The organism is Streptomyces sp. NPDC058195, from assembly GCF_042883525.1.
GTDB lineage: Bacteria > Actinomycetota > Actinomycetes > Streptomycetales > Streptomycetaceae > Streptomyces.
Genome location: NZ_JBHVVM010000015.1, coordinates 57,409 through 114,284, shown reverse-complemented (window position 1 = coordinate 114,284; position 56,876 = coordinate 57,409). Strand labels below are relative to the sequence as shown.

The following is a 56,876-nucleotide window of genomic DNA, read 5'->3' as shown; positions in this document are numbered from 1 at the left end:
CCCGCACGCCGGCTCCCGGACCAGCTTCGCGGAGCCGGGCGCCCCGGTGCTGCTCGCCCCGGCCGCCGCGCGGGAACTGGCCGCCGCTGTCAGTGCCGCCCTGGACAATGTCAGGGTGCACGCGGGGGACAAGGCCCAGGCCTGGATCCTCGTCGAGGACTGGCCGGACGAGGTGATCGTGACGGTCCGCGACGACGGCCCCGGAATCCCGGAGGGACGGCTCGCGCAGGCCGAGGGGGAGGGCCGGATGGGGGTGGCCCTGTCGATCCGCGGACGGCTGCGTGACCTGGGCGGCACGGCCGATCTGATCTCGGTGCCCGGCCAGGGCACCGAGGTCGAGCTGAAGGTTCCGAAGGTTTCACGGGGGAAGGCGGGAACAGCGAGATGAGCGAGCAGACCACCGGGAGCGGCCGGGAGAGCGCCGTCAGGGTGATGGTGGTGGACGACCACCCGATGTGGCGCGACGCCGTCGCCCGCGACCTCTCCGAGTCCGGTTTCGACGTGGTGGCGACCGCCGGTGACGGACCGCAGGCGGTCCGCAGGGCGAAGGCCGCCACCCCCGACGTCCTGGTGCTCGACCTCAACCTGCCCGGAATGCCCGGCGTCCAGGTCTGCAAGGAGCTCGTCGGCTCCCACCCCGGGCTGCGGGTGCTGGTGCTCTCCGCGAGCGGAGAGCACGCCGACGTACTGGAGGCGGTCAAGTCCGGCGCCACCGGCTATCTGCTCAAGTCGGCCAGTACGCAGGAGCTGACCGAGGCCGTGCGGTCCACCGCCGTCGGCGACCCCGTCTTCACCCCGGGCCTGGCCGGTCTGGTCCTCGGCGAGTACCGCAGACTCGCCTCCGACCCCGCACCGGCCGCCGCCGACGAGCCCAACGCGCCCCGGCTCACCGAACGCGAGACCGAGGTCCTCCGGCTGGTCGCCAAGGGACTCTCGTACAAGCAGATCGCCGAGCGGCTGGTCATCTCGCACCGCACCGTGCAGAACCACGTGCAGAACACCCTCGGCAAGCTCCAGCTCCACAACCGCGTGGAGCTGGTGCGCTACGCCATCGAGCGCGGACTCGACGACGCCTGAGCGCCGCCTGTCCGGCCCGCCCCGCCCGAGCGGCGGGGCTGCCGGGCGGACCGTATATTCGCGAAGACCGGCCCATCGGCGGCGCCCGGCCCGTGCCCCGGGGCCGCCGGTCCGCGCGACCAACGGGAGAAGCCGTGGAAATCCTGGCCTTCGGTGTGCAGTCCGACGAGAAGCCGCTGATCGAGCGGGCTTTCGCGGGACAGCACGAGGTCCGCTGCCTGGACGTCTTCCTGAACAAGGACACCGCCCCCATCGCGGCGGGCTACGAGGTCATCTCCACCAGCGTCAACGCCGACCTGGGCGCCCGGGTGCTCCAGACCCTGGCGGCGGGCGGCACGCAGATGATCGCCCAGCGCTCCACCGGCTTCAACAACATCGACCTCGACGTCGCCGAGCGCCTCGCCCTGCGGGTCGCCCGGGTCTCCAGCTACTCGCCGTACTCCGTCGCGGAATTCGCCTGGACCCTCGCGATGGCCGTCAACCGCCGGATCATCCGGGCCGCGAGCCGCACCCGCGACTTCGACTTCCGGCTCGACGGACTCCTCGGCCGCGACATGCGCGGACGCACCGCGGGCGTGATCGGCACCGGCAAGATCGGCGAGGCCTTCACCCGTATCGCCCACGGCTTCGGCATGAGGCTGCTCGGCTGGGACGTCGCGGAGAACCCCGCCTGCGTCGGCCTCGGCATGACGTACGTCCCCAAGGACCAGCTGCTTGCCGAGGCCGACCTCATCAGCCTGCACGTCCCGCTGCTCCCCGCGACCCACCACCTCATCGACGCCGCCGCCCTGGCCCGGATGAAGAACGACGCGATCCTGGTCAACTCCAGCCGGGGCGGGCTCATCGACAGCACCGCGCTCGTCGCGGAGCTGCGCGCGGGCCGCTTCCTGGGCGTCGGACTCGACGTGTACGAGGCGGAGGCCGGGCTCTTCTTCCTCGACAAGTCGCTGGAGGGCACCGACGACGACACCCTGGCCCGGCTCGTCACCTTCCCGAACGTCATCGTCACCTCCCACCAGGCGTACTACACCGAGGAAGCGGTGGGCCAGATCATCGACGCCACCGTACGGAACGTCGCCGACTACCTGGCCGGTCACCGCAGCGAGAACGTGCTGGTCCCAGCGCTCACGGCGGGCTGAGCCCCGGCAGGCCGGGGCGCCGGGACCGCCCGCCCCTCAGCTCGCCACCGGCAGCCCGGCCAGCAGCTCCGACACGATCCCCGCCCCGCGCAGCGTCAGCACCGACTCCGGGTGGAACTGCACCGAGGCGAACCCCGGCCCGCGCAGCGCGTGGAGCTCACCGGTGGCGGCGTCCACGCTCGCCGTGATGCCGTGCGCCGCCAGCTCGGTGACCACATCGGCGTCGCAGCGCGCGGTGAAGCTGTTGTAGAAACCGACCGTCTCCGGCCGCCCGAACAGCTCGATCCGGGTCTGCGCGCCCTGGTACGGCACGGCCTTGCGGACGATCTCCAGCCCCAGTTCGGCCGCGATCAGCTCATGCCCCAGACAGACCCCCAGCAGCCCGTGCCGGTGGTCGCGGACCAGCTCCGCGGCCAGGGCGCGCAGCAGCCGCATCTTCGGATCGGCGGCGTCCCCCGGATTTCCCGGCCCCGGCCCCAGCACGACCGGGCCCCGGTGCGCGCGGACCCGCTCCCGCAGCCCCGGCTCGTCGAAGCGGCACACCGACACGTCCAGGCCCGAGGAGCGCAGCAGGTGCGCCAGCATCGCGGTGAAGGTGTCCTCGCCGTCGACCACCAGGGCCCGGCCGGACAGGTCGTGGCCGCGCTCCTGCATCCGCAGCCAGAACGGGGCGAGGCCGTCCCGCCGGGCGTCCAGCGCCGCCCGCACCCGGGGGTCGTCCGCCAGGCGGGGCCGGGACGCCTCGTCGCGCGGGCGGCCGGGGCGCACTCCGAGGGCGGTGAGCACTCCGGCCGCCTTCGCGTGGGTCTCGGCGACCTCGCCGTCCGGGTCCGAGTGGCGCACCAGCGTCGCCCCGACCGGCACCCGCAGCGCACCCCCGGCCGAGATGTCGGCGGTACGGATCAGGATCGGCGAGTCCAGGCTCTGCGCCCCGCCCGGCTCCTGCCGCAGCAGCGCCAGTGCCCCCGCGTAGTAGCCGCGCCCGCCGGGCTCGTACCGCTCGATGACCCGGCAGGCGTTCTGCACCGGGGAGCCGGTGACCGTCGCCGCGAACATGGTCTCCTTCAGCACCTCCCGCACATCCAGCGAGGAGCGCCCGCGCAGCTCGTACTCCGTATGGGCGAGATGGGCCATCTCCTTGAGCCGCGGTCCGACCACCACCCCGCCCATGTCACCGACGGTGCACATCATCTTGAGCTCCTCGTCGACCACCATGGAGAGCTCCTCGGTCTCCTTGCGGTCGGCGAGGAAGTCCAGCAGGCTCTCCGCGGCCGGTCCCCCGGCGGGGTAGCGGTACGTCCCGCTGATCGGGTTCATCACCACCGTCCCGCCGGACATCCGCACATGGGCCTCCGGACTGGCCCCGACCAGCACCCGCCCGCTGCCCCCCGTGTGCACGACGAACGTCCAGTACGCGCCGCGCTCACCGGCCAGCAGCCGCCGGAAGAGGGCCAGCGCGTCCGCCCGGCCGAAGCCGGGGATCTCGCCCTGGAAGGTACGGCGGATGACGAAGTTCGCGCCCTCGCCCTGCCCGATCTCGTCCTCGACGACCCTCCGTACGATCCCGGCGTACTCCGCGTCCCCGACGTCGAACGCGCCGCCCTCCACCCGCACGTCCCGCACCGGCAGGTGCTCCAGCACCTCGCTGAGCGGCAGCTCGTACGTCGCGTCGGCGACCAGCACGGACAGCGGCGTCCCGTCGTCGCGCACGTCGAAGCCGCGCTCGGCGATCTGCCGGAACGGGATCAGCGCGAGCGAGGGGAGCGGGCCCACCGGAAGGTCGGCGAGCCGTTCGGCCTCCCGCACCCGGCCGGTCAGCACCTCGACGACGTCCTGGTCACGGCCGGGCGTACGCCTGCGCAACAGCGCGAACGGCGGACCGTCCTCGCGCAGCAGCCCGGCGAGGACGGCGTCGGCACGGTGGGGCGTGGGGGACACATGGGGCATGGGAGGTTCCTTCCGGTACGGAGGAACGGCTCCCGAAAACGCGGAGAAGGCCGCCCCCCGGGCGGCCTTCGCGTGGTCTGTCGCGCGATTGATCAGTGGGCCGCCGGATGAGCGGTCCACCACCAGTTCTGAGTCGTCTGCGCGAACATGTACGGAACCCTAGCCGACGCCCGCACCGAACGAGCGCGCGTCTCAACTATTGAGCTTCCGAAAGGGAGCCGCCGCCGAACCCCGTAGTGTGGGAGTTGTGACCGTGAACGCCAATACCTCCGTCGCCGGTGGCCACACCTGGCGAGACCTTCCCGCGGCGCAGCAGCCCGAGTACCCCGATGCCGAGGCTCTGCGCGATGTGCTCGCGGAACTCGCGTCCTATCCGCCGCTCGTCTTCGCGGGCGAGTGCGATCAGCTGCGTGCCCGTATGGGAGCCGTCGCCAAGGGCGAGGCGTTCCTGCTCCAGGGCGGTGACTGTGCCGAAGCCTTCGACGGCGTTTCGGCCGATCACATCCGCGCCAAGCTGAAGACGCTGCTCCAGATGAGCGCCGTGCTGACGTACGCCGCCTCCGTGCCCGTCGTCAAGGTGGGCCGGATCGCCGGGCAGTACTCCAAGCCGCGCTCCAAGTCGACCGAGACCCGCGACGGCGTCACCCTGCCGACCTACCGCGGCGACTCCGTCAACGGCTTCGCCTTCACCGAGGAAGCCCGGGTTCCGGACCCGGAGCGGTTGAAGCGGATGTACCACGCCTCCGCCTCCACGCTGAACCTGGTCCGCGCCTTCACCACCGGTGGCTACGCCGACCTGCGCCAGGTGCACGCCTGGAACCAGGACTTCGTGAAGTCGTCCCCGTCCGGCCAGCGCTACGAGGCGCTCGCCCGCGAGATCGACAACGCGCTGAACTTCATGAAGGCGTGCGGCACGGACCCGGCCGAGTTCAAGGCGGTCGAGTTCTACGCCTCGCACGAGGGCCTGCTGCTGGACTACGAGTCGGCGCTGACCCGGACCGACTCGCGCACCGGAGAGCTGTACGACACCTCCGGTCACATGGTCTGGATCGGTGAGCGCACCCGCCAGATGGACGGCGCGCACATCGAGTTCGCCTCGAAGATCCGCAACCCCATCGGGATCAAGCTCGGCCCGACGACCACGGTCGAGGAGGCGCTCGGCTACGTCGACCGCCTCGACCCCGACCGCGAGCCCGGTCGCCTGACCTTCATCGTCCGGATGGGCGCCGACAAGGTCCGCGACAAGCTCCCGGCCCTCGTCGAGAAGGTCACCGCCTCCGGCGCCACCGTCGCCTGGGTGACCGACCCGATGCACGGCAACACCTTCGAGGCCGCCTCCGGCCACAAGACGCGTCGCTTCGACGACGTCCTGGACGAGGTCAAGGGCTTCTTCGAGGTGCACAAGGCCCTTGGCACGCACCCCGGCGGCATCCACGTCGAGCTCACCGGCGACGACGTCACCGAGTGCGTCGGCGGCGGACACGAGATCTTCGTGGACGACCTGCACCAGCGCTACGAGACGGCCTGCGACCCGCGGCTCAACCGCAGCCAGTCCCTCGACCTGGCCTTCCTGGTCGCCGAGATGTACCGGGACCAGTAAGCGATACGCGTACGTACGACGGTGGGGCACGGATCGATGTGATCCGTGCCCCACCGGGCGTTCGGAGGCTTTCGGCACCTTTCGGCGCCAGGTAAGGTTAGGTATGCCTCACCGAAAGACGGGGTGGCAGAGAACGACCGATCCCGCCCGGGAGGTGAACCCGCGTGTACGTCTGCTCGTGCTTCGGCATCACGGAGAAGCAGGTCAAGGAGCATGCGGACGCCGGAGCCTGCACCCCCCGGCAGATAGCTTCCGTCTGCAAGGCGGGCACCGACTGCGGTGGCTGCGTCCGGGCCATCCAGGCCGTGCTCGGCCGAGGGGCCTGTCCGCGCCGCGAACTGCTCGACCGGAAGAAGCAGGCTTCCCCGCTCTCCGACGCGGCCTGACCGCCCGGACCGGTCGGCTGGCCCGGCTGGCCTGGGCGGTCAGCTGTCAGGCTGCTCGATCACCTGGGCGATGTACAGCGGCTCGCCGAGCTTCTCGACCAGTTCCAGCTGAGTGTCGAGGTAGTCGATGTGATGCTCCTCGTCCTCCAGGATCGACTCGAAGATGTTCGCCGACGTGATGTCGCCCTTGCCGCGCATCAGCTCGATTCCGCGCTTGAGGCGGTCGATCGCCTCCACCTCGATCTGCCGGTCGGCCTGGAACATCTCGGTGACGGTCTGGCCCACCCGTACGTGGAAGAGCCGCTGGTAGTTGGGCAGCCCGTCGAGGAAGAGGATGCGGTCGGTGAGGACCTCCGCGTGCTTCATCTCATCGAAGGACTCGGAGCGGGTGTACTTCGCGAGCTTCGTCCAGCCGAAGTTCTCCTGCATCTTCGCGTGGAGAAAGTACTGGTTGATGGCGGTCAGTTCCGCCGTCAGCTGCTCGTTCAGGAACTCAAGGACCTCGGGGTCGCCCTGCATCGCAGAGGCTCCTTCCAACCGGTGGGCAGGTTGGCCGCATCCTGTCATCGCATCCCAAACGCGTCCAGTAAGTACATACTTACTAGGAGTTGTCCGGATTGCCGCCGGGTTGGTCGGGACCACCCCTGCCTGTCTGTCACCATGGAGGCATGGGCCAGCCGGAAAGCCGGGATCACCGCGCGTCAGAACAGTCCGGGCTTCCACCGGGGCAGCGACTGCAGCGCGGCTGGCCGGTTACCCACTACGGGCCCGTTCCGAAGTTCAAGCCCGACCGCTGGGAGTTCCGGGTCTTCGGGGCCACCGCGGACGGCGAGAAGCACTGCTGGAACCATCAGGAGTTCTCGGCGCTGCCCTTCGCCTCGGTCGTCGCCGATCTGCACTGCGTGACGAAATTCAGCATGATCGGGGCCGAATGGGGCGGTGTACCGGCCCGTACGGTGCTGGAGCTCGCGCCGCCCGCTCCCCAGGTCACCCACGTGATGGTCTGGGCCGAGTACGGCTTCAGTTCCAATCTGAGGCTTGCCGACTTCGCCTCGGACCGAACACTTTTCGCCACGCACAAGGGCGGCGAGCTGCTCACCGCCGAGCACGGCTTTCCGCTCCGGCTGGTGGTACCGCATCTCTATGCCTGGAAGGGGCCCAAGTGGGTCCGCGGCATCGAGTACATGACGGCCGACCGCCGCGGCTTCTGGGAGGAGCGCGGCTATCACAACGTCGGTGACCCCTGGCGTGAGCAGCGGTACTCCTACCAGGAAGAGCCCGGGGAGGGCCCCGAGCTCTGACCTGGCGGTTTCGGGTCCGTGCGGCCCGATCCCCGCTCCTCAGTGGTACTGGTGCACCACCGCGTGCCCCTTGCCCCGGCCGATCATCCACTTGTTCACCGGCGTGGTGAGGGCGAAGGCGGCGGCGAGCGAGAGCGCCAGCGCGCCCCAGAACAGCAGGTCGGCGAGGGTGGCGTCCATGGCGCCCGGCCACAGGGCGATCACGCCGTTGTCGATCAGCTCCATGACCGCGATGGACAGCGTGTCGGCGGCGAAGGCGACCCGCAGCGCGGTGCCGAGGCCGACGCCCGCCTTCAGGACGGAACGCAGGGTCAGCGTGTAGCCGAAGAGGAACGCCAGGGCGATCGCCAGCGCCATCGTCGCCATGTTGCCCCAGCCGAGCGCGGTGCCGATCACCATGCCGAGGATCTCGCCGATGGCGCATCCGGTGAGGCAGTGCAGTGTGGCCCGCGCCGCCATCGACCAGCTCACCGTGCCGCCGTGGCCGTGATGGCCGCCGTGGTGCGGGTGGCCGGTGTGGCTGTCATGGCCGGTGTGTGCAGCGGGGGTGGTGTGGTCGGCGTGGTCGTGGTGACCGGTGTGCCCCGTCTCCGCGTGCTGGCCGTGGTGCGCTCCGTGTTCCATGGTGATCCCCCATGCCGAGTAGCGGTCCCTGCCGACAACAGGAACCGTATACCCCCATGGGGTATTCCTCAAGGCTGTGGAGCGCGCAGTTCCTTCAGCCGCGCCACGTCCGCCGCGTGGCCCTCCCTGCCGCCCGGTGTCTCGATGATCAGCGGCACGCCCGCGGTCGCCGGGTGGGTGAACAGCTCGCGGAACGGATCCGCTCCGATGTGTCCCGAGCCGATGTTCTCGTGCCGGTCCTTGTGGGCCCCGGCCACGTCCTTGGAGTCGTTGGCGTGGATGAGTTTCAGCCGTCCCTCACCCACCGTGGACACCAGCAGGTCCAGGGTCTGTGCCATGCCCGCGGGTCCGGTCAGATCGTGGCCCGCCGCGTAGATGTGGCAGGTGTCGAGGCAGACGCCGAGCTTGGGGTGGGCGTCGAGCGCCTCGAAGTACGGCCCGAAGTCCCAGGTCCGGGAGCAGAGCGAGAAGCCCTGTCCGGCGGTCGACTCCAGCAGCAGATCCGGATCGTCGTCGTGGGTCAGCTCGTCGAGCAGCGGCCGCAGGTACGTCCGCACCTGCGCGAGGGCCTCCTCGCGCGGGCGGCCGCCGGTCGCCGAGCCGGTGTGCACCACCACGCCCAGGGCCCCGATCTCGCGGGCCCGGCGCAGTGAGTGGCGCAGCGACTCCACGGACTTCTCGACGGTCGCCGCCGTGTGGGAGCCGAAGTTGATCAGGTAGGGGGCGTGGACGTACGCGGGGAGGGACTCGGCGGCGCACTCGGCGCGGAACCGTTCGTCCTGGGCCGGATCGCCGGTCGGCGTGGCCCAGCCGCGCGGGTTGGCGACGAAGACCTGTACGGCCTCCGCCCCCATCTCGCGGGCGTAGGGCAGGCCGACCTTGGCGAGGCCGCCAGCCACCGGAACGTGGCCGCCGACTGGGTTGCGCATGCGGATCTAGAGCCCCTTGGTCTTGATGGTGATGGCGCTGCCTTCGGGAGCCTGGTCGCCGCCCTTGACGGACTGGCTCTCGATGGTGTCGCTGAACGACAGGAACGGGCGGTCGACCTTGACCTCGAAGCCCGCTTCCTCCAGCTCGTTCTTGGCGTCGTCGAGGTCCATGCCGGTGACATCCGGTACGTCGATCATGCGAGGCCCCTTGGAGACCGTGAGCTCGACGGTGTCGCCCTCGGCGGCCTCGGCGCCCGCGCCGGGCGACTGCCGGGCGATGTCGCCCGCCATCTGCGGTGAATGCACCCGGCCGGGCAGCGCCTTCGCCTTCAGCCCTTCCTCCGCCAGCGCGGCGGTGGCGTCCACGACGGACAGCCCGGTGACGTCCGGGACCTCCACCGGGGCGCCCTTGCTGAGGACGAGGGCCACCGCCGAGTCCGGGTGGCGCCCGGTGCCCGCCGCCGGGGCCGTGCGGATCACGTCGCCCCGCACCGTCTCCTCGTCGAACTCCTTGGTGATCATCCCCGGCACCAGGCCGACGTTCCTCAGCTCCTGCTTCGCGTCGGCGAGCGAGAGGTTTCGCAGGTCCGGCACCTGCACGATCTCGGGGCCGCGCGAGACGACGAGCGTCACCGCGTCGTTGCCCCGGACGCGGGCGCCGGACTTCGGATCGCTGCTGATGACCTTGCCGCGCTCCACGGTGTCGCTGTAGGACCGCTTGACGCCCTTCAGCTCCAGACCGGCGTCGGAGAGCCGCTTTCCGGCCTCCTCCTGGGTCTGGCCGAGCAGTGAGGGCACGTGGGAGAACTGCCCGGAGTTGATGTACCAGACACCGGTGCCGATGCCCAGCACGAGGAGGACGGCGACGATCACGGCGAGCACGGAGCGCCGCGGCCCGCGGCCGAGTACGCCCGGCGGCGCGGTCCGCTCGGGAGGCAGCGGCGGCCTCTCCAGCCGGCTCGTGTGGTGCGAGACCCCCTGCCCGGCCGGGAGCAGCCGCGGGATCACGCTTGTGCGGTCCTCGGCGGCGTCGTGCGTCTCGGCCGTGGCCTGCGGCGGTACGGCGTCCAGCTGGGCGTCGGTGAGCCCGGCGCGGGCCTCGCGGGCCTGCGCGAGCAGCGCCACCGCGTCGAACGGACGGCCCTCGGGGTCACGGGCGGTGGCGCTCGCCACCAGGGCGTCGAGTCCGGGCGGGAGCCCCGGCACGGCGGCCGAGGGCGGTGGCACGGGCTCGTTGAGGTGCTGGTAGAGGACCTGGGCGGGGGTGTCGCCGCCGTGCGGCTTGGACCCGGTCAGCATTTCGTACAGCACGACGCCACAGGCGTACACGTCGGTACGGGTGTCGGCGGTGCCGTGCTCGATCTGCTCGGGGGCGAGGTACGAGACCGTGCCCAGGACGGACCCGGTGGTGTCGGTGGCGGTGCCCACCGCCCGCACCAGCCCGAAGTCGGCGACCTTGACCCGGCCGTCGTCCCCTATCAGGACGTTCTCCGGCTTCATGTCGCGGTGTACGAACCCCGCCCGGTGCGCCGCGCCGAGGGCGGCGAGGACCGGCTCCAGGATGTCCAGGGCGGCCCGTGGCTGGAGCGCGCCGCGGTCGCGCAGGACGTCGCGCAGGGTGCAGCCCGCGACGTACTCCATCGCCAGATATACGTACTGGCCCTGGGCGCCCTGGTCGAAGACCGCGACCACATTGGGGTGCGCGAGCCGGGCCACGGACTTGGCCTCGCGGATGAAGCGCTCGACGAACGTGGCGTCGGCCGCCAGCGTCGGGTGCATCACCTTGAGGGCCAGCACCCGGTCGAGCCGGGTGTCCACGGCCCGGTAGACCGTGGCCATGCCGCCCACGGCGACGCGGGCATCGACGCGGTAGCGGCCGTCGAGCAGCTGCCCGACGAGAGGGTCCTGGAGGGTCGTATCCACGCAAGTGAGTCTACGAGCCGCCACGGGCGCCTCTGGCGCTCCGGGGCGGTCCCGGGGCGGTACTGCAGCCGAGCCGTGACAGGGACATGGAATCCCGGGCCGCCGGACGGCGCCCGGCGGCCCGGCGCCTCAGAACGCCGGACGCTCCGGGTCCAGCACCGCGCGTCCCTCCGCCGGCGACGACGCCTCGGCGAAGTGGCGGCGCGGAATCCGGCCCGCCCGGTAGGCCAGCCGCCCGCCCGCCACCGCGTGCCGCATCGCCGAGGCCATCAGCTCGGGCTCCTGGGCCCGGGTCACCGCGGACGCCAGCATCACCGCCGCGCACCCCAGCTCCATCGCGAGCGCCGCGTCGGAGGCCGTTCCCGCGCCCGCGTCGAGGATCACCGGCACCCGGGCCTGCTCCACGATCAGCTGGAAGTTGTGCGGGTTGCGGATGCCGAGCCCGGAGCCGATGGGGGAGCCCAGCGGCATCACCGCGGCGCACCCCACGTCCTGGAGGCGGCGCGCCAGCACCGGGTCGTCATTGGTGTACGGCAGCACGGTGAACCCGTCGTCCACCAGGATCTCCGCCGCGTCCAGCAGCTCGACCGGGTCGGGCAGCAGGGTCCGTTCGTCGGCCACCACCTCCAGCTTGATCCAGTCGGTGCCGAGCGCCTCACGGGCCAGCCGGGCGGTCAGCACGGCCTCGCCCGCGGTGAAGCAGCCCGCCGTGTTCGGCAGCACCCGGACCGAGAGCCGCTCCAGGACGGAGAGGACCGAACCGCGCACCGTCGGATCGAGGCGGCGCATCGCGACGGTGGTCAGCTCGGTGCCGGAAGCGATCAGCGCACGCTCCAGCACGTCCAGGCTGGGCGCCCCGCCGGTCCCCATGATCAGCCGGGAGCCGAAGACGGCGGAGCCGAGGGTGAAGAGGTCGTCGGACACGGTCAGCCTCCCTGGACCGCGGTCAGGACCTCGACCCGGTCTCCGTCGGCCAGGGCGGTGGCGGCCCATCCGCCGCGCGGTACGACCGTCTCGTTGACGGCGGCGGCCACACCGCGGGACGCGGCGGTCAGGGTGGCGACCAGGACGTCCAGGGTGGTGCCCGCGGCGAGGGGGCGGGGCTCGCCGTTCACGGACACGGTGAGCGGCGCGGGCGCCGCGGAGGGGAGTACGGGCTCGGTCATGCGGGCTGCTCCTGACGTACGGAGGCGGCGGAGTCCACGGGGGCGGTGGACGGGAAACGGTGCGGGGTGAAGGGGCGCGCCTGCTCGGGCGGCTCGCCGCCGGTGAGGATCTGCGCCATCACGTCACCGGTGAGCGGGGTGAGCAGCACCCCGTTGCGGTGGTGGCCGGTGGCGAGGAGGAGGCCGGGCAGGGCGGTCGGGCCGAGCAGCGGGGCGTTGTCGGGGGAGCCGGGGCGCAGACCGGCCAGGGTTTCGGTGAGCGGCAGCTCGGTGATGCCGGGGACCAGTTCGTGGGCGTCCCGCAGCAGCTCGTAGACCCCGCCCGCGGTGACGGTGGTGTCCCAGCCCAGCTCCTCGCTGGTGGCGCCGACGACCAGTTCGCCGTTCTCGCGCGGTACGAGATAGACGTGGCTGCCGCGGACCACGGCCCGTACCGTCCGGCTCAGGAACGGCGCGTACCGGGCGGGCACGGCCAGCCGCAGCACCTGGCCCTTCACCGGGCGTACCGGCGGAACGGCCTCCTGCGGCAGTCCCGGAAGACAGCCGCTGAGGCTGCCGGCGGCCAGCACGACCTGATCGGCCGCCAGCTCCGTACCCCCGGCGAGCAGCACTCCGGCGGCCCGGTCGCCCGCCACGGTCAGCCGTGCCGCCCGCTCGCGGTGGAAGACCACCCCGGCCCGCTCGCAGGCGGTCAGCAGGGCGGCGGCCAGCCGGCGCGGATCGATCTGGTGGTCGCCGTCGACCCGCAGGCCGCCCCGGACGCCCGGTGCCAGCATCGGCTCCAGCCGACGGCACTCGCGGCCGGTGAGCCACTCCGACTCCAGGCCCGAACGTCGTTGCAGGGCGTGCAGATCCCGCAGATGGGCGCGGTCGTCGGAGTCCAGCGCGACAGCCAGGGTGCCGCAGGCGCGGAAGCCGGTCTCCTGCCCGCTCGCCGCCTCCAGCTCGGCCACGAAGTCCGGATAGCGGGCGGCCGAGGCCAGGTTGAGGGCGAGCAACAGCTCCTCGCCGTAGTGGAGTTCGGTGACGGCGGCCAGCATCCCGGCCGCCACCCGGGCGGCCCCGCCACCCGGTTCGGGGTCGGCGAGCGCCGTGCGCAGCCCGCGCTGCGCGGCCCGCCAGGCGGTCACCAGCCCGATGATCCCGCCCCCGACCACCAGGACGTCGCTTCCGTTCTGAGCGGAACGCATGGGCTTCCAGCCCCTCCCTTCGCCGGCATGACCCGGATCAGGTTCGTACGGTCGGAGGCCGCCCAGCCTCCCTCTCAGCCCGGTGCGTCCGGGCTCCCGCGAGTGCTCTACGGGGCCACCCTAAACCCCTCCTCGGCGACGGGACGAGCGGCGGCGGAGAACCCGCCCCTTCCTGACGATCTGTCAGGTGCGTAAGGTGTCCGGGTGAGCGAGCAGCAGCAGTCAGAGCAGCCGGACGGGCGGACCGGGCGCCGCGTCGTCATCGTCGGTGCGGGGATGGCCGGGGTGCAGACCGCGGTGGCCCTGCGGGAACAGGGCTTCACCGGCCCGGTCACGCTGATCGGCGCCGAGCCCCACCAGCCCTACGACCGGCCACCGTTGTCCAAGGCGGTCCTGCTCGGCAAGGCCGAGGACTCCGCCTTCGACATCGACTTCGAGGCGCTGGGCATCGAACTGCGCCTGGGCGTCGAGGTCACCGGCGTACGACCGGACGCGCACGAGCTGGACACCGCCGCGGGTGCCGTCCCCTACGACGCCCTGGTGATCGCGACCGGTGCCGAACCGGTCGTCCTGCCCGGGGCCGAGGGCGTCGCGGGCGTCCACCTGCTGCGCACCCTGGACGACGCGGCACGGCTGCGGCCGGTCCTCGCCGGGCAGCACGACGTGGTGATCGTCGGCGCGGGCTGGATCGGCGCCGAGTTCGCCACCGCGGCCCGCGCCGCCGGATGCGCGGTCACCGTCGTCGAGGCCGCGGACCGGCCCCTCGCGGGCGCGTTGCCCGCCGAGGTCGCCGCCCCGATGGCCGCCTGGTACGCGGACAGCGGCGCCGTACTCCTCACCGGCGCCCGGGTCGACCGCGTCGAACCGGGCCGGGTGGTCCTCTCCGACGGCCGCGGGCTCCCGGCCCAGGCGGTCGTCGTCGGCATCGGCGCGCGCCCCGCCACCGGCTGGCTGGCGGGCTCCGGCATCGCACTCGGCCCCGACGGATCGGTGACCGCCGACGCGACCCTGCGCACCTCGCGGGCCGATGTGTACGCGGTCGGCGACTGCGCCTCCTTCCCCTCCGCCCGCTACGGCGAACGCCTGCTCGTCCACCACTGGGACAACGCCCTCCAGGGTCCGCGCACGGCCGCCGCCCACATCCTCGCGGCGGACGCCGGGGACGGCCCGGCGGCGCCGCTCTACGACCCGGTGCCGTACTTCTGGTCCGAGCAGTTCGGCCGCTTCGTGCAGTACGCGGGCCACCACGGGGGCGCCGACACCCTGCTGTGGCGCGGCGATCCCGCCGGGCCCGCCTGGTCGGTGTGCTGGCTGCGTGACGGCGTCCTGGTCGCGGTGCTCGCCGTCGGGCGGCCGCGTGACCTGGCGCAGGGGCGCAAGCTCATCGAGGCGGGGGCCCGGCTCGACGCCGTGGCGGTGGCCGACCCCTCCGTGCCGCTGAAGTCGGCGGTCCGCCCGTAGAGGGCTCGCGGCCCTGAAGGGCGGAGTCCGGGTATCGGCTGTCCGTGCGGGATGGCAGGCTTGTCCCCGTGACCGAGATTGACGCAAAGATCGATGCTCTCGTCCCTGCCTGGCTCCACCTGCCCGATATCGCCGAAATGCTCGGTGTCGAGGTGACGCGCGTGCGCCAGCTGGTCAAGGAGGGCCAGCTGATCGCCGTACGCCGTGGTGAGAACCGGACACTTCAGGTGCCTGCCGCCTTCATCGACGGCGACAAGGTGGTCAAGGGCCTCTCCGGCACCCTGACGCTCCTGAAGGACGACGGCTACAACGACGAAGAGATGCTGGAGTGGCTCTTCACCCCCGACCCGAGCCTGCCGGGCACGCCCGCACAGGCGCTGAGCGAGAATCGCGGCACGGAGGTGAAGCGCCGCGCCCAGGCGCTCGCCGTCTGACCGCCGGTCCCGCGTGAGCGGGTGAGGGGGCGGGCCGCGCGGCCCGCCCCCTCACGGCCCGGCGGCACCTCGCTCCACCACGCACCTGCACTCCCAGGGGGAACCGCACCATGTCCACGGCTCGCGCGCTGCTGTCCGACGCCCGGCTCTATCTCTGCACGGACGCCCGTCGGCGCCAGGGCGACCTCCCCGCGTTCCTCGACGCCGTCCTCGCCGCCGGGGTGGACGTCGTCCAGCTCCGCGACAAGGGCATGGAGGCGGCCGAGGAGCTCGACCACCTGGCGGTCCTCGCCGACGCCTGCCGCCGCCATGGCAAGCTCCTCGCCGTGAACGACCGGGCCGATGTCGCCCACGCCATCGGCTCCGACGTGCTGCACCTGGGCCAGGGCGACCTCCCGGTGCCCGCCGCCCGCGCCCTCCTCGGCGAGGACGTGCTGATCGGCCGTTCCACGCACGCCGAGTCCGAGGTCGACGCGGCCGTCGCCCAGCCCGGCGTGGACTACTTCTGCACCGGCCCCTGCTGGCCCACCCCGACCAAGCCCGGTCGGCACGCCCCCGGCCTGGACCTGGTGCGCTACGCCGCCTCGCTCGGCCAGTCGCGCCCCTGGTTCGCCATCGGCGGCATCGACGGGGGCAACCTCGACGACGTGCTGGACGCCGGGGCCCGCCGGGTCGTCGTGGTCCGGGCGATCACCGAGGCCGCCGACCCCGCCGAGGCGGCCGCCGGGCTGGCCGCACGGATCAGGGCACGCGCCGGGACGTGATCCCGCCGGCTGTCCGAAGGGTGGACAAAGCACCGGTCAATTCGGGCAATTCCCTCTGGTCCGGTCCATTGGCGGACGGGGCTGGTTAACCTGCCGGTATGGCCCTTGGCACACCATCCACCAGGACAGATCACGCGCGTACGGTGCGTGAACTTCTCGCGACCGGCAAGCCCTCCTACTCGTTCGAGTTCTGGGCGCCCAAGACCGAGAAGGGTGAGCGGAACCTCTGGAACGCGCTGCGCCGCGTCGAGGCCGTACGGCCGAGCTTCGTCTCCGTCACCTACGGCGCGGGCGGTTCCACCCGCGCCGGGACGGTGCGCGCCACCGAACAGATCGCGGCCGACTCCACCCTCACCCCGGTCGCCCACCTCACGGCGGTCAACCACTCCGTCGCCGAGCTGCGCAACATGGTCGGGCAGTACGCCGACGCCGGGATCCGGAACATCCTGGCCGTGCGCGGAGACCCGCCGGGCGACCCGATGGGGGAGTGGGTCAAGCACCCGCAGGGCGTGCGGTACGCGGCCGACCTCGTCCGGCTCATCAAGGAATCCGGCGATTTCTGTGTCGGGGTCGCGGCATTTCCCGAGATGCACCCGCGCTCGGCCGACTGGGACACCGACATCCGGCATTTCGTGGACAAGTGCCGCGCCGGTGCCGATTATGCGATCACCCAGATGTTCTTCAATCCGGAGGATTATCTGCGTATGCGTGACCGGGTGGTCGCTGCGGGTTGCGAAACGCCGATCATCCCCGAAGTCATGCCGCTGACCAGCGTCAAACAGTTCGACAGGTTCGCCCAGCTCAGCAACGCGTCTTTCCCTTCCGAGCTGAAAGAGAGCATCCTCTCGGCCAAGGACGATCCCGCCGCTGTACGCTCCATTGGCATCGACTTCGCAACGCGTTTCTGCGCGAGGCTGCGCTCCGAGGGTGTGCCCGGACTGCACTTCATCACGCTCAACAACTCGACGGCGACGCTCGAAATCTACGAGAATCTCGGACTGCACAAGCAGTCGTGACCGGCCGTACCCGCTGTGACCCGTGGCGGTGGCCGTAGGAGGGGGCGGGCATGGGCTGGACGGTCCTCTACATCGCGTTCGGAATCGTCGCGCTGTGGCTGCTCGGCGAAGTGCTGCTGCAGTACAAGGCGCGCCTGCGCTGGCGACTGCTCGCCTTCGGCGGCTTCGGGTGCGTGGTCCTGGGTGTGCTGATCCCATCGATCATCGTCATCGTCCTCGGCACGATCACCTTCGCGGTCGGCCAGACGTACGTCACGCTCTCCTTCCGGCGCGGCTTCTCCACCGGCTGGGCCATAGGCGGCAAGCCCGGCGCGAGCCGCCGTCGCCGGGGCGGCGGCCGACGCGAGGGCCGCGGGCCCGCCCTCCAGGTCTCGGACCTGGAGGTGACCGGCGAGCGTCCGGACACGCTCCACACGGATGCCACGGCCACGATGGCCGCGGTCTACGAACCCGAGCCGATGCCGGACGACACCGGGCAGTACGGCGTCTACTCCGACCGGCGGGGCCCGGAGCAGGCCCAGGAGCCGCAGCCCCAGCAGCAGCCGCAGTACGCCGCGTACGACCCGTACGCCGCCCCCTCCGCGTACGCCGCGCCGGGCCAGGACGGCTACGCGGGCCAGGACCCGCTCGGCGGGCCGTACGACTACGGCACGGCGCAGCAGTACGCCGCCTATTCCGACCCGTACGTGGGCACCGGAACCACCGGCGGCGCCACCCCGTACGACACGTACGACAGCTTCGGCAACGGTTACGACAGCTTCGGCGGCCGGCCGGACCAGACCGCGGCCGATCCGTACGCCCAGCAGTACGGCGCCGAGACCCCGCCGGGCGGCGTCTGGGTGCCCCAGCAGCGCGAGGGCGAGAACGCCCCGCCGATGCCGCCGGAGCAGCCGCCCGCCCCGTTCCCCAACGGCTACAACAACGGCAGCGGCTACGACGAGCAGCAGTACCGCTACTGACAGCCCCCGGGCGGCGGGCCCGCCCGGCCGGTCACTGCGAGCCGCGGAAGCCGTCGCCCTCCACGATGAGCCCGGCGACCAGCGCCCCCGACATGCCCGCGTGGGCGAGCCCGCCGCCCGGGTGCGACCAGCCGCCCACGGCGTACAGCCCCGGCAGCCGGGTGAGGTTGGCGGCGTGCAGATACGCGCCGTCCGCCCCGGCCAGCGCGGGCGCGGGCACCGCACCGCCCTCGGCGCCGGTGTCGGCGGCCGTCTCGGCGGGGGTGCGCACTTCGGCGTGGAGCAGCCGCTCCCGTATCCCGGGGACGGCCGCGGCGGCCGTCTCGATCAGGACATCGGCGTACCGCTCGCGCACCGCCGGTTCCGTCCAGTCCACCGGGCCGTGCGGGGCGACCGTCGCCGTCAGGGTCACCGCCTCGTGCGCGCCGTCGGGGCGGGTCGACGGATCGTCCGGGCGCAGCACCGTCACCGTGGGCCGCTCGGCCGTCCGGCCGCCGAACACCGCCGCGCGCTCCGCGGCGCCGTCCCCCGGGTGCACCAGCGTCCGGTGCACGGCGTCCGCGGGCCGGGCCCCCCGCAGGGAGAGCAGCACCAGGAACCGGCCCGGCACCAGGCCCTGGCCCGGCCGGGGCGCGACGGGCACGTCACCGTCCCGCCACGGCTCCTGACCGGGCACCAGGCCGGGCCACGGCCGGGCTCCCAGCACCACCTGTCCGGCCTCGGCGACCGTTCCGTCCGCCAGCTCCACGCCCGCCGCCCGGCCGTCCTTCTCGACGACCCCGGCCACCTCGGCGCCGAAGACGAACTCCACCCTCCGGGCCAGGCACCGCTCGTACACCGCCCGCGCCAGGGCCCGCATGCCGCCGGAGACGTACCAGCTGCCGAACGTCTCCTCCATGTACGGCAGCAGGGCCGCCGCCGCCGGGGCGTGCGCGGGGTCGAGCCCGTAGGACAGGGCGTACCCGTCGAGGAGGGCGGCCAGCCGGGGATTGGCCAGCTCCCGCGCGCCGATCTCCGCGACCGTCGCCGCCTGCCGGGCGGGGCGCAGCAGACGGCGCTGGCGGAGCGCGGGGTAGGGGTCACGGCCGAGGACCTGCCAGTCGGGGCGCAGCGGCTCCTCCAGGAGCGGGCGGCGGGAGCGGTCCCAGGCATCGCGTGCCCGGTCCAGGAACGCCCCCCAGGCCGCCCCGGCCCCGCTGCCGAGCGCACCGTCGAGCGCGGTGACGACCCCGGCCCGCGAGGCGTTCGGCAGCGAGAGGACCGTGCCGTCCGCGAACAGATGACGGCTCGCCGGATCGACCTGGGTCATCTCGACGCAGCGTTCCAGCGGCTCCTTGCCGGTCTTCACGAACAGGTCGCGGTAGACGGCGGGCAGATGCAGCAGCGTCGGCCCCGTGTCGAAGGCGAAGCCCTCGTGGGCGTACCGGCCCAGCGAACCGCCGTAGGTCCGCGACCGCTCGTACACCGTCACCTGGTGGCCTGCCACGGCGAGCCGGGCCGCCGCCGCCATCGCGCCCATCCCCGCGCCGATCACCGCAATACGTGCCATGTCAGTGACCTTAACGGCCGCCACCGGCGGTCACTCCGTCGGCCAGCGTGAACCCGCCGTCCCGGCCAGCCGTCTCTCCTGGCGCCGCTGGGCTCTGCGGCGCAGGAAGCGGCGGATCCTGGAGGCCAGGAAGGCCACGGCCACGATGCCCGCCAGCAGGAGCGCCCCCGCGATCACCGCGGCCGCCACTGGATGGAATATCGCGAAGGTGACGATCCCGGCGACCCCCAGGTCCTCCGCGATGCTCACCACGATGTTGCTGAACGGCTCGGGGGAGGAGTTGACCGCCATCCTGGTCCCGGCCTTGACCAGATGGCTCATCAGCGCCGTGGAACCGCCCACCGCCGCGGCCGCGATCTCGGGCAGCGAACCGCTCTCACCGGCCAGCAGCGCGGCGACCACGGCACCGGCGGCCGGCCGGACCACGGTGTGCACCGTGTCCCAGACCGAGTCCACGTACGGGATCTTGTCCGCCACCACCTCGCAGAGGAAGAGCACGGCGGCCACCACCAGGACATCGGTGCGCTGCAGGGCCGCGGGCACCTCGTCGCTCAGACCGGTCGTGCCGAAGACGCCGAGGAGCAGGACCACCGCGTAGGCGTTGATCCCGCTGGCCCAGCCACTTGTGAACACCAGGGGAAGTACGGACACGGACGTGATCGTAACCAGAGGGTGTGACACCCGGGGAGGGGTCCGTGCGCAGTCCTGAGTACCTGTACCTAGGCGAGGAGATGAGTAGGTACGCGGATGGGCTCGTGCCGGTGCGGACGGAAGAGTGGAGCCCACGGAGGGAGCGCGGCTCCGGCACCGCCGGCACGGGGCGGCGGAACGGCCGCGGCGCTCCTTTTGGAACGGGGGAGTACGACGGGGAGCGCGGGGCCACGGGGGATCGAGGCCACGGGGGAAGCTCTCCGGCAGGACGAAGGGCGCCGGTCCGGCGCAGGCTCGGGGGGATCGAGCCTCACGGGACCGGCGCCCTTCCCGTGCGCCGCGGGTGTACGGGGCCGGGACCGGCGGGTCAGTGTCCGCTGACCCGGCCGTGCAGCAGCAGCGACAGCGCCGAGTGCACGTCGTCGATCGAGCGCTCCGGCTGGAACGCCTGCCAGTCCAGCGCCGCCACCAGCACCATGCCGACCAGGGCGGCGGCCGTCAGCGGGATGTCGATCTCCTCGCTCAGCTCGCCCCGGGCCACCCCTTCGCGCAGCACTCCCTCGACCACCGCGACGGCCTCCTGGCGTACCACCAGGAGGGTGCCCTGCCAGGCCCGGTTGGTGCGCCACAGCTCCGCGACGTACAGCTGGGTGAAGGCCGGATAGCGGTCGATGAAGACCAGACCGGCCCGGATCATCGCGTCCAGGGCCTCGACCCGGTTGCCGCCGCGCTCCACGGTCTCCTCGGCCGCGGAGCGCAGCGAGGCGGTGAGCAGCCCGACGCCGTGCCGCAGCAGCTCCTCGAAGAGCTCGGTCTTGCTCTTGAAGTTGTAGTAGACCGTGCCCTTGGCGACCCCGGCGCGCTCCGCGATCTCGTCCACCGTGGTCGCGGAGAAGCCCTTCTCGGCGATGAGGGTCACGGCTGCTTCGTAGAGCCTCTGCCGGGTGGCCTGGCGACGCGTGGTGCTGCTGCTTTCCATGCCCCCGATTCTCACAGGTTCCGGCGTGCTCACAGGCTCAGCTCCGGGTGGAGCCGGTCCAGGGTCCACACCTGCTTGCGGCGCGCGGCCAGCGCGGTGAGGGCGAGCGCCCCCACGGTGAAGGCCAGCAGCACGGCGCTGCCCTGCCAGACCGGGCCGAGGCCGCCGCCCGTGATCAGCCGCCGCAGCCCGTCGACGATGTAGCTCATCGGCAGGTAGGGGTGGATCGCGTTGAAGAAACCGGGGCTGGTCTGGACGGGGTACGTGCCCCCGGCCGAGGTCAGCTGGAGCATCAGCACCGCCAGGACGAGAATCCGGCCCGCGGCTCCGAACCGGGCGTTCAGCCACTGCACGATCGCCGCGAAGCAGCAGGTCACCAGGGCCAGGAAGCCCACCGTCCCGGCGGCCCGCGCCATCTCCAGTCCGAGCGCCCAGTGCAGTACGGCCATCAGGGCACCCACCTGGAGCAGCCCGATCGCGGCCACCGGCAGCCAGCCCGCGAAGGCGATCCGCCAGGCGGAGGCCCCGGCGGCCAGCGCGCGCCGGTTGAGCGGCTGGATCAGCATGTACGCCACCATCGCGCCGACCCAGAGGGACAGCGGGATGAAGTAGGGCGCGAAGCCGGTCCCGTAATTGGGGGCCGCGTGCAGCGACTGGGAGGCCAGCCGCACCGGGTCGGCCATCACCTCGGTGCGGGCGTCGCGGTCCTTCTTGTCGTAGTCGGGGATCTTGCCGACGCCGTCGTTGAGCCCCTCGGCGAGGGTGGCCGAGCCGTCGCCGAGCCGGATCAGCCCGCCGTCCAGGTTGGTCGCGCCCTTCTTGAGGCTGCCCACGCCGGAGTCCAGGTCCGTGGCGCCGGTCCTGGCCGTGACCAGGCCGGTGTGCAGGTCACCGGCTCCCTTGGCGACCTTGTGGGCGCCGGTGTTGAGCGCGTTGACCTTCTTGACGGCGGACTCCAGGCCCTCGTCGAGACGGGGGGCGCGGGTGGCCAGGTCGTCGGCCTGCCGCTGGAGGGTGGTCAGCTGGGCGCTCAGCTTCTTCAGGTCGCCGTTCTGGTTGGTGACCAGCACGTTCACGTCGGCGGCGACGTCGGCGACATCGGCCGCGGTGGTCTTGGCGCGCTTCAGGGGAGTGCAGAGGGCGGCGTCGGGGTCCGGCTCGTCCACGCAGCTGGTGCGGTAGACGTCGGCCAGGTCGTCGGAGGCCGTACGGGCGCTGGTGGCCGCGGTGGGCGCCGCCTTCACCAGCAGGTCGAGGTTGTCCTGCACGGTCTGCGCGGTGTCGGAGACCAGCCGGGCGGTGTCGCCGATCGACTTTCCGTTGTCCTTCAGGAACGGGCGGACGTCGGCCGCCACCCCGTTCACCTTGTCGGCGAGCTGCTGGGTGCCGTCGGCCATCTGCCGGGAGCCGGTCTCGAGGTCGCTCGCGCCCTTGTTCAGCCTGACGATTCCGCCGGCCAGCCGGTCGCTGCCGTCCTTGGCGTCCTTGAGCCCGTCCGCGAGGTCCTCCGAGCCCTTCTTGGCCTTGCCGATGCCGCCCTTGAGGTCGTCGGCGCCCTTGGCGGCCTTCTCCGTCGCGTTGTGCAGATCGGAGAAGTTGATGAAGATCCGGTCGTAGAAGGTGCGCGAGGCGTTGGTCGAGGCGGCGGTGCGCACCTCGGAGAAGACCGTGCGGGAGATCTGTCCGACGATGTAGTTGTTGGCGTCGTTGGTCCGCACCTGGAGGGCGCCGGTCTCGGGGGAGCCGCCCGAACTGGACGCGATCCGCTTGCTGAAGTCCGACGGCATGGTGAGCGAGAGGTAGTACGTACCGTCCTCGACGCCCTTGCCGGCCTCGGCGGAGCTCACCTCGTGCCAGTCGAAGACCTTGGAGTCCAGCAGCTTGCCCGTGATCTCGTCACCGGCGGCGACGCGCTTGCCCGCCGCGGTGGTGCCCTTGTCGTTGTTGACCAGGGCGACGGGGATCTTGTCCAGGCGGCCGTAGGGATCCCAGAAGGACCACAGGTACAGCGCGCCGTACAGCAGGGGCAGGAGCAGCAGCGCGACGAGCGCGGCGCGCGGCAGCTTCCCCCTGCCGAAACGCTTGAGCTCAAGCGCGGCCAGTCTCGGCGAACGCATCGGCCGGTCCCTTCTCGGTCGTGGTCTCGTCGGTGCTGGTGCTGGTGCTGGTGCTGGTGCTGGTGCTGGTGCTGGTGCTGGCGCCGCGCGGGGTGGCGGTGGCCTCGGTGCGCAGGGTGACCGCGTCCGCGGGTGCCTGGCTGCAGACGGCGAGGACGGTCGTACCGCCGTCCGCGAGGGACCGCAGCAGGTCCCAGGCCGCAGCACGCTCGGCGTCGGAGAGCTTGAGGTCGGTGTCGTCCACCGCGAGCAGCCGGGGACCGCCGATCAGCGCGAGGGCGAGGGAGAGCCGCAGCGCCTCCAGCCGCTCCAGGTCCCGTACGGAGGTCCTTCCGCCCTTGGGCAGCGTCCCGAGGTCGAGACCGGCGGCCTTCAGAGCCGCGTCGATCCGCCCCTGCGCGGTGGCGGTCCGCTCCGCGCGCGGGCGCAGCAGGGCGCGCAGCGAGCCGTCGAAACGGCGCTGCAGCAGGGCCCGCTCGCGCAGGTGCTCGGTCACGGTGAAGGCCGGGTCGAGCTCGCTCACCCCGGGGACCTGGCCCAGCGCGGCGATGCGGCGTACGGCGGCCATCTTGCGGGGCAGGCGCAGCCCGCCGACCTTCGCCTGTCCCTCGGTGGGGCGCATCCGTCCGGTGAGGGCGAGCAGCAGGCAGGTGCGGCCCGAGCCGGACGGCCCCTCGATCGCGACCAGCGCGCCGGGGGCGGCATCGACGTCCAGGCCGCGGAAGGCCCAGCCGCGCGGTCCTTTGAGGCCGAGGTTCTCGGCGGTGACGGATGCCCCGTGCGGGCTGTCCACAGGTCCCCCCTTGTTTTGAACTGACTGGTCAGTTCAAAAGGTAGCCCGAACGTGCGGGTGAAGCAAAGTCGCAGGCCGGAGACCGATTCAGGGGAATTGTCAGTGGTGCCCCTCAGGATGGATGCATACGGCCACGGAGCCGTTACACGAGACAGGAGGTTTCGTCATGGCCCACTCGTCCGCAGCCGCCGCGCCACGGCGCCGCGCCACCGGCCCTGTCCCCTCACTGACCGGCCCGGCAAGCGATGTCCATCCCGTCCCGCGCCGCTCCCCGGCGCCGCCCGCCGCCCTCGGCCTTCTCGCCAAGGCCCGCGCGGGCCTCGATGAGGCCGCCGTTCTCGATGTGCCGAACGAGCGGTACGCCACCGCCCACCTCGCGGCGCTGCGCACGGCTGCCGCGGTGCTCGCCGCGCGGGGCCGCCCGGAGACGTCCCGGCGGCGCCGGGAGCGGATCCGCAGCGCCTGGGAGGTGCTGCCCGAGATAGCCCCCGACCTGACCGAATGGAGTGCGCTGTTCGCCTCGGGTGCGCTCCGCAGGGCCCGCGCGGAAGCCGGGATCCCGGGCGCCGCCAGCCAGCGGGACGCGGACGACCTGCTGCGTGACGCGGCGATGTTCCTGCGCCTGGTCGAACGGATGCTGGTGCTCCGTCCGGTGCCGCCGCAGGCGGGTGGGCGGCGGTCCGAGGCGGGATGACGGCCGCGGCGGCGCGAGGCAATAGGGTGGGAAGCGCTCTTAACCACCCGCGCTGTTCACGCTCCGCCGCCACCGGCGGCACCGTGCCGAGGAGTCATCTGCCGTGACGGACCAGCTGCGCCCCCGCGCCTCCCTCCGTACCGCCGTGGTCTGGGAGGTCCTCAAGGACGCCCTCGACCGCCGGGTGAAGGCGACCGGCAGGGACGCCCTGGACGTCCTGGACACCGGCGGCGGCACCGGGAACTTCGCGGTGCCGGTCGCCCGTCTCGGCCACCGCGTCACCGTCGTCGACCCCAGTCCCAACGCGCTCTTCGCGCTGGAGCGCCGCGCGGCGGAGGCCGGGGTCGCCGACCGGGTCAGCGGTGTGCAGGGCGACATCCACGGTCTGTTCGAGGTGGTGGAGCGCGGCGGGTACGACGCGGTGCTGTGCCACGGCGTCCTGGAGTACGTGGACGACCCCGCCGAGGGCGTGCGCAACGCGGTGGCGGCGCTCCGCCCGTCCGGCGCGCTCAGCCTGCTCGCCGCCGGGCTCGGCGGCGCCGTCCTGGCGCGGGCGCTGGCCGGTCACTTCACCGAGGCCCGGCAGGCGCTCGCCGACCCGTCGGGCCGCTGGGGCGAGGGCGACCCGGTGCCCCACCGCTACACCGCGGAGCAGCTCACCGAGCTCCTCTCCGGGGCCGATGTGGAGGTCGGCGCCGTCCACGGCGTCCGGGTCTTCGCCGACCTCGTACCGGGCGTTCTGGTGGACACGGAGCCCGGGGCCATGGACGCCCTGCTCAAGCTGGAGGCCGCCGTGGCCGAGCTGCCCGCCTTCCACTCGGTGGCGACGCAGCTGCACGTCCTGGGCACGAAGCGCTCCTGACCACGGTCAGGTTCGGGCGGTTGACCGGCCTCGGTGCGGCTGATCAGCGACGCAGCGGCAGACGGAGTACGCACCGGGCCCCCCGATCGGGGGCTTCTGCCCGTATGATCGGGGGACACCATCCGGCATGACGGATCGGAGGCCGGGGAATCAACGCCTCGACAGCCGAGCCGTCGTGGCGGCCCGGACTGGCTGATGGGCACGAAGGCGGGTTTCACGGGGGCGAATCCCTGCCTATCCTGGAAGGGCCGCATACCGGCCGCCCCCCGCGGCCGACGACGAGGAGGACTCCGTGCCGCTCTCGGAGCACGAGCAGCGAATGCTCGAGCAAATGGAGCGAGCGCTGTACGCCGAAGATCCCAAGTTCGCGACAGCGCTCGAGGGAAATGGGCTGCGTACGTACACCCGGCGACGGGTCTACCAGGCGGTCGCAGGCTTCCTGGTGGGAATCGCGCTCCTCATGGCGGGAATGGTCACCACGCTGATCTGGATCAGTGTGGTGGGGTTCCTCGTCATGCTGGGCTGTGCGGTCCTCGCGGTCACAGGCTGGCGCAAGGCGCCCAAACCGGGTGAGCAACCGGCGGCGGGCGGCGGCGAGCGCGGCCGGTCCAGGCAGCGCCGTACGGTGATGAACCGCATCGAGCAGCGGTGGCAGCGCCGCCGCGACGAGCAGGGTCAGTAGGCCCTCGGGCCCTCGGGCAGAGACTTTGGGTGAGGGGCGGCCGCGGAAGACGCGGCCGCCCCTCACGCGTGTCCGGGGACGACCCGGTACGGCAGGGGACGGGGCCCCGGGGCGGTGTCCGAAGCCGGGTGCGGCACCGGGCGCGCCGGGACCACGTCAGCCCCGGCACGCCCGACGTCATCCCTCCTGACGGGAAGGACGGCGCAGCCATCCCGTCCACCGGACCCGCGCCCACCGCGCCCGCCACCGGCCGGTGGTCGCCGTCCAGCGGTCCGAAGCCGCCCAGACCACCCGAACGGCCGAACGAGGCGCCACGACCGCCCGGATCCGGGTGCGGCGGTCGGCGGACGCGCGCAGACCGGCCCGTACCGTCCCGACGTCCTCCGTCAGTCCGGTGCTCGCCCGGGGGTGCGGGGCGTAGAGCACCTGCTCCACCGCTCCGGCGAGCCGGTGCGCGGCGTCGGCCGCGTCGGCCTCCAGCCGCCCCAGCAGCACCACCCGTGTCGCCGCCTTGCGCGGGGTCAGGGACTCGTCCGGCTCGATGCCGTGGTCCCACGCGGTGTCGGTGAGCTCCTGCCAGGCCGCGAGCGTGGCGTTCGCCGCACCCGCCGGTGGCCGGCCCGGCCCGGCCGCGGCATCCGGTCCCCTGTCCGGCGTACCCCGCCTCTGGAACACCGTGCGCCGGGAGAAGAGGCTCAGCCGACGCCTGCGGGCCCGCAGCCGCCACAGCGACGGCAGCAGGGGCAGCGCGAGGATCACCACGCCCAGCAGGACGAGCCCGGCAACGGTGCCCGCCGGCGTCCCGGAGCTGGTCGGCGGCACCACCCCGGGCGCCGCCGCAGCCCCGCACTCGCCCTGCTTGCGCATCTGCGCCGGGCAGCTGTCCGGGACGGACGGCGCGGCCGAAGGGGCGGCCGAAGCACCCTGCTCCGGCCGCGCCGGGGCCTCCACATCTCCCGTGGCGGTGTCCTGCTGGGTGTACGCGGGGGTGCTGCCCCGCGTCGGGGTCGGCTCGAAACGGGTCCACCCGGCGCCCTCGAAGTACAGCTCGGGCCAGGCGTGCGCGTCGCGCAGCCCCACCGAGACCGACCCGTCCGGCTGCACCGTGCCGGGAGCGAAGCCCACCGCGACCCGGGCCGGTATGCCCAGGGTCCGGGCCATCGCGGCCATCGTGAAGGAGAAGTGGACGCAGAAGCCCTGCTTGTCCTTGAGGAACCGGGTGATCGCCGCGGTCCCGGTGCCCGAGTTCACCGAGGTGTCGTACGTGAAGCCGCCGTCCGAGGCGAAGTAGTCCTGGAGCCTCACCGCCCGCTCGTAGTCGTTGGCGGCGCCCCTGGTCACCTGGTCCGCGGTGGTGGCGACCACCTCCGGAAGCGAGCCGGGCACCCGGGTGTACTCGCGGAGCAGGGCCGCCGGGGCCGGGCCCGCCGCCGCGAGCTGCTCGGCGGTCGGTTCCACCTCCAGGCTGGAGACCTGGTACTGCAGACCGCCGGTCGTCTGGCCCCGGTCACCGACGAGCGTCCGGCCCGCCGGTTCGTACCGCCAGCGTCCGTCGATCCGGACCCCGGTCGCCGGGTAGGGGAGCGGCAGGTAGGTCTGCCGGTAGGAGGGCGACGCGGAGAAGTTCGTCCGGATCTCCGCGGCCGCCACGCCGGAGGCCAGGCCCTCCGGGCCGGGCAGCCGCTTGGGTACGTCCCGCAGACGGCGCGTGGACGGCCGCCACTCGCTCCCGGTGAACTGGTCCAGCGCGAGGATGCGGAGGTAGAAGGCCGAGGAGGAGGCCGAATCGGTGCGGTAGGACATCACCTCACGGTTCTCCGGCTGGTTCAGGTTGTCCTGAAGCGAGACCAGCGGGTTCACCGCCGAGATGGTGCCGCCCCCCTTGCCGCTCCCGCTGCCGCCCGTGCCGAACAGCAGCCCGCCGTCGAGCGCGGGCAGCGCCGCCGGGACGAGCAGCGCGACGCCCAGCGCCAGCGCACCGATGCGGCGCCCGGTCCGGACCGGCGCCGTCGGCCGCCCGCTCGACAGCACCGCACCGACCGCCGGGCCGCCCGCGGGCCGTCCGGCCGCACCGCTGAAGACCCGTCCCCACGCCGAGAGCCGGTCCCGCCCCTCAGCCAGCAGAAGCAGCAGGTAGCCTCCGGCCGCCAGCAGGAACCAGAGCCAGTCCGCGCCGCCCCCCGACAGCCCCGCGGCCACCGAGTAGAGCGCCAGAAGAGGCAGACCGGCCGGGGCCGCGCTGCGGAACGTCACCGCGAGGGCGTCCACGGCCAGCCCGACCAGCAGCACCCCGCCGATCAGCATCAGCCGGATGCCGTCCGTCACCGGAGCCGGGGCCGCGTACCGCCCGACATCCTCGGCACCCAGGGTCAGCAGCTGGGCCAGCCGCTGGACCGCCTCCGGGCCGGGCAGCAGACCGGCCACCGCCTGCGTACGGGCGAACACCACGGTCACCACGGTCAGCGTGACCAGCGCCTGCGCCGCGATCACCACCGCACGCGGCACCGGCGCCCGGCGGACGAGCGCCCCGGTCCCGCTCTGCACCGCCAGCAGGAACGCCGCCTGCAGAATCCACCCGGCCGGTTCGACCAGCGGCAGCATCGAGGCCGCCGCCATCAGTGTCGCCGCGAAGGCGCACAGCGCCAGCCGACCACGACCGCTCATGACCATCCCCCGGAGAAACCCGTCGTACCGCCTCCGGCGACGGGCCACGCCGACGCCCTTTCCGCCCCCTGGTGCCCGGCCTGCCGCCAGTAGTCGGCCAGTCCCGTCCCGGGCCGCACCGCCAGCACCGTCCAGCCCGCGTCCCGCAGCAGCCGCAGCCGCTCCTCGGACGCCGTCCCGGACCCCGCGGGCGGGAGATCGCCCTGCCCCCAGTCGGCGCTGTCCAGGACGAACGCCACGGCGCCGCCGCTACGCTGGCGCATCCGCGCCGCCACCGCCGCCTGCTCCTCGTCCAGATCGCCGAAGAACGCGATCAGCAGCCCCTCGCTGCCGCCGCGCAGCACGTCGTACGCGCGCGACAGGCCGCCGCCCCCGGAGTGGCCGACCACCGCCAGGGTGTCCAGCATCAGCCCCGCCTGTTCGGCGGACTCCTGTGCGGACCCGGCGAAGCCGCCCGTCCCCTCGCCCGGGACCGAGGTCCCGTCGTCGGTCAGCAGCCGGACCGCGAAACCGCGCTCCAGCATGTGCGTCAGCGCGGACGCGGCCCCGGACACCGCCCACTCGAAGGCGGAATCGGGCCCCGCCCCCTGATACGCGTGGCGCCGGGTGTCCAGCAGCACCGTGCACCTGGCCCGTTGCGGCTGCTCCTCGCGGCGCACCATCAGCTCGCCGTACCGTGCGGTCGAACGCCAGTGGACCCGGCGCAGATCGTCCCCGTGCCGGTAGCCGCGCGGAATGACGTCGTCGTCCCCGGCCAGCGCCAGGGAACGCTGCCGTCCCTCGCCGTACCCGGGGGCCTCGCCGGCCAGCCGCACCGGCGGCAGCGGCTCGGTCCGCGGAATGACGACCAGGGTGTCGTGCGCGCTGAACGAACGGGTCAGCTCGCACATCCCGAAAGGATCGCTCAGCCGCAGCTGCAACGGCCCCAGCGGATAGCGCCCGCGCAGATCGGACCGCACCCGGTAGGACACCTCACGGCGGCCGCCCGCCTCCATCCGGTCCAGCACGAACCGGGGGCGCGGCCCGAGCACGTAGGGCACCCGGTCCTGAAGCATCAGCAGGCCGGTGGGCACCCGCGACACGTTCTCCACCCGCAGATGGACCCGCGCCTCCGTGCCCGCCGGTACCCGGGACGGCGTGAGCCGCCGGGTGCCCGTGACCCGGTAGCGGGTGCGGACAAGCACCATCACACAGAGCAGCGGCAGCACGGAGAGCAGCAGCCCGACCCGCAGCAGATCCGCCTGCCCGAGCACGTAGGCGCAGACCGCCGCGGCGATCCCGGCCGCCAGGAAGGACCGCCCCCGGGTGGTCAGCCCGCCCAGCGCGGTCCGCAGACCGCCCTTCTCGTCACCGTCGTCCATCGCGGCCGGCCCCCCGGCGGCCATCACACCCGCCGTGCGCCGGGCTGCTGCCGCCCGTACGCCGGGCCGCCCGGCTGGTGCGGGGTCCGGGCCTGGGTGACGCCGCCGCTGGCGGTCGGGACCGGTGTCTGCTGGACGATCTCCAGCACCACCTGTTCGGCCGTACGACGGTTCAGCTGGGCCTGGGCCGTGGGCAGCAGCCGGTGTGCGAGCACCGCGACCGCCAGCGCCTGCACATCGTCCGGCAGGCAGTAGTCCCGGCCGCTCAGCGCCGCGGAGGCCCGCGCCGCGCGCACCAGATGCAGGGTGGCCCGCGGCGAGGCGCCGAGCCGGAGGTCGGGATGGCTGCGGGTGGCCGCGACGAGCTCCACCGCGTACTGCCGCACGGCGTCGGCCACGTGGACCGTGCGCACCGCGTCGATCAGCTTCACGATGTCGTGGGCGTGGGCCACCGGCTGGAGGTCGTCGAGCGGTGAGAGCCCGCCGTGCACGTCGAGCATCCGCAACTCGGCCTCCGCGCTCGGGTAGCCGATCGACACCCGCGCCATGAACCGGTCGCGCTGGGCCTCGGGCAGCGGATAGGTGCCCTCCATCTCCACCGGGTTCTGGGTGGCCACCACCATGAACGGATCGGGCAGCTCGTAGCTGTGCCCGTCGATGGTGACCTGGCGCTCCTCCATCGACTCCAGGAGCGCCGACTGCGTCTTCGGCGAGGCACGGTTGATCTCGTCGCCGATCACGATCTGGGCGAAGATCGCGCCGGGCTTGAACTCGAAGTCACGCCGCTGCTGGTCGAATATGGACACGCCGGTGATGTCCGACGGCAGCAGGTCCGGCGTGAACTGGATGCGCCGCACCGAGCAGTCGATCGACCGCGCCAGCGCCTTGGCCAGCATGGTCTTGCCGACCCCGGGCACGTCCTCGATGAGGAGGTGCCCCTCCGCCAGCAGCACGGTCAGCGAAAGCCGTACGACCTCGGGCTTGCCCTCGATCACGCTCTCCACCGACCTGCGCACCCGCTCCGCGGTCGTGGTCAGATCTGTGAGGCTCGCTCGATCGTCATAGGTCGTCACCGGCCCTCCTCGGCCCTGCCCCGTGCCCACGAAGGAGCCGGGGTTCCCCGAATTCACGGGCCGGACGCACACGGCGTTCCCGGCCCACCCCGAAAACGGGCGCCCCGGCCGGGAACGCCCGGCGGGATGCCACACGGGCATTCTTGTTGCCGTTGCGGCTTCGTGTCACTCGCCTGCGGACAAGTGGAGGCGATATGCCGGTTTCGATGGGTTTTTCTGGCTCCTGCGGAGGGGCGCCGGGGTCAGGAGGCGGGGAAGATCTCGCGCAGCAGTCCGGTGGTCACGTCGAAGACGAAGCCGCGGACATCGTCGGTGTGCAGCAGGAACGGTGAGGTGCGCACACGCTGCATCGACTGCCGTACGTCCTGGTCGGCGTCCTTGTACGCCTCGACCGCCCAGACCGGGCGCTGGCCGACCTCGGCCTCCAGCTCCTGGCGGAACTCCTCGGTGATCGACTCCAGACCGCAGTTGGTGTGGTGGATCAGGATGATGCTGCGGGTGCCGAGCGCCCGCTGGCTGATGGTCAGCGAGCGGATCACGTCGTCGGTGACCACGCCGCCCGCGTTGCGGATGGTGTGGCAGTCGCCGAGCGCCAGGCCGAGGGCGTCGTGCAGGTCGAGCCGGGCGTCCATGCAGGCGACCACGGCGACGCGCAGGACGGGCTTGGCGTCCATGCCCGGATCTTCGAAACCAGTGGCGTAGCGGGCGTTCGCCTCGACGAGGCGATCGGTGACCGTACCCGTGGTGCGGGCCGGACCAGCGGCGGGGGAGTGCGTGGAAGCGGAAGTCGACATAGCTATGACGTTAGTGCCCGCACCTGCCCGTGGCGTGCTGTGAGAAGGGACAAAGAACGTCAACGAGGCTTGTTGTGAGGTAACCCACAAGTCTCGCACCCCTTCCTTCGAGCGGGTGAACCAGGGGCGGGGCGACGCGCAGCCGGGTTGATTGATCGGGAATCGATCGAATGGCAGGGTGGACTAAAGTGACGGGAAGTTACCGACACCCTGCACATTCCGTAGATTTCCTCTGTGTGCGCGGCGTACGTACGGGCCCGGCCCTCTCCCGCTCGCCGGTCGGCTGACGCCCCTTCCCCGGCGCCCGTCGACCTCCCCTTCCGAGCGGGCGGGGACCAGGCCGTACGTGCGGCCACACGGGACCTGAGCCTGAGAGGGCGCATGAGCCAGACCCGTCACGTCCCGGTGATGCTCCAGCGGTGCCTGGACCTGTTGGCCCCGGCTCTGGAGGCGCCCGGACCCCAGGCGCCCGTGGTCGTCGACTGCACCCTCGGCCTCGGCGGGCACAGCGAGGCGCTGCTGTCCGCCTTCCCGGCCGCCCGGCTGATCGCGCTGGACCGGGACAAGGAGGCGCTGCGGCTCTCCGGCGAGCGGCTCGCCCCGTACGGCGACCGGGCCACCCTGGTGCACGCCGTCTACGACGAGCTGCCCGAGGTGCTCGACCGCCTCGGCATCCCCAGGGTCCAGGGCGTCCTCTTCGACCTCGGCGTTTCCTCCATGCAGCTGGACGAGGCCGACCGGGGCTTCGCCTACGCCCAGGACGCCCCCCTCGACATGCGGATGGACCAGACGGCCGGCATCGGCGCGGCCGAGGTGCTCAACACCTACCCGCCGGGGGAACTGGTCCGCATCCTGCGCGCCTACGGCGAGGAGAAGCAGGCCAAGCGGATCGTCTCCGCGATCGTGCGCGAGCGCGAGAAGGAGCCGTTCAGCAACAGCGCCCGGCTGGTCGAGCTGATCCGCGACGCACTGCCCCAGGCCGCCAAGCGCACCGGCGGTAACCCCGCCAAGCGCACCTTCCAGGCACTGCGCATCGAGGTCAACGGCGAGCTCACCGTCCTGGAGCGGGCCATCCCGGCCGCGGTGGGAAGCCTCGCGGTCGGCGGCCGGATCGCCGTCCTCTCGTACCACTCGCTGGAGGACCGGCTGGTCAAGCAGGTGTTCGCGGCGGGGGCCGCCACCACGGCGCCGCCCGGACTGCCGGTCGTGCCCGAGCGCTACCAGCCCCGGCTGAAGCTGCTGACCCGTGGCGCGGAGCTGCCCACGGAGGAGGAGGTCGCCGAGAACCGGCGCGCCGCCCCCGCCCGGCTGCGCGGCGCCGAGCGCATCCGCGAGGAGGAGCGATGAGCGGCCGGGGAGCCCAGTCGTACGGGGCGGCGCGGTGAGCGGACCGGCCGGACAGCTGAAGGGGCGGGCCGCGCGGCTCGCCCGGCTGATGCCGTCCGGAACCCGCAACGCCGCCCGTACGCCCTTCGTCCTGCTGGTCGTGGTGCTGCTCGGCGGTGGCCTGATCACCCTCCTGGTGCTCAACTCCGCCCTCAACGAGGGTTCGTTCCGGCTGAGCGAGCTGAAGAAGCGGACCACGGAGCTGACCGACGAGCAGCAGGCACTCCAGCGCGACGTCGACAACGTCTCCAAGCCGGACGCGCTGGAGCGGCGGGCACGTGAGCTGGGCATGGTGCCCGGAGACAGCCCCGCCTTCCTGAATCCGGACGGTACGGTCCGCGGCGTGCCCACCGAGGCCACCGCCGAGCCCGCCCCGGTCCCGCAGACACCGAGGAGCAGCGCGCCGGTCACCCCGCCCGCGGGCACCCCGGCCACCGGCGCCCCGTCCCCGGCCCAGCCCTCCCCGGCGACCGGGGCCGGTGTCCCGGCCCCGGGGACGGCCGCCGCGGCCACACCGCCCGCGGGGACCGGCACCCCGGCAGACCAGACCCCGACGAGTACCGGCAGGTGACGCAGTGCCGTCCAAGGAACCACCGCGCCGCCGGACCCCCGGCCCCCCGCGCCCGCGCGGCGCCGCCGGGCAGGGCAGGCCCCGGTCCGCCGCCCGCCGCCCCTCCTCCCCGGTGTCCCGCCCGCGCACACCCCGGGCCCAGAACGGGAACGCGCTGCGGCTCGGCAGCCCGCGCCCCCGGCTCCGTCTGGTCAGCCTCGGCCTGACGATGGTCATGCTGGTGTTCGTGGTCCGGCTGCTCCAGGTCCAGGCCGTCGACGCCAGCGCGTACGCCGCCAAGGCCAAGGAGAACCGCTACCTCAGCTACACGATCTCCGCCGAGCGCGGCGAGATCACCGACCGCGGCGGGATCGCCCTGGCCACCAGCGTCGACGCGTACGACATCACCGCCGACCCCTCGATGTTCACGCCCGGCTTCAGCAAGGCGCCCGACGCGCCCCGGCAGGCGGCCGCGCTGCTCGCGCCGATCCTGCGCGCCGACGCCGCCGAGCTGACCCGCAAGCTGTCCACGAAGAGCCGCTACGTCGTCCTGGCCCGCCGCCAGACCCCGCAGGTCTGGAACCAGATCAAGGACCTCAAGTCCGCCTTCGCCGAGAAGGCGGGCAAGGACCGGGCGCGCGGCGGTCCCGGCGCCAATGTGCTGGCCGGGGTCTTCCAGGAGAAGACGACCAAGCGGGTCTACCCCAACGGAGGGCTCGCCGCCGGGATACTGGGTTATGTCAACGCCGACGGCAAGGGCGCGGGCGGCCTCGAATCGCAGCTGGACAAGGAGCTTTCGGGCGAGGACGGCACGATCAGCTACGCCCAGGCGGGCGGCCGCCGGGTGCCCACCGCGGGCGCCAAGGAGGTCCCGGCCGTCCCCGGCGCCGACATCGAGCTGACCATCGACCGTGACATCCAGTGGGCCGCCCAGCGGGCCATCACCGACCAGGTCGAGAAGTCCAAGGCCGACCGCGGCTACGTGATCGTCCAGAACACCCGGACCGGCGAGGTCCTCGCCATGGCCAACGCGCCCGGCTTCGACCCCAACGACCTCGCGGGGGCCGACGCCGCCTCCCTCGGCAACGCCGCCCTCCAGGACGCCTACGAACCCGGCTCCACCAGCAAGGTCATGTCCATGGCCGCCGTCCTGGAGGAGGGCGCCGCCACCCCCGGCACCCACGTCACCGTCCCCAACCGGCTGCACCGGGGCGACCGGCTCTTCAAGGACGACATCGACCACCCCACCTGGTACCTGACGCTCAACGGCGTACTCGCCAAGTCCAGCAACATCGGCACCATCCTGGCCACCGGCGAGCTCGGCAAGACCCAGCCCGCGGCCAACCAGGTCCTCTACTCCTACCTGCGCAAGTTCGGGATCGGCTCGCCGACCGGGCTCGGCTACCCGGGCGAGACCCCCGGCATCCTCGCCAAGCCCGGGGACTGGTCGACCTCGCAGCAGTACACGATCCCCTTCGGCCAGGGCCTCTCGCTCAACGCCATGCAGGCCGCCTCGATCTACTCGACCATCGCCAACGGCGGGGTGCGCATCGCGCCCACGCTGGTGCGCGGCACACGGGACGCCGACGGCCGCTTCGAGGCCGCCGCCCCGCCCGAGCGGACCCGGGTGGTCAGCGCGAAGACCGCCCGCACGCTCGCCACCATGCTGGAGTCGGTGGTCGGCGACGAGGAGGGCACCGGGACGAAGGCCAAGATCCCCGGCTACCGGGTGGCGGGCAAGACCGGTACGGCCAACCGGGTCGATCCGGTACGCGGCGGCTACCACGGCTACACCGCGTCCTTCGCCGGTTTCGCCCCCGCCGACAACCCGCAGCTCACCGTCTACTGCGCGATCCAGAACCCGACCAGCGGCAGCTACTTCGGCGGCCAGATCTGCGGCCCGGTCTACAAGAAGGTCATGGAGTTCGCGCTCAAGACCCTCCAGACCCCACCCTCCGGCAGCGCCCCAGCCCGGCTGCCGGTGTCCTTCAAAACCGGCGAGTGAACTCGGGGAACCCCACCAGTGACAACCATCACGCCTGATCCCGGGAACCGGAACGGCACTCACCAGGACCCCGGCCCCTCACTTCGCGAGAGGCCGGGTGCGACCGGTACGCTCACCGCCGTGCCCCACGCTGATCAGTTTCAAACCACTCAGAAGGCCGCCCCTGTGAACTACCCGGGAGCACCTCGCCCGGACCGGACCGGGCCGATCGCGCTCGATGAACTGGCAGCCCGGCTGGGAGCCGAGCCGCCGGGAACCGGCGAAGTCACCGGCATCACCCACGACTCGCGGGCGGTACGCCCCGGCGACCTCTACGCGGCCCTGCCGGGCGCCCGCTTGCACGGCGCCGATTTCGTGGCCCAGGCGGCCGGTCTCGGAGCGGCGGCGGTCCTCACCGACCCCGCGGGCGCCGCCCGCGCCGCGGCCACCGGTCTCCCGGTGCTGGTCACCGAGAACCCGCGCGCCCGGATGGGCGAACTCGCCGCCGAGATCTACGGGCGCCCCGGCGCCGGCCTCCTCCAGATCGGTATCACCGGCACCTCCGGCAAGACCACCACCGCCTACCTGATCGAGGGCGGTTTCCGCGGTGCCGGGCGCGCCACCGGCCTGATCGGCACGGTGGAGACGCGGATCGGCGAGGAGCGCATCAAGTCCGAGCGCACCACGCCCGAAGCCACCGACCTGCAGGCCCTGTTCGCCGTCATGCGCGAGCGCGGGGTCTCGGCGGTGACCATGGAGGTCTCCAGCCACGCCCTGGTCCTCGGCCGGGTCGACGGCTGCGTCTTCGACGTAGCGGTCTTCAACAACCTCAGCCCGGAACACATGGAGTTCCACTCCGGGATGGAGGACTACTTCCAGGCCAAGGCCCAGCTCTTCACCCCCCGGCGCAGCCGGCTGGGCGTCGTGAACGTCGACGACGCGTACGGCCGCAGGCTGGTCACCGAGGCGACCGTCCCGGTCGTCACCTTCTCCGCCGAGGGCCGCCCGGAGGCCGACTGGCGCGCGGAGGACGTCGAGACCGGGCCGTCCGGCTCCACGCTCACCGTCGTCGGCCCCCAGGGCGAGCGGATCACCGCCAGAGCGCCGCTGCCCGGCCCGTTCAACGTCGCCAACACCCTCGCCGCGATCGTCACGCTCGCCGCCGCGGGGATCGACCCGCAGGCCGCGGCCGACGGCGTCGCGGACGTGCCGGGCGTGCCCGGCCGGCTGGAGCGGGTCGACGCCGGACAGCCCTACCTCGCGGTCGTCGACTACGCGCACAAGACCGACGCCGTCGAGTCCGTGCTGCGGTCCCTGCGGAAGGTCACCAAGGGACGGCTGCACATCGTCCTCGGCTGCGGCGGCGACCGCGACACGACCAAGCGGGGCCCGATGGGCGCCGCCGCGGCCCGCCTCGCCGACACCGCGGTACTGACCTCGGACAACCCCCGTTCCGAGGACCCCCTCGCCATCCTCACCGCCATGCTCGCGGGTGCCGCCGAGGTGCCCGCCGACGAGCGGGGCGACATCCTGGTCGACGCCGACCGGGCCGCCGCCATCGCCGCCGCGGTGGCCCGTGCCGAGCCCGGTGACACGGTGCTGGTCGCCGGCAAGGGCCATGAGCAGGGCCAGGACATCCACGGCGTGGTACGCCCCTTCGACGACCGCGTGGTCCTGCGCGCGGCCATCGAACGTTCCCCGGGGCACGAGCGCACCGAGAGCGCCGGCCACCGCGCCCACACCCACGAGAAGAACAGTCAGGGATGACCAAGTGATCACCCTTTCCCTCGCCGAGATCGCCGAAATCGTCGGCGGGCAGTCGCACGACATACCCGATCCGGCAGCAACCGTCAGCGGACCGGTCGTCATCGACTCCCGGAAGGTGGAGCCAGGCAGTCTGTTCGCCGCCTTCGCGGGCGAGCGGGTCGACGGCCACGACTACGCGCAGCGCGCCGTCGAGGCGGGCGCGGCAGTCGTCCTGGCCGCCCGCCCCGTCGGTGTTCCCGCCATCGTCGTCGACGACGTCGTGGCCGCCCTCGGAGCGCTCGCGCGCGCCGTCGTGGGCCGCCTCGGCACCAGTGTCGTCGCGCTCACCGGCTCCGCGGGCAAGACGTCCACCAAGGACCTCATCGCCCAGCTCCTCGAACGCGAGGGGCCGACCGTCTACCCGGCGGGCAACCTCAACAACGAGATCGGACTGCCCCTCACCGCGCTGCGCGCCACCGAGGAGACCCGCCACCTCGTCCTGGAGATGGGCGCGCGCTACATCGGGGACATCCGCTACCTCACCGGTCTCGTCCCGCCCCGCGTCGGCCTCGTCCTCAACGTCGGCACCGCCCACATCGGCGAGTTCGGCGGCCGTGAGCAGATCGCCCAGGCCAAGGGCGAGATGGTCGAGTCGCTGCCCGAGGACGGCGTCGCCGTCCTCAACGCCGACGACCCGCTCGTACGTGCCATGTCCTCCCGCACCAAGGCCCGGGTTCTGCTCTTCGGCGAAGCCGCGGAAGCGGACGTACGGGGCGAGAACGTGCGTCTCACCGACGACGGACGGCCCTCTTTCCGGCTCCGCACACCCACCGGGTGCAGCGACGTGACCATGCGCCTGTACGGTGAGCACCACGTGTCGAACGCGCTCGCCGCGGCCGCCGTCGCCCATGAGTCGGGCCTGTCCGCAGACGAGATCGCCGAAGGGCTTTCCGAGGCGGGCACCCTCTCCCGCTGGCGCATGGAGGTCACCGAGCGACCGGACGGCGTGACGTTCGTCAATGACGCCTACAACGCGAACCCCGAATCCATGAAAGCCGCGCTGCGCGCGCTGGCCGCCATGGGGAAGGGGCGGCGTACGTGGGCGGTGCTCGGCCAGATGGCCGAGCTCGGCGACGCCTCGCTCGCCGAGCACGACGCGGTCGGACGGCTCGCCGTCCGACTCAACGTCAGCAAGCTCGTCGCGGTGGGGGGCAGAGAGGCCTCCTGGCTGCAACTGGGCGCATACAACGAGGGTTCGTGGGGTGAGGAGTCGGTGCACGTGTCCGACGCACAGGCTGCGGTCGACCTGCTGCGCAGTGAACTGCGCCCGGGAGACGTCGTGCTGGTGAAGGCGTCCCGGTCGGTCGGCCTGGAGCAGGTCGCCATGGCACTGCTGGAGAACGCGTCCGAGGGCGAGGTCGCCGGCCGATGAGGCAGATCCTCTTCGCGGGGGCCATCGGGCTCTTCCTGACCCTGGTCGGGACTCCGCTGCTGATCAAACTGCTGGCCCGCAAGGGATACGGGCAGTTCATCCGGGACGACGGCCCGCGGACCCACGGGTCCAAGAAGGGCACGCCCACCATGGGCGGCATCGCCTTCATCCTGGCGACGATCGTCGCGTACCTCGCGGCGAAGCTGATCACCGGCGAGGAGATGCGCTTCTCCGGCGTGCTGGTGCTCTTCCTGATGGCCGGGATGGGGCTCGTCGGCTTCCTCGACGACTACATCAAGATCGTCAAGCAGCGCTCGCTCGGTCTGCGGGCCAAGGCGAAGATGGCGGGCCAGCTGATCGTCGGCATCGCCTTCGCGGTGCTCTCGCTCCAGTTCGCCGACGCCCAGGGGAACACCCCGGCGTCCACCAAGCTGTCGTTCGTCGCGGACTTCGGCTGGGCGCTCGGCCCGGTGCTGTTCGTCGTCTGGGCGCTGTTCATGATCCTCGCCATGTCCAACGGCGTGAACCTGACGGACGGTCTGGACGGCCTGGCCACCGGCGCGTCGGTGATGGTCTTCGGCGCGTACACCTTCATCGGGCTGTGGCAGTTCCAGGAGTCCTGCGTCAACGCGGAAGCCCTGACCAATCCCAACGCCTGCTTCCAGGTACGAGATCCGCTCGACCTCGCGGTCGTCGCCTCCGCCCTCATGGGTGCCTGCTTCGGCTTCCTGTGGTGGAACACCTCGCCCGCCAAGATCTTCATGGGTGACACCGGCTCGCTGGCCCTCGGCGGCGCGCTCGCCGGCCTGGCGATCTGCTCCCGCACGGAGTTCCTGCTCGCCATCCTCGGCGGCCTCTTCGTGATGATCACCATGTCCGTGGTCATCCAGGTCGGCTCGTTCAAGATGACCGGCAAGCGGGTCTTCCGGATGGCGCCACTCCAGCACCACTTCGAACTCAAGGGGTGGTCCGAAGTCCTTGTCGTGGTCCGCTTCTGGATCATCCAGGGCATGTGCGTGATCGTCGGACTCGGACTCTTCTACGCGGGATGGGCAGCCGACAAGTGAGCCACCAGGACTGGCAGGGCAAGCGCGTCACCGTCGCGGGGCTCGGAGTCTCCGGCATCCCCGCGGCCAGGGTGCTGCACGGCCTCGGCGCCGTCGTCACGGTGGTCAACGACGGGGACGACGAACGCTCCCGTGCGCAGGCCGCGGAGCTGGAGGCGCAGGGCATCTCCGTGCGCCTCGGCGACGGGGCGACCCTGCCCGAGTCCACCGAGCTCATCGTCACCGCCCCGGGCTGGCAGCCCGACAAGCCGCTCTTCGCCGCAGCCGCCGAGGCGGGCGTCCCCGTCTGGGGCGACGTCGAACTCGCCTGGCGGCTGCGGGGCCCCGGGGCGGCCCCCTGGCTCGCGGTCACCGGTACCAACGGCAAGACCACGACCGTACGGATGCTCGCCTCGATCCTGGAGGCGGCCGGGCTGCGCACCGCGGCCGTCGGCAACATCGGCGTCTCCCTCCTGGACGCCGTCGTCGGCGACCAGGAGTACGACGTGCTCGCCGTCGAGCTCTCCAGCTACCAGCTGCACTGGGCGCCCTCGCTGCGCGCCCACTCCGCGGCCGTCCTCAACCTGGCCCCGGACCACCTCGACTGGCACGGCTCCATGGAGGCGTACGTCGCCGACAAGGGCCGCGTCTACGAGGGCAACCGTGTCGCCTGCGTGTACAACGCGGCCGACCCGGCGACCGAGGACCTGGTCCGCGGGGCCGACGTAGAGGAGGGCTGCCGGGCCATCGGCTTCACGCTGGGCACGCCCGGCCCCTCCCAGCTCGGCGTCGTCGACGGCATCCTCGTCGACCGGGCCTTCGTGGCGAACCGGCAGAAGCAGGCCCAGGAGCTCGCCGAGGTCAAGGACGTCGACCCGCCGGCCCCGCACAACATCGCCAACGCCCTCGCGGCCGCCGCCCTGGCCCGTGCCTTCGGCGTCGAACCCCGGGCCGTACGCGAGGGGCTGCGGGCCTTCCGTCCCGACCCGCACCGCATCGAGCACGTCGCGGACGTCGCCGGGGTGGCGTACGTGGACGACTCCAAGGCCACCAACACCCACGCCGCCGAGGCGTCCCTGGCGGCCTACGCCCCGATCGTCTGGATCGCCGGGGGCCTCGCCAAGGGCGCCACCTTCGACGAGCTGGTGCGCGGGGCCGCGGGGCGGCTGCGGGGCGCCGTCCTGATCGGCCGGGACCGGGAGCTGATCCGCGAAGCCCTCGCGCGACACGCCCCCGAGGTCCCGGTGGTCGACCTCGACCGGACCGACACTGGGGCGATGTCCGAGGCGGTCCGCGAGGCGGCACGGCTCGCCCGGCCGGGAGACACCGTACTGATGGCCCCGGCCTGCGCCTCGATGGACATGTTCGCCAACTACAACAAGCGGGGCGAGGCGTTCGCGGACGCGGTCCGCGCGCTCGCCGCCGAGACCGGCTGACGGGCACGGGCCCCGCGCCGTACCGTCACGGCCGCCGGTCCCGGCGGCCGCCCCGGGCACGAGCAGTGGAGGGGACAGCGACCATGCCGGCCGAAGAAAGCTCCGCAGGACCCCGTGAGGGCTGCCCACGGGCCGCTTCGGCGACCCGCCGGGCTCCCGCCGCCCCGCCCCTGCTCGCGGGGGCCGGAGCGGGCACCTGGGAACCGCCCGGGACCGCCTTCCGGGTCCGCTCGGCCACCGGCTTCCGGCGCTCCGCGGTGCCGCGCGCCAAGGGGCGTACCGCCGGTGGCCCGCGCAAGCCGCGTACGCCCCGGGGAGGCATCCGGGCGTCGTACGAGCGGATGCGCCGGGCCTGGGACCGCCCGCTGACCGCGTACTACCTGATCCTGGGCGCCGGGCTGCTGATCACCGTGCTCGGCCTGGTGATGGTCTACTCCGCCTCGATGATCAAGGCCCTGGAGCTGGACAAGCCGGGCAGCTACTTCTTCCGCAAGCAGTTCCTCGCCGCCGTCATCGGGGCCGGTCTGATGGCGCTCGCAGCCCGGATGCCCGCCAAACTGCACCGGGCGTGCGCCTACCCGCTGCTCCTGGGCACCGTCTTCCTGATGGTGCTGGTCCAGGTGCCCGGGATAGGGATGTCGGTCAACGGCAACCAGAACTGGCTCTACCTGGGCGGCCCCTTCCAGCTCCAGCCCAGCGAGTTCGGCAAGCTCGCCCTGGTCCTGTGGGGCGCCGACCTCCTCGCCCGCAAACAGGAGAAGCGGCTGCTGTCCCAGTGGAAGCACCTGCTCGTCCCGCTGGTCCCGGTGGCCTTCATGCTGCTCGGGCTCATCATGCTGGGCGGCGACATGGGCACCGCGATCATTCTCACCGCGATCCTGTTCGGGCTGCTCTGGCTGGCCGGGGCGCCGACCCGGCTCTTCGCCGGAGTGCTCGGCTTCGCCGCCCTCATCGCCGTCGTACTGATCAAGACCAGCCCGAACCGCATGTCCCGGCTCGCCTGCATCGGTGCCAGCGAGCCCGGTCCGGGGGACTCCTGCTGGCAGGCGGTGCACGGCATCTATGCTCTGGCCTCCGGCGGATGGTTCGGTTCCGGACTCGGCGCGAGTGTGGAAAAATGGGGTCAACTGCCTGAACCGCATACTGACTTCATTTTCGCCATCACCGGGGAGGAACTGGGGCTGGCGGGGACGCTGTCGGTGCTCGCCCTCTTCGCGGCTCTAGGCTATGCGGGTATCCGCGTGGCCGGACGCACGGAGGACCCCTTCGTGAGGTACGCCGCGGGAGGTGTGACCACCTGGATCATGGCGCAGGCCGTGATCAACATCGGTGCGGTGCTCGGCCTGCTGCCGATCGCCGGTGTCCCGCTCCCGCTGTTCTCCTACGGAGGATCGGCCCTGCTGCCGACCATGTTCGCCGTCGGGCTGATGATCGCGTTCGCGCGGGACGAACCCGCGGCGAAGGCGGCCCTGGCCGTGCGGAGGCCCGGGGTGAGATGGAAGACGATGAGACGGCGCGTCAAGAAGCGTCCGTCCGGAGAGCGGTGAATTTCGGTGCATGTCGTACTCGCCGGCGGGGGGACCGCCGGCCACATCGAGCCCGCGCTTGCCCTCGCGGACGCCCTGCGCAGGCAGGACCCGACCGTGGGAATCACTGCCCTCGGCACGGAGCGCGGACTGGAGACCAGGCTCGTACCCGAGCGGGGGTACGAACTCGCCCTGATCCCGGCCGTGCCCCTGCCGCGCAAGCCCACCCCGGAACTGATCACCGTCCCGGGCCGGCTGCGCGGCACCATCAAGGCCGCCGAGCAGATCCTGGAGCGCACCAAGGCGGACTGCGTCGTCGGCTTCGGCGGCTACGTCGCCCTGCCCGGCTACCTCGCCGCCAAGCGGGCCGGGGTGCCCATCGTCGTCCACGAGGCCAACGCCCGCCCCGGCCTGGCCAACAAGATCGGTTCGCGGTACGCCCACGGCGTCGCCGTCTCCACCCCGGACAGCAAGCTGCGCGGCGCCCGCTACATCGGCATCCCGCTGCGCCGCACCATCGCCACCCTGGACCGGGCCAGGGTCCGCCCCGAGGCGCGCGCCGCGTTCGGCCTCGACCCCAACCTGCCGACGCTGCTGGTCTCCGGCGGCTCGCAGGGCGCCCGCCACCTCAACGAGGTGGTCCAGCGGGTCGCTCCGCTGCTCCAGCGCTCCGGCATCCAGATCCTGCACGTGGTCGGGCCGAAGAACGAATTGCCGCGCGTCGACAACATGCCCGGGATGCCGCCCTACATCCCGGTACCGTACGTGGACCGGATGGATCTCGCGTACGCCGCGGCCGACATGATGCTCTGCCGGGCCGGCGCGATGACCGTCGCCGAACTCTCCGCCGTCGGGCTCCCCGCCGCGTACGTCCCGCTGCCGATCGGCAACGGCGAACAGCGGCTCAACGCCCAGCCGGTGGTCAACGCCGGCGGCGGCCTGCTGGTGGATGACGCGGCGCTCACCCCCGAGTGGGTGCAGGGCAACGTCCTCCCGGTGCTCGCGGATCCCCACCGGCTGTACGAGATGTCCCGCGCCGCCGCCGAGTTCGGCCGCCGGGACGCCGACGACCTGCTCGTCGGCATGGTGTACGAGGCGATTGCCGCACGCCGAGGCGCGTGAGGCGGACGGGTCCGGGGGCGGCGCCCCCGGACCCGGCATAAGGAGCGAGCGTGGCCGGACCGACGACCGCCCAGCGCGGATCAGGACAGAAGCAGCAAGCCCCGGCCCGCCCGCCGCATCCGCGACGGCGCGTACTGCCCGGCCGCCGCACGCTGATCGTGGCCGGTGCGCTGGTGCTGCTGCTCGTCTCCGGCACCGTCTGGGCGCTCTACGGCTCCTCCTGGCTGCGCGTCGAGGAGGTCAGGACCACCGGCGTCGACGTGCTGACGCCCGGCGAGGTGGAGGCCGCCGCGGCGGTTCCGGTCGGATCCCCGCTGATCTCGGTGGACACCGACGCCATCGCTGACCGGTTGCGCCAAAGGTTGCCTCGTATCGACTCCGTGGATGTCGTGCGGTCATGGCCGCACGGCATCGGACTTAAGGTGACCGAACGGCAGCCGGTTCTGCTGATCAAAAAGGGTGCGAAGTTCATCGAAGTGGACGCGAAAGGCGTGCGTTTCGCGACGGTGGACCGCGCGCCCGGTCGCGTACCGCTGCTGGAGCTCAAGCCCGACCACTCCGCGAGCCTGCGCCGCTTCGGCGGCGACCGGCTGGTGCGCGAGGCGGTCCGGGTCGCGGGCGAACTGCCGCGCGGTGTCGCCGGGGACACCAGGGTCGTGCGGGTCACCTCGTACGACTCGATCTCCCTGGAGCTCACCCGGGGGCGAACGGTGTTCTGGGGCAGCGGTGAAGGAGGTCCGGTGAAGGCCAGGGTCCTCGCCGCTCTCATGAAAGCAGCACCCAAAGCGGGACACTTCGATGTGAGTGCGCCCACCGCGCCCGCCGCGTCCGGCAGTTGACGTGTATGTGACCTGGCCAGGACCCTGGTTGGTCATCGCTACGGGTGATCACATAGGGTGAAAAGAAAAACGGGAGGTTCGGCGTGTTCGTTGAACACGCGCCACTTGTCGACTTAGTGTCCTGTTCGGAAGAGTCCATGAAACAGACACACTGGTAACCCTAAACTTGAACGTTAGGGTTTGGGTCGGCGTTTCGGACCGTCCCAATCGGCATCCGTCGTCGCGGCGGTATCACCGCGAAGCGACGACACGTAACTCGAGGCGAGAGGCCTTCGACGTGGCAGCACCGCAGAACTACCTCGCAGTCATCAAGGTCATCGGTGTCGGCGGCGGTGGTGTCAATGCCATCAACCGAATGATCGAGGTCGGCCTCAAGGGCGTCGAGTTCATCGCGATCAACACTGATGCGCAAGCCCTGTTGATGAGCGACGCCGACGTCAAGCTCGACGTCGGCCGTGAACTCACCCGCGGTCTCGGCGCCGGCGCCAACCCGGCAGTCGGTCGCAAGGCGGCAGAGGACCACCGTGAGGAGATCGAGGAGGTCCTCAAGGGGGCCGACATGGTCTTCGTCACCGCCGGAGAAGGCGGCGGCACCGGCACCGGCGGCGCACCCGTCGTCGCCAACATCGCACGCTCGCTGGGCGCCCTGACGATCGGTGTGGTCACCCGCCCGTTCACCTTCGAGGGCCGTCGGCGCGCGAACCAGGCGGAGGACGGCATCGCCGAGCTCCGCGAAGAGGTCGACACCCTGATCGTCATCCCCAACGACCGGCTGCTGTCCATCTCGGACCGTCAGGTCAGCGTGCTCGACGCCTTCAAGTCGGCGGACCAGGTCCTGCTCTCCGGCGTCCAGGGCATCACCGACCTGATCACCACCCCCGGTCTGATCAACCTCGACTTCGCCGACGTCAAGTCGGTCATGTCCGAGGCCGGATCGGCGCTCATGGGCATCGGCTCGGCCCGCGGCGACGACCGCGCGGTGGCCGCCGCGGAGATGGCGATCTCCTCGCCGCTCCTGGAGGCGTCCATCGACGGTGCCCGCGGGGTGCTGCTCTCTATCTCCGGCGGCAGCGACCTCGGTCTCTTCGAGATCAACGAGGCCGCCCAGCTGGTGAGCGAGGCGGCGCACCCCGAGGCGAACATCATCTTCGGCGCGGTCATCGACGACGCGCTGGGCGACGAGGTACGGGTCACCGTGATCGCCGCGGGCTTCGACGGCGGGCAGCCGCCGGCCCGCCGCGAGAACGTCCTGGGCGCGAACTCCGTCAAGCGCGAGGAGCCCGCCGCTCCGGCCCGGTCCCCCGAACCCGTGCGCCAGACCGGCGGACTGGGCTCGGTTCCCACCCGCGAGGAGACGCCGGCCAAGGCGGAGTCCATTCCGGTGGCGAGTGAGACGCACCTGCCGCCGGTCGTGACGCCGCACGTCCCCCAGCCGGCCCGTCCCTACCAGGACTCCCAGGCCGAAGAGCTGGATGTTCCGGACTTCTTGAAGTGATAGCCCAGCACCACGCACGGTCCTCGGCGGGCGGCGCCCACTTCTCCTTCACCGGCCGGTGGGGTGGAGTGAGCGCCGCTCCGTACGAGGAGCTCAACCTCGGCGGCGCGGTCGGCGACGACCCCGCCGCCGTCCTGGCCAACCGCGAGCGCGCCGCCCGGACCCTCGGTCTGGACCCGGCGCGGGTCGTCTGGATGAACCAGGTGCACGGGCGGGACGTCGCGGTCGTCGAGGGACCGTGGGGCGACGCGGCGGAGATTCCCGCGGTGGACGCGGTGGTGACCGCCCGGCGCGGACTCCCGCTCGCCGTGCTCACCGCCGACTGCACCCCCGTCCTGCTGGCCGATCCGGTCGCCGGGATCGCGGCGGCGGCGCACGCGGGCCGTCCGGGTCTGGTCGCCGGTGTCGTCCCCGCCGTGGTCGAGGCCATGACCGGGCTGGGCGCCGAGGTCTCCCGGATCGTCGCCCGCACCGGGCCCGCGGTCTGCGGGCGGTGCTACGAAGTCCCGGCCGAGATGCGCGCCGATGTCGCGCGGAGCGTCCCGGCCGCCTGGTCCGAGACCCGCTGGGGTACCCCGGCCGTCGACGTCACCGCCGGGGTCCATGCCCAGCTCGAAGCGCTCGGAGTCGTGGACCGGCGGGCCTCGCCGGTCTGCACCCTCGAATCGGGCGATCATTTCTCGTACCGCCGCGACCGCGTCACCGGGCGGCTCGCCGGATATGTCTGGTTGGACGGATAGGGCATGACGGACCGTAAGACCCAACTCGCCGAAAACCTGGCCCGGGTGGAGGAACGTATCGTTTCCGCCTGTGCCGCCGCCGGTCGCGCGCGGGAAGAGGTGACGCTCATCGTGGTCACCAAGACGTATCCCGCGAGTGATGTGCGGATTCTGCACGAACTAGGTGTACGTCATGTCGCGGAGAACCGCGATCAGGACGCATCCCCCAAAGCAGCCGCATGTGCGGATCTGTCGCTTACCTGGCACTTTGTCGGTCAATTGCAGACGAATAAGGTGCGCTCGGTGGCCGGTTATGCCGACGTCGTGCAGTCGGTGGACCGGCTCAGACTGGTCGCGGCGCTCTCGTCGGCGGCCGGGCGCCAGGGGCGCGAACTCGGCTGCCTCCTCCAGGTCGCGCTGGACGCGGAGAGCGGCGAGCGCGGTGAGCGGGGCGGGGTCGCGCCGGACGGGATCGAGGAGTTGGCCGCCGCGGTGGCCGCCGCGCCGGGGCTGCGGCTCGACGGTCTGATGACCGTCGCGCCGCTGGCCGGACCGTATGCGGGGCGGCAACGGGCCGCCTTCGAGCGGCTGATGGAATTCTCATCCCGCCTGCGCGGGAACCATCCGGCTGCGAACATGGTCTCTGCGGGAATGAGCGCGGACCTCGAGGACGCGGTCGCGGCCGGGGCGACACATGTGCGCGTCGGTACGGCGGTACTCGGAGTCCGACCCGGGCTCGGGTAACGTCGCCAAGCAGGTCGGACCACAGCAGAAAATATGGTCATTCCCGCCTGTGGCGGGCAGACCTCAGTGGATCGCGGGGCACTTGGTGACAGATGCCGATCCACCACAGAGCGGAGGACTCGGAGCATGGCCGGCGCGATGCGCAAGATGGCGGTCTACCTCGGCCTCGTGGAGGACGATGGGTACGACGGTCCGGGGTTCGACCCCGACGACGAATTCGAACCCGAGCCGGAGCCCGAGCGCGACCGGCGGCGGCAGCCCGCCCATCAGGTGGAGCGGGAGCGCGAGGAGCCGGTGCGAGCCGTGCAGCCTCCCGCTCAGCGGGAGCCGGTTCAGATCCCGGTGGAAAGAGAGCGACCCGCCCGGATCGCCCCCGTGGCATCCATCACACCTGAACGCCCGAACATGGAGAAGAACGCACCGGTGATCATGCCCAAGGTCGTGTCCGAGCGGGAGCCCTACCGCATCACCACACTGCACCCGAGGACCTACAACGAGGCCCGTACCATCGGGGAACACTTCCGTGAGGGCACTCCGGTGATCATGAATCTCACGGAGATGGACGATACGGATGCAAAGCGACTTGTCGACTTTGCCGCAGGACTCGTCTTCGGACTCCATGGCAGCATTGAGCGTGTGACGCAGAAGGTGTTCCTGTTGTCGCCTGCTAACGTCGATGTCACGGCGGAGGACAAGGCCCGCATCGCTGAGGGCGGATTCTTCAACCAGAGCTGAGAACACGACACCGGGAACAACCCGGCCGCGAGGCCGGAGCTACGAGAGCCAGGGGAGAGGGAAGCACGGGATGGGCGTCGCAGTGCAGGTTGTCTATGTCGCGCTGATGTGCTTTCTCATCGTGCTGATCTTCCGGCTGGTCATGGACTACGTCTTCCAGTTCGCGCGTTCATGGCAGCCCGGCAAGCCGATGGTGGTCATACTTGAGGCCACTTACACTGTCACCGATCCACCGCTCAAGCTTCTTCGGCGGTTCATCCCGCCGTTGCGTCTCGGGGGCGTGGCACTCGACCTGTCCTTCTTCGTTCTGATGATCATCGTCTCCATCTTGATCAATATCGTGATCAAGCTGTGAGCGATACGGTCTTGCCGACTGCCGACGACTACGTAGAGGTGAAGAAGAGATGCCGCTGACTCCTGAGGACGTGCGGAACAAGCAGTTCACGACCGTCCGCCTCCGAGAAGGCTATGACGAGGACGAGGTCGATGCCTTCCTCGACGAGGTCGAGTCCGAGCTGACCCGCCTGCTCCGTGAGAACGAGGATCTGCGCGCGAAGCTGGCCGCCGCCACGCGTGCCGCCGCGCAGAACCAGCAGCAGGGCATGCGCAAGCCGGAGCCGCAGGACCGGCCCGGTGCACCTGTGCCCGCCGCCATATCGGGTCCGCCGGTCCAGCAGCAGCCGCCGCAGATGGGTCCGCCCCAGCTGCCCGGTGGTGCTCCGCAGCTGCCCGCCGGTCCCAGTGGTCACGGTCCTGGTCCCCAGGGCCCGCACGGCCCCGGTCCGCAGGGCCCGCACGGCCCCGGCCCGATGCAGGGCGGTCCCATGGGCGGCCCGATGGGCGGCCCCATGGGCGGTCACGCCCCGCAGCAGCAGATGCAGCAGATGCAGCAGCCGCAGATGCAGCAGCCCGGTCAGGGCCCCGGTGGCGACAGCGCCGCCCGTGTCCTCTCGCTCGCGCAGCAGACCGCCGACCAGGCGATCGCGGAGGCCCGTTCCGAGGCCAACAAGATCGTCGGCGAGGCGCGCAGCCGTGCCGAGGGCCTGGAGCGCGACGCCCGGGCCAAGGCCGACGCCCTGGAGCGGGACGCGCAGGAGAAGCACCGCGTGGCGATGGGCTCGCTGGAGTCGGCCCGCGCGACGCTGGAGCGCAAGGTCGAGGACCTGCGCGGCTTCGAGCGCGAGTACCGGACCCGCCTGAAGTCCTACCTGGAGAGCCAGCTGCGTCAGCTGGAGACCCAGGCGGACGACTCGCTGGCTCCGCCGCGGACCCCGGCGACGCCTTCGCTGCCGCCGTCGCCCTCGCTGGCTCCGGCCGGTGCGGGTGCCATGGGTCACTCCATGGGCGGCAACCACGGCAACCAGCCGATGGGCGGCCCCCCGTCCATGGGCGGTGGGCCCTCCTACGGCGGACAGCAGCAGATGTCCCCGGCGATGACCCAGCCGATGGCGCCGGTGCGGCCGCAGGCGCCGCAGCCGATGCAGCAGGCCCCTTCTCCGATGCGTGGCTTCCTGATCGACGAGGACGACAACTGAGCCGGGTGCGCGCGCTGAGCGCGTAGCCGTCGGCAGGCTGAGGGCCGGGCCCCGGGGTTTCCCCGGGGCCCGGCCCTTTTGCGTGCGGGGTGCGGCTGCCGCGTACCGCCGAGTACCGGCGGGGACCGGGGAGGACCAGGGAGGACGAAGGGCCCGCCCGGAAGCGATCCGGACGGGCCCTTCGCGATGCTGCCCGGGGGGCTATGCCTCCGTCTTGCGCAGCCGGAACGTCAGGGCCAGGCCCTCGTCCTCGAACGGCTCGCCGTACGCGTCGTCCGCCTCGCCCCGGGCGTAGTCCAGGGCCAGCACCTCGTCCGCGATCAGGGCCGCGTGCTCGGCCAGGGCCTCCGCCGTGGCGTCGGAGGAGGACGTCCAGCGGACGGCGATGCGGTCGGCGACGTCCAGACCGCTGTTCTTGCGGGCCTCCTGGATCAGGCGGATCGCGTCACGGGCCAGGCCCGCGCGCCTCAGCTCCGGCGTGATCTCCAGGTCCAGGGCGACGGTGGCGCCCGAGTCGGAGGCGACCGACCATCCCTCGCGCGGGGTCTCGGTGATGATCACTTCTTCCGGGGTGAGGCTGACGCTCTCCCCGTCCACCTCGACGTGGGCCGTGCCCTCGCGCAGGGCGAGCGAGAGGGCCGCCGCGTCCGCGTTCGCGATCGCCTTGGCCACCGCCTGGACGCCCTTGCCGAAGCGCTTGCCGAGCGCCCGGAAGTTGGCCTTCGCCGTCGTGTCGACCAGCGAGCCGCCGACCTCGGAGAGGGAGGCCAGCGAGGAGACGTTCAGCTCCTCGGTGATCTGGGCGCGCAGCTCGGGGGAGAGCGCCTCGAAACCGCTCGCCGCCACCAGGGCCCGGGAGAGCGGCTGGCGGGTCTTGACGCCGGACTCGGCGCGGGTGGCCCGGCCCAGCTCGACCAGGCGGCGGACCAGTGCCATCCGGGTGGAGAGCGCGGGGTCGATCGCCGCCGGGTCGGCCTTCGGCCAGGTGGCCAGGTGCACCGACTCGGGGGCGTCCGGGGTGACCGGGACGACCAGGTCCTGCCAGACCCGCTCGGTGATGAACGGCGTGAGCGGGGCCATCAGCCGGGTCACCGTCTCGATGACCTCGTGCAGGGTGCGCAGCGCCGCCTTGTCGCCCTGCCAGAAGCGGCGGCGCGAGCGGCGTACGTACCAGTTGGACAGGTCGTCCACGAAGGCGGACAGCAGCTTGCCGGCGCGCTGGGTGTCGTACCCCTCCAGGGCCTGGGTGACCTGGTCCACCAGGGCGTTCAGCTCGCTCAGCAGCCAGCGGTCCAGGACCGTGCGGTCCGCGGGGGCGGGGTCGGCCGCGGACGGCGCCCAGCTCGACGTACGGGCGTACAGGGCCTGGAAGGCGACCGTGTTCCAGTAGGTCAGGAGGGTCTTGCGGACGACCTCCTGGATGGTGCTGTGGCCGACGCGGCGGGCCGCCCAGGGGGAGCCGCCCGCGGCCATGAACCAGCGCACCGCGTCCGCGCCGTGCTGGTCCATGAGCGGGATGGGCTGGAGGATGTTGCCCAGGTGCTTGGACATCTTCCGGCCGTCCTCGGCGAGGATGTGGCCCAGGCAGACCACGTTCTCGTACGAGGACTTGTCGAAGACGAGGGTGCCGACCGCCATCAGCGTGTAGAACCAGCCACGGGTCTGGTCGATGGCCTCGGAGATGAACTGGGCCGGGTAGCGGCTCTCGAACAGCTCCTTGTTCTTGTACGGGTAGCCCCACTGCGCGAACGGCATCGAGCCCGAGTCGTACCAGGCGTCGATGACCTCCGGGACGCGGTAGGCCTCCAGCTGGCAGTTCTCCTGCGAGCAGGTGAACGTGATCTCGTCGATGAACGGGCGGTGCGGGTCGAGCCCCGAGAGGTCGGTGCCCGCCAGCTCGCCGAGCTCGGCGCGGGAGCCCACGCAGGTCAGGTGGCCGTCCTCGCAGCGCCAGACCGGCAGCGGGGTGCCCCAGTAGCGGTTGCGCGACAGGGCCCAGTCGACGTTGTTGTTCAGCCAGTCGCCGAAGCGGCCGTGCTTGACCGAGTCCGGGAACCAGTTGGTCTTCTCGTTCTCCTGGAGCAGCCGGTCCTTGATGGCGGTCGTGCGGATGTACCAGGACGGCTGCGCGTAGTAGAGCAGTGCGGTGTGGCAGCGCCAGCAGTGCGGGTAGCTGTGCTCGTACGGGACGTGCCGGAAGAGCTTGCCGCGTGCGCGCAGGTCCTCGGTGAGCGTCTCGTCGGCCTTCTTGAAGAAGACCCCGCCGACCAGCGGCAGGCTCTCCTCGAAGGTGCCGTCGGGACGGACCGGGTTCACCACCGGGAGACCGTACGCCTTGCAGACCAGGAGGTCGTCGGCGCCGAAGGCGGGGGACTGGTGGACCAGACCCGTACCGTCCTCGGTCGTCACGTACTCGGCGTTGACGACGTAGTGCGCCTCGGCCGGGAAGTCGACCAGCTCGAAGGGACGCTCGTAGGTCCAGCGCTCCATCTCGCGGCCGGTGAAGGTCTCGCCGGTGGTCTCCCAGCCCTCGCCCAGCGCCTTCTCGACGAGCGGCTGGGCGACGACCAGCTTCTCCTCGCCGTTGGTCGCCACGACGTAGGTGACCTCGGGATGGGCGGCGACGGCGGTGTTGGACACCAGCGTCCAGGGGGTCGTCGTCCAGACCAGCAGCGAGGCGCCGCCCGCGAGCGGACCGGAGGTGAGCGGGAAGCGGACGAAGACCGAGGGGTCGACGACCGTCTCGTAGCCCTGGGCCAGCTCGTGGTCGGAGAGGCCGGTGCCGCAGCGGGGGCACCAGGGGGCGACGCGGTGGTCCTGGACCAGCAGGCCCTTGTTGAAGATCTCCTTCAGCGACCACCACACCGACTCGACGTACTCGGGGTCCATCGTGCGGTACGCGTCGTCGAGGTCGACCCAGTAGCCCATACGGGTCGTGAGCTCGGCGAACGCGTCGGTGTGCCGGGTCACGGACGCGCGGCACCTGGCGTTGAACTCGGCGATGCCGTACGCCTCGATGTCCTTCTTGCCGTTGAAGCCCAGCTCCTTCTCGACCGCGAGCTCGACCGGCAGGCCGTGGCAGTCCCAGCCGGCCTTGCGGCCGACGTGGTAGCCCTGCATGGTGCGGAAGCGCGGGAAGACGTCCTTGAAGACGCGGGCCTCGATGTGGTGGGCGCCGGGCATGCCGTTGGCGGTGGGCGGGCCCTCGTAGAAGACCCACTCGGGGCGGCCCTCGGACTGTTCGAGGCTCTTGGCGAAGACCTTGCTGTCGCGCCAGAAATCGAGCACGGCGTGCTCCAGCGCGGGCAGGTCGACCTGGGCGGGTACCTGGTGGTACTGCGGCGATGTCATGGGCGGACTTCCTCCGGCGGACGTTTTCCACTTCCGTCGGAGGGACGAGGGCCTCATCGGCTCCCGCGGTACCACCCTCCTTGGCCCCGGGCATGCGCCCGTGACCCCCTCATTGGGGTCGCGAAGCCGGTTCTACTTGCCGTACGGCGTTCTTCCGGCGGCTCCGGGTGATCTTCACGACGCGCTCGCCCCCGGGCTCCCACCGTCCCCGGGTCGCTCCTGGCTGCGTACGACGCTACTCGTCCCATCCACGCCTCTCGCTGGGCCCAGTGTACGGGCCCGTACGCGCGGTGGCCGACCGGATTTCCCGGGGGACGGGGCGTGACCCGAATGGGCAGATGCCCGGGGGCCGGGTCCGGGAGGCGGATTACCCGGCGGTGAGCTGGGCACAACGGATGGGGGCAGTCCGGATCGCGGGCGTGGGGAGGGGTGGTCCGGCGGCGTGCCCCGTTGCCGCGGTGCTGGAGTCGATTTATCGTCCCAGCACGATTCGCGTGCAAGATCACAATATGTGAAGGGGCCGCGCCCATGGTGACGAAGAAGAGCGCCGCACAGAAGACGGCGTCGACCGGGTCCACGGGCGCGGCGGCCGGGAAGAAGAGCCCGGCGAAGGGGCCCGCGGCCGGGGAAGCCGGGCAGCTGGCACCCCGGAAGACGGCGGCGAAGAAGGCACCTGCGAAGAAGAGCACACCCCGCAAGGCGTCGAAGAAGGCCGCGGGCGCGGCCGAGGAGGCGGCCGCAGCCGCCGGGAAGACGGGAGCCCCCACAGTGGCAGCCAAGAAGAGCACGGCCCGGACCCGCACGGCCGGCAGGGACACGGCACCCGTGCCCCCGGCCCGCGGAGGCGTGGCGACCGCCCCCGGAGAGCTGGCGGTCCGGCCTGGCGAGGACCCCTGGACCGCGGACGAGGTCGCCGCGGCGCGGGCCGGACTCAGTGGCGAGACCGTCCGGCTGCGCAGCGAGCTGGAGGCCGCGGGCGCGGCGCTGGCCGGTCTGATGCGCGACTCCGGCGACGGGGCGGGCGACGACGAGGCGGACACCGGCACCAAGAACATCACCCGCGAGCACGAGATGTCGCTGGCCGCCAACGCCCGGGAGATGCTGGACCAGACCGAGCGGGCCCTGGCCCGGCTCGACGCCGGGACGTACGGACTCTGCGAGGTGTGCGGCAAGCCGATCGGCAAGGCCCGGATGCAGGCGTTCCCGCGCGCCACGCTCTGTGTCGAGGACAAACAGAAACAGGAGCGACGCGGCTGAGCCGCGGCGGCGTGACGTACCCTCGTCCTCAGTCAGGAACCTAGGTTGAGGGACTCACGTGGCAGAGGCGGAGCGCATCATCGGTACGCCGGACATCCCCGAAGCTGAGGGGACCGAGGGGGACGGAGCCGCGGAGCGGTCCGAGGGCCCGGCCGGGGAGGCCACCCCGGCCCGGGGCGGCCGGAAGATCATGGTGCTGGTCGCCGTGGCGGTGTTCGCCTATCTCCTCGACCTGGTCAGCAAGATGATCGTGGTCGCGAAGCTGGAGCACCACGAGCCGATCCAGCTCATCGGTGACTGGCTCCAGCTCAGCGCGATCCGTAACGCCGGTGCGGCGTTCGGTATCGGCGAGGCCTACACGATCATCTTCACCTGTATCGCGGCGACGGTGATCATCGTGATCTCCCGGCTCGCCCGCAAGCTCTACAGCCTGCCGTGGGCCATCGCGCTCGGCCTGCTGCTCGGCGGTGCGCTCGGCAACCTCACCGACCGCATCTTCCGGGCGCCCGGCGTCCTCCAGGGCGCGGTGGTGGACTTCATCGCCCCGGCGAACTTCGCGGTGTTCAACCTCGCCGACTCCGCGATCTGCTGCGGCGGCGTCCTGATCGTGATCCTCTCCTTCCGGGGACTGGACCCCGACGGGACCGTGCACAAGGACTGAGCGGTGCAAGGCATACTCGACAGGTGAGTACGTATCCCGAGGTCCGCACACTGCCCGTACCCGACGGCCTGGAGGGCGAGCGCGTCGACGCCGCCATCTCCCGCATGTTCGGTTTCTCCCGCACCAAGGCCGCCGAGCTGGCGGCCTCGGGGAAGGTGCATGTGGACGGCTCGGTGGTCGGGAAGTCCGAGCGGGTCCGGGGCGGTGCCTGGCTTGAGGTGGAGATGCCGCAGGCCGCCGCTCCGGTGCAGATCGTCGCCGAGCCCGTCGAGGGCATGGAGATCGTGCACGACGACGACGACATCGTCGTGATCGTGAAGCCGGTCGGCGTCGCCGCCCACCCCAGCCCCGGCTGGACCGGTACGACCGTCATCGGGGGCCTGGCCGCCGCCGGGTACCGGATCTCGACCTCCGGCGCCGCCGAGCGCCAGGGCATCGTCCACCGCCTCGACGTCGGCACCTCCGGCCTGATGGTCGTCGCCAAGTCCGAGCGGGCCTACACCCTGCTGAAGGCCCAGTTCCGCGACCGGGTCGTGGAGAAGAAGTACCACGCGCTGGTGCAGGGCCACCCGGACCCGATGAGCGGCACCATCGACGCCCCCATCGGACGCCACCCCAACCACGACTACAAGTGGGCCGTCACGGCCGAGGGCAAGCCCTCCGTGACGCATTACGACCTCATCGAGGCCTACCGCTCCGCCAGCCTGCTCGACATCAAGCTGGAGACCGGCCGCACCCACCAGATCCGGGTGCACATGTCCGCCCACCGCCACCCCTGCGTGGGCGACCTGACCTACGGTGCCGACCCGACGATGGCCAAGCGCCTCGGCCTGACCCGGCAGTGGCTGCACGCCGTCCGGCTCGGCTTCGAGCACCCGGCCGACGGGAGCTGGGTGGAGTTCGCCAGCGAGTACCCCGCCGACCTCCAGCACGCCCTGGACACCATCACCGCGGAGAGCCGGTGACCGCCGTCCCCGCGCTGTTCACCACGCGCACGGCCGTCGGCGAGGAGGACCTCGCGGCCTGCTTCCACGTCCGCAAGGAGGTCTTCGTCGGCGAGCAGGAGGTGCCGGAGGAGATCGAGTACGACGCGTACGACGCGGGCGCGCTGCACGTCCTGGCCCTCGCGGCGGACGGGAGCGCGCTGGGTACGGGCCGGCTGCTGCACGGCCCCGGG

At 72.0% G+C, this 56,876-nt stretch carries 53 protein-coding genes and 1 riboswitch (2 of these 54 only partly in view); of the genes, 34 read left to right on the top strand and 19 right to left on the bottom strand.

Annotation, left to right across the window (positions count from 1 at the left end; all coding sequences use genetic code 11):
- The 3 genes from macS to ACFVWY_RS20130 form a co-directional block, all read left to right on the top strand.
- On the top strand, window positions 1-388 hold the 3' end of the coding sequence (gene macS / locus ACFVWY_RS20140; protein ID WP_389874081.1) for a MacS family sensor histidine kinase. Its footprint begins 836 nt before the window's first position; only the last 388 of its 1,224 coding nucleotides appear in the window; the start codon falls outside the window, past its left edge; its stop codon occupies window positions 386-388.
- A complete protein-coding gene (locus ACFVWY_RS20135) occupies window positions 385-1,077 on the top strand; it encodes a response regulator (RefSeq protein WP_389874078.1) in 693 nt (230 codons plus the stop codon). Before macS ends, ACFVWY_RS20135 begins: the two co-directional genes overlap by 4 nt.
- A 134-nt stretch (window positions 1,078-1,211) precedes the next feature.
- Entirely contained in the window at window positions 1,212-2,216 is a 1,005-nt protein-coding gene (locus ACFVWY_RS20130; RefSeq protein WP_389874075.1) for a 2-hydroxyacid dehydrogenase, read from the top strand.
- A 36-nt stretch (window positions 2,217-2,252) separates the two neighbouring features.
- On the opposite strand, the gene ACFVWY_RS20125 is transcribed toward ACFVWY_RS20130, so the two are convergent.
- Complete coding sequence (locus tag ACFVWY_RS20125; RefSeq protein ID WP_389874072.1) at window positions 2,253-4,163, bottom strand: anthranilate synthase family protein; 1,911 nt, start codon at window positions 4,161-4,163, stop codon at window positions 2,253-2,255.
- 92 nt (window positions 4,164-4,255) lie between these two features.
- Complete coding sequence (locus ACFVWY_RS20120) at window positions 4,256-4,312, bottom strand: trp operon leader peptide (protein ID WP_078513512.1); 57 nt, start codon at window positions 4,310-4,312, stop codon at window positions 4,256-4,258.
- 104 nt (window positions 4,313-4,416) lie between these two features.
- On the opposite strand from ACFVWY_RS20120, the gene ACFVWY_RS20115 reads away from it, so the two are divergent.
- Both ACFVWY_RS20115 and ACFVWY_RS20110 read left to right on the top strand, forming a co-directional pair.
- A complete protein-coding gene (locus ACFVWY_RS20115; RefSeq protein WP_389874069.1) occupies window positions 4,417-5,763 on the top strand; it encodes a class II 3-deoxy-7-phosphoheptulonate synthase in 1,347 nt (448 codons plus the stop codon).
- Window positions 5,764-5,927: 164 nt separating this feature from the next.
- Complete coding sequence (locus ACFVWY_RS20110; RefSeq protein WP_389874068.1) at window positions 5,928-6,149, top strand: bacterioferritin-associated ferredoxin; 222 nt, start codon at window positions 5,928-5,930, stop codon at window positions 6,147-6,149.
- A 39-nt stretch (window positions 6,150-6,188) separates the two neighbouring features.
- Here the strand turns inward: ACFVWY_RS20110 and bfr are convergent, their stop codons facing one another.
- Entirely contained in the window at window positions 6,189-6,668 is a 480-nt protein-coding gene (bfr, locus tag ACFVWY_RS20105; protein ID WP_389874064.1) for a bacterioferritin, read from the bottom strand.
- Between the two features lie 149 nt (window positions 6,669-6,817).
- Between bfr and ACFVWY_RS20100 the strand changes: the two genes are divergently transcribed.
- Window positions 6,818-7,450 carry a sulfite oxidase-like oxidoreductase gene (locus ACFVWY_RS20100; protein WP_389874061.1) on the top strand — a complete coding sequence of 211 codons (633 nt, stop codon included), beginning with the start codon at window positions 6,818-6,820 and terminating at the stop codon, window positions 7,448-7,450.
- 39 nt (window positions 7,451-7,489) lie between these two features.
- Here the strand turns inward: ACFVWY_RS20100 and ACFVWY_RS20095 are convergent, their stop codons facing one another.
- The 6 genes from ACFVWY_RS20095 to thiO all read right to left on the bottom strand — a co-directional run bounded on the left by ACFVWY_RS20095 (window position 7,490) and on the right by thiO (window position 13,282).
- The gene (locus tag ACFVWY_RS20095; protein WP_389874058.1) at window positions 7,490-8,074 is read right to left on the bottom strand and encodes a DUF4396 domain-containing protein; all 585 of its coding nucleotides are present in this window, start codon (window positions 8,072-8,074) and stop codon (window positions 7,490-7,492) included.
- 68 nt (window positions 8,075-8,142) lie between these two features.
- Entirely contained in the window at window positions 8,143-9,003 is an 861-nt protein-coding gene (locus tag ACFVWY_RS20090; protein WP_389874055.1) for a deoxyribonuclease IV, read from the bottom strand.
- A 6-nt stretch (window positions 9,004-9,009) separates the two neighbouring features.
- Complete coding sequence (gene pknB / locus ACFVWY_RS20085) at window positions 9,010-10,926, bottom strand: Stk1 family PASTA domain-containing Ser/Thr kinase (protein ID WP_389874052.1); 1,917 nt, start codon at window positions 10,924-10,926, stop codon at window positions 9,010-9,012.
- A gap of 129 nt (window positions 10,927-11,055) precedes the next feature.
- Window positions 11,056-11,850: a thiazole synthase gene (locus ACFVWY_RS20080; RefSeq protein WP_389874049.1), complete on the bottom strand. Its 795-nt coding sequence runs from the start codon at window positions 11,848-11,850 to the stop codon at window positions 11,056-11,058.
- A gap of 2 nt (window positions 11,851-11,852) precedes the next feature.
- Complete coding sequence (thiS, locus tag ACFVWY_RS20075) at window positions 11,853-12,092, bottom strand: sulfur carrier protein ThiS (RefSeq protein WP_389874046.1); 240 nt, start codon at window positions 12,090-12,092, stop codon at window positions 11,853-11,855.
- Window positions 12,089-13,282, bottom strand: a complete 1,194-nt coding sequence (gene thiO / locus ACFVWY_RS20070) for a glycine oxidase ThiO (RefSeq protein ID WP_389874043.1) — start codon at window positions 13,280-13,282, stop codon at window positions 12,089-12,091. The genes thiS and thiO overlap by 4 nt, the downstream gene beginning before the upstream one ends.
- Window positions 13,280-13,392, bottom strand: a riboswitch (TPP riboswitch). Its footprint overlaps the gene before it by 3 nt.
- 94 nt (window positions 13,393-13,486) lie before the next feature.
- On the opposite strand from thiO, the gene ACFVWY_RS20065 reads away from it, so the two are divergent.
- The 5 genes from ACFVWY_RS20065 (at window position 13,487) to ACFVWY_RS20045 (ending at window position 17,916) form a co-directional block, all read left to right on the top strand.
- A complete protein-coding gene (locus ACFVWY_RS20065) occupies window positions 13,487-14,743 on the top strand; it encodes an NAD(P)/FAD-dependent oxidoreductase (protein ID WP_389874041.1) in 1,257 nt (418 codons plus the stop codon).
- A gap of 68 nt (window positions 14,744-14,811) precedes the next feature.
- The gene (locus tag ACFVWY_RS20060) at window positions 14,812-15,177 is read left to right on the top strand and encodes an Rv2175c family DNA-binding protein (RefSeq protein ID WP_389874038.1); all 366 of its coding nucleotides are present in this window, start codon (window positions 14,812-14,814) and stop codon (window positions 15,175-15,177) included.
- Between the two features lie 110 nt (window positions 15,178-15,287).
- Window positions 15,288-15,941 carry a thiamine phosphate synthase gene (gene thiE, locus ACFVWY_RS20055; protein ID WP_389874036.1) on the top strand — a complete coding sequence of 218 codons (654 nt, stop codon included), beginning with the start codon at window positions 15,288-15,290 and terminating at the stop codon, window positions 15,939-15,941.
- Between the two features lie 98 nt (window positions 15,942-16,039).
- Window positions 16,040-16,957: a methylenetetrahydrofolate reductase [NAD(P)H] gene (gene metF / locus ACFVWY_RS20050; protein WP_389874033.1), complete on the top strand. Its 918-nt coding sequence runs from the start codon at window positions 16,040-16,042 to the stop codon at window positions 16,955-16,957.
- Window positions 16,958-17,007: 50 nt separating this feature from the next.
- On the top strand, window positions 17,008-17,916 hold the full coding sequence (locus tag ACFVWY_RS20045) for a hypothetical protein (RefSeq protein WP_389874031.1): 909 nt from the start codon (window positions 17,008-17,010) through the stop codon (window positions 17,914-17,916).
- 31 nt (window positions 17,917-17,947) lie between these two features.
- Here ACFVWY_RS20045 and ACFVWY_RS20040 read toward each other — a convergent pair whose 3' ends face one another.
- From ACFVWY_RS20040 to ACFVWY_RS20020, 5 genes are all read right to left on the bottom strand, one after another.
- On the bottom strand, window positions 17,948-19,465 hold the full coding sequence (locus ACFVWY_RS20040; RefSeq protein ID WP_389874028.1) for a phytoene desaturase family protein: 1,518 nt from the start codon (window positions 19,463-19,465) through the stop codon (window positions 17,948-17,950).
- Window positions 19,466-19,495: 30 nt separating this feature from the next.
- The gene (locus ACFVWY_RS20035) at window positions 19,496-20,116 is read right to left on the bottom strand and encodes a DUF4126 domain-containing protein (protein ID WP_389874025.1); all 621 of its coding nucleotides are present in this window, start codon (window positions 20,114-20,116) and stop codon (window positions 19,496-19,498) included.
- Between the two features lie 367 nt (window positions 20,117-20,483).
- Window positions 20,484-21,095: a TetR/AcrR family transcriptional regulator gene (locus tag ACFVWY_RS20030; protein ID WP_389874023.1), complete on the bottom strand. Its 612-nt coding sequence runs from the start codon at window positions 21,093-21,095 to the stop codon at window positions 20,484-20,486.
- 29 nt (window positions 21,096-21,124) lie between these two features.
- Window positions 21,125-23,212, bottom strand: coding sequence for a YhgE/Pip family protein (locus ACFVWY_RS20025; RefSeq protein ID WP_389874021.1), 2,088 nt, complete (start codon window positions 23,210-23,212; stop codon window positions 21,125-21,127).
- Entirely contained in the window at window positions 23,184-24,005 is an 822-nt protein-coding gene (locus tag ACFVWY_RS20020) for an ATP-binding cassette domain-containing protein (RefSeq protein WP_389874018.1), read from the bottom strand. The genes ACFVWY_RS20025 and ACFVWY_RS20020 overlap by 29 nt, the downstream gene beginning before the upstream one ends.
- 166 nt (window positions 24,006-24,171) lie before the next feature.
- On the opposite strand from ACFVWY_RS20020, the gene ACFVWY_RS20015 reads away from it, so the two are divergent.
- From ACFVWY_RS20015 to ACFVWY_RS20005, 3 genes are all read left to right on the top strand, one after another.
- A complete protein-coding gene (locus ACFVWY_RS20015; protein WP_389874017.1) occupies window positions 24,172-24,699 on the top strand; it encodes an SAV_6107 family HEPN domain-containing protein in 528 nt (175 codons plus the stop codon).
- Between the two features lie 103 nt (window positions 24,700-24,802).
- Window positions 24,803-25,561: a class I SAM-dependent methyltransferase gene (locus tag ACFVWY_RS20010; RefSeq protein WP_389874014.1), complete on the top strand. Its 759-nt coding sequence runs from the start codon at window positions 24,803-24,805 to the stop codon at window positions 25,559-25,561.
- Window positions 25,562-25,853: 292 nt separating this feature from the next.
- Window positions 25,854-26,243, top strand: a complete 390-nt coding sequence (locus ACFVWY_RS20005; RefSeq protein ID WP_389874011.1) for a DUF3040 domain-containing protein — start codon at window positions 25,854-25,856, stop codon at window positions 26,241-26,243.
- A 177-nt stretch (window positions 26,244-26,420) separates the two neighbouring features.
- On the opposite strand, the gene ACFVWY_RS20000 is transcribed toward ACFVWY_RS20005, so the two are convergent.
- The 4 genes from ACFVWY_RS20000 to ACFVWY_RS19985 form a co-directional block, all read right to left on the bottom strand.
- The gene (locus ACFVWY_RS20000) at window positions 26,421-28,907 is read right to left on the bottom strand and encodes a DUF3488 and DUF4129 domain-containing transglutaminase family protein (RefSeq protein WP_389874009.1); all 2,487 of its coding nucleotides are present in this window, start codon (window positions 28,905-28,907) and stop codon (window positions 26,421-26,423) included.
- Window positions 28,904-30,292 carry a DUF58 domain-containing protein gene (locus tag ACFVWY_RS19995; protein WP_389874007.1) on the bottom strand — a complete coding sequence of 463 codons (1,389 nt, stop codon included), beginning with the start codon at window positions 30,290-30,292 and terminating at the stop codon, window positions 28,904-28,906. Before ACFVWY_RS19995 ends, ACFVWY_RS20000 begins: the two co-directional genes overlap by 4 nt.
- The gene (locus ACFVWY_RS19990) at window positions 30,292-31,341 is read right to left on the bottom strand and encodes an AAA family ATPase (protein WP_389874004.1); all 1,050 of its coding nucleotides are present in this window, start codon (window positions 31,339-31,341) and stop codon (window positions 30,292-30,294) included. The genes ACFVWY_RS19995 and ACFVWY_RS19990 overlap by 1 nt, the downstream gene beginning before the upstream one ends.
- Window positions 31,342-31,583: 242 nt before the next feature.
- Window positions 31,584-32,135 (bottom strand): beta-class carbonic anhydrase, encoded by a 552-nt coding sequence (locus ACFVWY_RS19985; protein WP_389874002.1) that lies wholly within the window; start codon window positions 32,133-32,135, stop codon window positions 31,584-31,586.
- Window positions 32,136-32,516: 381 nt separating this feature from the next.
- Between ACFVWY_RS19985 and rsmH the strand changes: the two genes are divergently transcribed.
- From rsmH to ACFVWY_RS19905, 16 genes are all read left to right on the top strand, one after another.
- Window positions 32,517-33,482: a 16S rRNA (cytosine(1402)-N(4))-methyltransferase RsmH gene (gene rsmH / locus ACFVWY_RS19980; protein ID WP_389873999.1), complete on the top strand. Its 966-nt coding sequence runs from the start codon at window positions 32,517-32,519 to the stop codon at window positions 33,480-33,482.
- A 34-nt stretch (window positions 33,483-33,516) separates the two neighbouring features.
- On the top strand, window positions 33,517-34,092 hold the full coding sequence (locus ACFVWY_RS19975; protein ID WP_389873996.1) for a septum formation initiator: 576 nt from the start codon (window positions 33,517-33,519) through the stop codon (window positions 34,090-34,092).
- 4 nt (window positions 34,093-34,096) lie between these two features.
- On the top strand, window positions 34,097-36,076 hold the full coding sequence (locus ACFVWY_RS19970; RefSeq protein ID WP_389873993.1) for a peptidoglycan D,D-transpeptidase FtsI family protein: 1,980 nt from the start codon (window positions 34,097-34,099) through the stop codon (window positions 36,074-36,076).
- An 18-nt stretch (window positions 36,077-36,094) separates the two neighbouring features.
- Window positions 36,095-37,822 (top strand): UDP-N-acetylmuramoyl-L-alanyl-D-glutamate--2,6-diaminopimelate ligase, encoded by a 1,728-nt coding sequence (locus ACFVWY_RS19965; RefSeq protein ID WP_389873990.1) that lies wholly within the window; start codon window positions 36,095-36,097, stop codon window positions 37,820-37,822.
- Between the two features lie 4 nt (window positions 37,823-37,826).
- Complete coding sequence (gene murF, locus ACFVWY_RS19960) at window positions 37,827-39,233, top strand: UDP-N-acetylmuramoyl-tripeptide--D-alanyl-D-alanine ligase (protein ID WP_389873987.1); 1,407 nt, start codon at window positions 37,827-37,829, stop codon at window positions 39,231-39,233.
- Entirely contained in the window at window positions 39,230-40,300 is a 1,071-nt protein-coding gene (mraY, locus tag ACFVWY_RS19955; protein ID WP_389873984.1) for a phospho-N-acetylmuramoyl-pentapeptide-transferase, read from the top strand. Before murF ends, mraY begins: the two co-directional genes overlap by 4 nt.
- Entirely contained in the window at window positions 40,282-41,715 is a 1,434-nt protein-coding gene (gene murD / locus ACFVWY_RS19950) for a UDP-N-acetylmuramoyl-L-alanine--D-glutamate ligase (protein WP_389873982.1), read from the top strand. The genes mraY and murD overlap by 19 nt, the downstream gene beginning before the upstream one ends.
- 83 nt (window positions 41,716-41,798) lie before the next feature.
- Window positions 41,799-43,262: a putative lipid II flippase FtsW gene (gene ftsW / locus ACFVWY_RS19945; RefSeq protein ID WP_389873979.1), complete on the top strand. Its 1,464-nt coding sequence runs from the start codon at window positions 41,799-41,801 to the stop codon at window positions 43,260-43,262.
- A gap of 6 nt (window positions 43,263-43,268) precedes the next feature.
- Window positions 43,269-44,363 carry an undecaprenyldiphospho-muramoylpentapeptide beta-N-acetylglucosaminyltransferase gene (gene murG, locus ACFVWY_RS19940; RefSeq protein WP_124718176.1) on the top strand — a complete coding sequence of 365 codons (1,095 nt, stop codon included), beginning with the start codon at window positions 43,269-43,271 and terminating at the stop codon, window positions 44,361-44,363.
- Between the two features lie 50 nt (window positions 44,364-44,413).
- Complete coding sequence (locus ACFVWY_RS19935) at window positions 44,414-45,202, top strand: cell division protein FtsQ/DivIB (RefSeq protein ID WP_389873976.1); 789 nt, start codon at window positions 44,414-44,416, stop codon at window positions 45,200-45,202.
- Window positions 45,203-45,479: 277 nt separating this feature from the next.
- A complete protein-coding gene (ftsZ, locus tag ACFVWY_RS19930; RefSeq protein WP_389873973.1) occupies window positions 45,480-46,697 on the top strand; it encodes a cell division protein FtsZ in 1,218 nt (405 codons plus the stop codon).
- Complete coding sequence (pgeF, locus tag ACFVWY_RS19925) at window positions 46,694-47,437, top strand: peptidoglycan editing factor PgeF (protein ID WP_389873970.1); 744 nt, start codon at window positions 46,694-46,696, stop codon at window positions 47,435-47,437. Before ftsZ ends, pgeF begins: the two co-directional genes overlap by 4 nt.
- Window positions 47,438-47,440: 3 nt before the next feature.
- Window positions 47,441-48,160 (top strand): YggS family pyridoxal phosphate-dependent enzyme, encoded by a 720-nt coding sequence (locus tag ACFVWY_RS19920; protein WP_389873968.1) that lies wholly within the window; start codon window positions 47,441-47,443, stop codon window positions 48,158-48,160.
- A 126-nt stretch (window positions 48,161-48,286) separates the two neighbouring features.
- Window positions 48,287-48,895, top strand: coding sequence for a cell division protein SepF (locus ACFVWY_RS19915; protein ID WP_389873965.1), 609 nt, complete (start codon window positions 48,287-48,289; stop codon window positions 48,893-48,895).
- Between the two features lie 70 nt (window positions 48,896-48,965).
- Complete coding sequence (locus tag ACFVWY_RS19910) at window positions 48,966-49,250, top strand: YggT family protein (RefSeq protein ID WP_389873964.1); 285 nt, start codon at window positions 48,966-48,968, stop codon at window positions 49,248-49,250.
- A gap of 49 nt (window positions 49,251-49,299) precedes the next feature.
- Window positions 49,300-50,430, top strand: coding sequence for a DivIVA domain-containing protein (locus tag ACFVWY_RS19905; protein ID WP_389873961.1), 1,131 nt, complete (start codon window positions 49,300-49,302; stop codon window positions 50,428-50,430).
- Between the two features lie 201 nt (window positions 50,431-50,631).
- On the opposite strand, the gene ileS is transcribed toward ACFVWY_RS19905, so the two are convergent.
- A complete protein-coding gene (gene ileS / locus ACFVWY_RS19900; protein WP_389873959.1) occupies window positions 50,632-53,781 on the bottom strand; it encodes an isoleucine--tRNA ligase in 3,150 nt (1,049 codons plus the stop codon).
- Window positions 53,782-54,309: 528 nt separating this feature from the next.
- On the opposite strand from ileS, the gene ACFVWY_RS19895 reads away from it, so the two are divergent.
- The 4 genes in view from ACFVWY_RS19895 to ACFVWY_RS19880 are tightly spaced (at most 58 nt apart) and all read left to right on the top strand, a layout consistent with a single transcriptional unit that may run on beyond the window.
- A complete protein-coding gene (locus ACFVWY_RS19895; RefSeq protein ID WP_389873956.1) occupies window positions 54,310-55,038 on the top strand; it encodes a TraR/DksA family transcriptional regulator in 729 nt (242 codons plus the stop codon).
- A gap of 58 nt (window positions 55,039-55,096) precedes the next feature.
- Complete coding sequence (gene lspA / locus ACFVWY_RS19890) at window positions 55,097-55,699, top strand: signal peptidase II (RefSeq protein ID WP_389873953.1); 603 nt, start codon at window positions 55,097-55,099, stop codon at window positions 55,697-55,699.
- 23 nt (window positions 55,700-55,722) lie between these two features.
- Window positions 55,723-56,664 (top strand): RluA family pseudouridine synthase, encoded by a 942-nt coding sequence (locus tag ACFVWY_RS19885; RefSeq protein WP_389873950.1) that lies wholly within the window; start codon window positions 55,723-55,725, stop codon window positions 56,662-56,664.
- Window positions 56,661-56,876: the start of a GNAT family N-acetyltransferase gene (locus ACFVWY_RS19880; protein ID WP_389873948.1), read on the top strand. 267 nt of this gene lie beyond the right edge of the window; the window shows 216 of its 483 coding nt (coding positions 1-216); the start codon lies at window positions 56,661-56,663; its stop codon lies off the right edge, out of view. Before ACFVWY_RS19885 ends, ACFVWY_RS19880 begins: the two co-directional genes overlap by 4 nt.

Bases quoted from the DNA above. Each gene is read 5' to 3' on its own strand.
- ACFVWY_RS19920 (WP_389873968.1), top strand. From the start codon at position 47,441: ATGACGGACCGTAAGACCCAACTCGCCGAAAACCTGGCCCGGGTGGAG.
- thiE (WP_389874036.1), top strand. From the start codon at position 15,288: ATGTCCACGGCTCGCGCGCTGCTGTCCGACGCCCGGCTCTATCTCTGC.
- ACFVWY_RS20030 (WP_389874023.1), bottom strand. From the start codon at position 21,095: ATGGAAAGCAGCAGCACCACGCGTCGCCAGGCCACCCGGCAGAGGCTC.
- ACFVWY_RS20015 (WP_389874017.1), top strand. From the start codon at position 24,172: ATGGCCCACTCGTCCGCAGCCGCCGCGCCACGGCGCCGCGCCACCGGC.
- thiS (WP_389874046.1), bottom strand. From the start codon at position 12,092: ATGACCGAGCCCGTACTCCCCTCCGCGGCGCCCGCGCCGCTCACCGTG.
- thiO (WP_389874043.1), bottom strand. From the start codon at position 13,282: ATGCGTTCCGCTCAGAACGGAAGCGACGTCCTGGTGGTCGGGGGCGGG.
- ACFVWY_RS20100 (WP_389874061.1), top strand. From the start codon at position 6,818: ATGGGCCAGCCGGAAAGCCGGGATCACCGCGCGTCAGAACAGTCCGGG.
- ACFVWY_RS19995 (WP_389874007.1), bottom strand. From the start codon at position 30,292: ATGGCCGCCGGGGGGCCGGCCGCGATGGACGACGGTGACGAGAAGGGC.
- ACFVWY_RS20025 (WP_389874021.1), bottom strand. From the start codon at position 23,212: ATGCGTTCGCCGAGACTGGCCGCGCTTGAGCTCAAGCGTTTCGGCAGG.
- ACFVWY_RS19985 (WP_389874002.1), bottom strand. From the start codon at position 32,135: ATGTCGACTTCCGCTTCCACGCACTCCCCCGCCGCTGGTCCGGCCCGC.
- ACFVWY_RS19910 (WP_389873964.1), top strand. From the start codon at position 48,966: ATGGGCGTCGCAGTGCAGGTTGTCTATGTCGCGCTGATGTGCTTTCTC.
- metF (WP_389874033.1), top strand. From the start codon at position 16,040: ATGGCCCTTGGCACACCATCCACCAGGACAGATCACGCGCGTACGGTG.
- ACFVWY_RS20135 (WP_389874078.1), top strand. From the start codon at position 385: ATGAGCGAGCAGACCACCGGGAGCGGCCGGGAGAGCGCCGTCAGGGTG.
- murD (WP_389873982.1), top strand. From the start codon at position 40,282: ATGGGCAGCCGACAAGTGAGCCACCAGGACTGGCAGGGCAAGCGCGTC.
- bfr (WP_389874064.1), bottom strand. From the start codon at position 6,668: ATGCAGGGCGACCCCGAGGTCCTTGAGTTCCTGAACGAGCAGCTGACG.
- ileS (WP_389873959.1), bottom strand. From the start codon at position 53,781: ATGACATCGCCGCAGTACCACCAGGTACCCGCCCAGGTCGACCTGCCC.
- ACFVWY_RS20045 (WP_389874031.1), top strand. From the start codon at position 17,008: ATGGGCTGGACGGTCCTCTACATCGCGTTCGGAATCGTCGCGCTGTGG.
- ACFVWY_RS19895 (WP_389873956.1), top strand. From the start codon at position 54,310: ATGGTGACGAAGAAGAGCGCCGCACAGAAGACGGCGTCGACCGGGTCC.
- ACFVWY_RS20090 (WP_389874055.1), bottom strand. From the start codon at position 9,003: ATGCGCAACCCAGTCGGCGGCCACGTTCCGGTGGCTGGCGGCCTCGCC.
- ftsW (WP_389873979.1), top strand. From the start codon at position 41,799: ATGCCGGCCGAAGAAAGCTCCGCAGGACCCCGTGAGGGCTGCCCACGG.
- rsmH (WP_389873999.1), top strand. From the start codon at position 32,517: ATGAGCCAGACCCGTCACGTCCCGGTGATGCTCCAGCGGTGCCTGGAC.
- mraY (WP_389873984.1), top strand. From the start codon at position 39,230: ATGAGGCAGATCCTCTTCGCGGGGGCCATCGGGCTCTTCCTGACCCTG.
- ACFVWY_RS20000 (WP_389874009.1), bottom strand. From the start codon at position 28,907: ATGAGCGGTCGTGGTCGGCTGGCGCTGTGCGCCTTCGCGGCGACACTG.
- ACFVWY_RS20040 (WP_389874028.1), bottom strand. From the start codon at position 19,465: ATGGCACGTATTGCGGTGATCGGCGCGGGGATGGGCGCGATGGCGGCG.
- ACFVWY_RS19915 (WP_389873965.1), top strand. From the start codon at position 48,287: ATGGCCGGCGCGATGCGCAAGATGGCGGTCTACCTCGGCCTCGTGGAG.
- ACFVWY_RS19905 (WP_389873961.1), top strand. From the start codon at position 49,300: ATGCCGCTGACTCCTGAGGACGTGCGGAACAAGCAGTTCACGACCGTC.
- ACFVWY_RS20095 (WP_389874058.1), bottom strand. From the start codon at position 8,074: ATGGAACACGGAGCGCACCACGGCCAGCACGCGGAGACGGGGCACACC.
- ACFVWY_RS20125 (WP_389874072.1), bottom strand. From the start codon at position 4,163: ATGCCCCATGTGTCCCCCACGCCCCACCGTGCCGACGCCGTCCTCGCC.